Annotated in this window: 49 protein-coding genes and 2 tRNA genes (1 of these 51 running past the window's edge); 34 read left to right on the forward strand and 17 right to left on the reverse strand. The window is 61.6% G+C overall.

Annotated features, from left to right (window positions below; translation table 11 throughout):
- Nucleotides 1-25: 25 nt before the first annotated feature.
- The 3 genes from NQ050_RS03555 to NQ050_RS03565 all read right to left on the reverse strand — a co-directional run bounded on the left by NQ050_RS03555 (nucleotide 26) and on the right by NQ050_RS03565 (nucleotide 4,155).
- Nucleotides 26-1,042: an LLM class flavin-dependent oxidoreductase gene (locus NQ050_RS03555; RefSeq protein ID WP_257037913.1), complete on the reverse strand. Its 1,017-nt coding sequence runs from the start codon at nucleotides 1,040-1,042 to the stop codon at nucleotides 26-28.
- Nucleotides 1,039-2,187, reverse strand: a complete 1,149-nt coding sequence (locus NQ050_RS03560) for a MalY/PatB family protein (RefSeq protein WP_257037914.1) — start codon at nucleotides 2,185-2,187, stop codon at nucleotides 1,039-1,041. The genes NQ050_RS03555 and NQ050_RS03560 overlap by 4 nt, the downstream gene beginning before the upstream one ends.
- Before the next feature lie 117 nt (nucleotides 2,188-2,304).
- Complete coding sequence (locus tag NQ050_RS03565) at nucleotides 2,305-4,155, reverse strand: ABC transporter ATP-binding protein (RefSeq protein ID WP_257037915.1); 1,851 nt, start codon at nucleotides 4,153-4,155, stop codon at nucleotides 2,305-2,307.
- Between the two features lie 325 nt (nucleotides 4,156-4,480).
- On the opposite strand from NQ050_RS03565, the gene NQ050_RS03570 reads away from it, so the two are divergent.
- The 4 genes from NQ050_RS03570 (at nucleotide 4,481) to idi (ending at nucleotide 9,165) form a co-directional block, all read left to right on the forward strand.
- Nucleotides 4,481-4,996, forward strand: coding sequence for a hypothetical protein (locus NQ050_RS03570; RefSeq protein ID WP_257037916.1), 516 nt, complete (start codon nucleotides 4,481-4,483; stop codon nucleotides 4,994-4,996).
- A 594-nt stretch (nucleotides 4,997-5,590) separates the two neighbouring features.
- Nucleotides 5,591-6,691, forward strand: a complete 1,101-nt coding sequence (locus NQ050_RS03575) for a hypothetical protein (RefSeq protein ID WP_257037917.1) — start codon at nucleotides 5,591-5,593, stop codon at nucleotides 6,689-6,691.
- A 308-nt stretch (nucleotides 6,692-6,999) separates the two neighbouring features.
- Nucleotides 7,000-8,571, forward strand: coding sequence for a hypothetical protein (locus NQ050_RS03580; RefSeq protein WP_257037918.1), 1,572 nt, complete (start codon nucleotides 7,000-7,002; stop codon nucleotides 8,569-8,571).
- Nucleotides 8,572-8,595: 24 nt separating this feature from the next.
- Nucleotides 8,596-9,165, forward strand: a complete 570-nt coding sequence (idi, locus tag NQ050_RS03585; RefSeq protein WP_257037919.1) for an isopentenyl-diphosphate Delta-isomerase — start codon at nucleotides 8,596-8,598, stop codon at nucleotides 9,163-9,165.
- Here the strand turns inward: idi and NQ050_RS03590 are convergent.
- Both NQ050_RS03590 and NQ050_RS03595 read right to left on the reverse strand, forming a co-directional pair.
- Nucleotides 9,136-10,104: a phosphotransferase gene (locus tag NQ050_RS03590; protein ID WP_257037920.1), complete on the reverse strand. Its 969-nt coding sequence runs from the start codon at nucleotides 10,102-10,104 to the stop codon at nucleotides 9,136-9,138. The genes idi and NQ050_RS03590 overlap by 30 nt on opposite strands.
- Nucleotides 10,101-11,432: a carboxylesterase family protein gene (locus NQ050_RS03595; protein ID WP_257037921.1), complete on the reverse strand. Its 1,332-nt coding sequence runs from the start codon at nucleotides 11,430-11,432 to the stop codon at nucleotides 10,101-10,103. Before NQ050_RS03595 ends, NQ050_RS03590 begins: the two co-directional genes overlap by 4 nt.
- A gap of 259 nt (nucleotides 11,433-11,691) precedes the next feature.
- Here NQ050_RS03595 and NQ050_RS03600 point away from each other — a divergent pair, with 259 nt between their 5' ends.
- Both NQ050_RS03600 and NQ050_RS03605 read left to right on the forward strand, forming a co-directional pair.
- Nucleotides 11,692-11,964 (forward strand): hypothetical protein, encoded by a 273-nt coding sequence (locus NQ050_RS03600; protein WP_257037922.1) that lies wholly within the window; start codon nucleotides 11,692-11,694, stop codon nucleotides 11,962-11,964.
- Nucleotides 11,965-12,016: 52 nt separating this feature from the next.
- Nucleotides 12,017-12,157: a hypothetical protein gene (locus tag NQ050_RS03605; RefSeq protein WP_257037923.1), complete on the forward strand. Its 141-nt coding sequence runs from the start codon at nucleotides 12,017-12,019 to the stop codon at nucleotides 12,155-12,157.
- Between the two features lie 54 nt (nucleotides 12,158-12,211).
- Here NQ050_RS03605 and malQ read toward each other — a convergent pair whose 3' ends face one another.
- The gene (malQ, locus tag NQ050_RS03610; RefSeq protein WP_257037924.1) at nucleotides 12,212-14,401 is read right to left on the reverse strand and encodes a 4-alpha-glucanotransferase; all 2,190 of its coding nucleotides are present in this window, start codon (nucleotides 14,399-14,401) and stop codon (nucleotides 12,212-12,214) included.
- A gap of 238 nt (nucleotides 14,402-14,639) precedes the next feature.
- Between malQ and NQ050_RS03615 the strand changes: the two genes are divergently transcribed.
- The 14 genes from NQ050_RS03615 (at nucleotide 14,640) to NQ050_RS03680 (ending at nucleotide 29,341) form a co-directional block, all read left to right on the forward strand.
- On the forward strand, nucleotides 14,640-16,475 hold the full coding sequence (locus NQ050_RS03615; RefSeq protein ID WP_257037925.1) for a long-chain fatty acid--CoA ligase: 1,836 nt from the start codon (nucleotides 14,640-14,642) through the stop codon (nucleotides 16,473-16,475).
- 117 nt (nucleotides 16,476-16,592) lie between these two features.
- The gene (locus NQ050_RS03620) at nucleotides 16,593-17,276 is read left to right on the forward strand and encodes a hypothetical protein (protein WP_257037926.1); all 684 of its coding nucleotides are present in this window, start codon (nucleotides 16,593-16,595) and stop codon (nucleotides 17,274-17,276) included.
- Nucleotides 17,266-18,396: a radical SAM family heme chaperone HemW gene (gene hemW / locus NQ050_RS03625; RefSeq protein WP_257037927.1), complete on the forward strand. Its 1,131-nt coding sequence runs from the start codon at nucleotides 17,266-17,268 to the stop codon at nucleotides 18,394-18,396. The genes NQ050_RS03620 and hemW overlap by 11 nt, the downstream gene beginning before the upstream one ends.
- 217 nt (nucleotides 18,397-18,613) lie before the next feature.
- Nucleotides 18,614-19,642 carry a heat-inducible transcriptional repressor HrcA gene (hrcA, locus tag NQ050_RS03630; RefSeq protein ID WP_257037928.1) on the forward strand — a complete coding sequence of 343 codons (1,029 nt, stop codon included), beginning with the start codon at nucleotides 18,614-18,616 and terminating at the stop codon, nucleotides 19,640-19,642.
- Between the two features lie 220 nt (nucleotides 19,643-19,862).
- The gene (dnaJ, locus tag NQ050_RS03635; RefSeq protein WP_257037929.1) at nucleotides 19,863-21,017 is read left to right on the forward strand and encodes a molecular chaperone DnaJ; all 1,155 of its coding nucleotides are present in this window, start codon (nucleotides 19,863-19,865) and stop codon (nucleotides 21,015-21,017) included.
- Nucleotides 21,018-21,788, forward strand: a complete 771-nt coding sequence (locus NQ050_RS03640; protein WP_257037930.1) for a 16S rRNA (uracil(1498)-N(3))-methyltransferase — start codon at nucleotides 21,018-21,020, stop codon at nucleotides 21,786-21,788.
- A 128-nt stretch (nucleotides 21,789-21,916) separates the two neighbouring features.
- A complete protein-coding gene (locus tag NQ050_RS03645) occupies nucleotides 21,917-22,921 on the forward strand; it encodes a PhoH family protein (protein WP_373456424.1) in 1,005 nt (334 codons plus the stop codon).
- Nucleotides 22,918-23,568 carry an rRNA maturation RNase YbeY gene (gene ybeY, locus NQ050_RS03650; RefSeq protein ID WP_257037931.1) on the forward strand — a complete coding sequence of 217 codons (651 nt, stop codon included), beginning with the start codon at nucleotides 22,918-22,920 and terminating at the stop codon, nucleotides 23,566-23,568. Before NQ050_RS03645 ends, ybeY begins: the two co-directional genes overlap by 4 nt.
- Before the next feature lie 26 nt (nucleotides 23,569-23,594).
- On the forward strand, nucleotides 23,595-24,890 hold the full coding sequence (locus NQ050_RS03655) for a hemolysin family protein (protein ID WP_306428487.1): 1,296 nt from the start codon (nucleotides 23,595-23,597) through the stop codon (nucleotides 24,888-24,890).
- Nucleotides 24,891-25,742: a pyridoxal kinase PdxY gene (gene pdxY, locus NQ050_RS03660; RefSeq protein ID WP_257037933.1), complete on the forward strand. Its 852-nt coding sequence runs from the start codon at nucleotides 24,891-24,893 to the stop codon at nucleotides 25,740-25,742. It abuts the gene before it with no gap.
- 54 nt (nucleotides 25,743-25,796) lie between these two features.
- Nucleotides 25,797-26,717, forward strand: coding sequence for a GTPase Era (gene era, locus NQ050_RS03665; RefSeq protein ID WP_257037934.1), 921 nt, complete (start codon nucleotides 25,797-25,799; stop codon nucleotides 26,715-26,717).
- Between the two features lie 9 nt (nucleotides 26,718-26,726).
- On the forward strand, nucleotides 26,727-27,461 hold the full coding sequence (gene recO / locus NQ050_RS03670; protein WP_257037935.1) for a DNA repair protein RecO: 735 nt from the start codon (nucleotides 26,727-26,729) through the stop codon (nucleotides 27,459-27,461).
- A gap of 42 nt (nucleotides 27,462-27,503) precedes the next feature.
- Complete coding sequence (locus NQ050_RS03675; protein WP_257038051.1) at nucleotides 27,504-28,238, forward strand: isoprenyl transferase; 735 nt, start codon at nucleotides 27,504-27,506, stop codon at nucleotides 28,236-28,238.
- The gene (locus tag NQ050_RS03680) at nucleotides 28,235-29,341 is read left to right on the forward strand and encodes a VIT1/CCC1 transporter family protein (protein WP_373456423.1); all 1,107 of its coding nucleotides are present in this window, start codon (nucleotides 28,235-28,237) and stop codon (nucleotides 29,339-29,341) included. Before NQ050_RS03675 ends, NQ050_RS03680 begins: the two co-directional genes overlap by 4 nt.
- Before the next feature lie 18 nt (nucleotides 29,342-29,359).
- Here NQ050_RS03680 and NQ050_RS03685 read toward each other — a convergent pair whose 3' ends face one another.
- Nucleotides 29,360-29,815: a Fur family transcriptional regulator gene (locus tag NQ050_RS03685; RefSeq protein ID WP_257037936.1), complete on the reverse strand. Its 456-nt coding sequence runs from the start codon at nucleotides 29,813-29,815 to the stop codon at nucleotides 29,360-29,362.
- 1,030 nt (nucleotides 29,816-30,845) lie between these two features.
- Here NQ050_RS03685 and NQ050_RS03690 point away from each other — a divergent pair.
- The 3 genes from NQ050_RS03690 to NQ050_RS03700 are packed head-to-tail and all read left to right on the forward strand — an operon-like array spanning nucleotide 30,846 to nucleotide 33,225.
- On the forward strand, nucleotides 30,846-32,231 hold the full coding sequence (locus tag NQ050_RS03690) for a glycine--tRNA ligase (protein ID WP_257037937.1): 1,386 nt from the start codon (nucleotides 30,846-30,848) through the stop codon (nucleotides 32,229-32,231).
- A 2-nt stretch (nucleotides 32,232-32,233) separates the two neighbouring features.
- Nucleotides 32,234-32,779: a hypothetical protein gene (locus NQ050_RS03695; RefSeq protein ID WP_257037938.1), complete on the forward strand. Its 546-nt coding sequence runs from the start codon at nucleotides 32,234-32,236 to the stop codon at nucleotides 32,777-32,779.
- The gene (locus NQ050_RS03700) at nucleotides 32,779-33,225 is read left to right on the forward strand and encodes a hypothetical protein (RefSeq protein WP_257037939.1); all 447 of its coding nucleotides are present in this window, start codon (nucleotides 32,779-32,781) and stop codon (nucleotides 33,223-33,225) included. Before NQ050_RS03695 ends, NQ050_RS03700 begins: the two co-directional genes overlap by 1 nt.
- A 29-nt stretch (nucleotides 33,226-33,254) precedes the next feature.
- On the opposite strand, the gene NQ050_RS03705 is transcribed toward NQ050_RS03700, so the two are convergent.
- Nucleotides 33,255-35,339, reverse strand: a complete 2,085-nt coding sequence (locus tag NQ050_RS03705) for a YgcG family protein (RefSeq protein ID WP_257037940.1) — start codon at nucleotides 35,337-35,339, stop codon at nucleotides 33,255-33,257.
- A 369-nt stretch (nucleotides 35,340-35,708) separates the two neighbouring features.
- Here NQ050_RS03705 and NQ050_RS03710 point away from each other — a divergent pair, with 369 nt between their 5' ends.
- Both NQ050_RS03710 and NQ050_RS03715 read left to right on the forward strand, forming a co-directional pair.
- Nucleotides 35,709-36,506, forward strand: a complete 798-nt coding sequence (locus NQ050_RS03710) for a YdcF family protein (RefSeq protein WP_257037941.1) — start codon at nucleotides 35,709-35,711, stop codon at nucleotides 36,504-36,506.
- A 13-nt stretch (nucleotides 36,507-36,519) separates the two neighbouring features.
- Nucleotides 36,520-37,809: a deoxyguanosinetriphosphate triphosphohydrolase gene (locus NQ050_RS03715; RefSeq protein WP_257037942.1), complete on the forward strand. Its 1,290-nt coding sequence runs from the start codon at nucleotides 36,520-36,522 to the stop codon at nucleotides 37,807-37,809.
- A gap of 44 nt (nucleotides 37,810-37,853) precedes the next feature.
- Here the strand turns inward: NQ050_RS03715 and NQ050_RS03720 are convergent, their stop codons facing one another.
- The gene (locus tag NQ050_RS03720) at nucleotides 37,854-38,060 is read right to left on the reverse strand and encodes a hypothetical protein (protein WP_257037943.1); all 207 of its coding nucleotides are present in this window, start codon (nucleotides 38,058-38,060) and stop codon (nucleotides 37,854-37,856) included.
- Between the two features lie 10 nt (nucleotides 38,061-38,070).
- Complete coding sequence (locus NQ050_RS03725; protein WP_257037944.1) at nucleotides 38,071-38,586, reverse strand: ribonuclease domain-containing protein; 516 nt, start codon at nucleotides 38,584-38,586, stop codon at nucleotides 38,071-38,073.
- Nucleotides 38,587-38,692: 106 nt separating this feature from the next.
- Here NQ050_RS03725 and glmS point away from each other — a divergent pair, with 106 nt between their 5' ends.
- On the forward strand, nucleotides 38,693-40,570 hold the full coding sequence (gene glmS, locus NQ050_RS03730; protein WP_257037945.1) for a glutamine--fructose-6-phosphate transaminase (isomerizing): 1,878 nt from the start codon (nucleotides 38,693-38,695) through the stop codon (nucleotides 40,568-40,570).
- Between the two features lie 99 nt (nucleotides 40,571-40,669).
- Nucleotides 40,670-42,586: a DNA primase gene (gene dnaG / locus NQ050_RS03735; RefSeq protein ID WP_257037946.1), complete on the forward strand. Its 1,917-nt coding sequence runs from the start codon at nucleotides 40,670-40,672 to the stop codon at nucleotides 42,584-42,586.
- Between the two features lie 8 nt (nucleotides 42,587-42,594).
- Here dnaG and NQ050_RS03740 read toward each other — a convergent pair whose 3' ends face one another.
- The 3 genes from NQ050_RS03740 to NQ050_RS03750 form a co-directional block, all read right to left on the reverse strand.
- Nucleotides 42,595-43,137, reverse strand: coding sequence for a thiamine biosynthesis protein (locus NQ050_RS03740; RefSeq protein WP_257037947.1), 543 nt, complete (start codon nucleotides 43,135-43,137; stop codon nucleotides 42,595-42,597).
- A gap of 168 nt (nucleotides 43,138-43,305) precedes the next feature.
- A complete protein-coding gene (locus NQ050_RS03745) occupies nucleotides 43,306-43,548 on the reverse strand; it encodes a hypothetical protein (protein ID WP_257037948.1) in 243 nt (80 codons plus the stop codon).
- 450 nt (nucleotides 43,549-43,998) lie between these two features.
- Nucleotides 43,999-44,071 (reverse strand) — tRNA-Asn (locus NQ050_RS03750).
- A gap of 219 nt (nucleotides 44,072-44,290) precedes the next feature.
- Here NQ050_RS03750 and NQ050_RS03755 point away from each other — a divergent pair.
- Nucleotides 44,291-44,364 (forward strand) — tRNA-Ile (locus NQ050_RS03755).
- 64 nt (nucleotides 44,365-44,428) lie between these two features.
- On the opposite strand, the gene NQ050_RS03760 is transcribed toward NQ050_RS03755, so the two are convergent.
- Nucleotides 44,429-45,904 carry a succinic semialdehyde dehydrogenase gene (locus tag NQ050_RS03760; RefSeq protein ID WP_257037949.1) on the reverse strand — a complete coding sequence of 492 codons (1,476 nt, stop codon included), beginning with the start codon at nucleotides 45,902-45,904 and terminating at the stop codon, nucleotides 44,429-44,431.
- A 50-nt stretch (nucleotides 45,905-45,954) separates the two neighbouring features.
- Between NQ050_RS03760 and NQ050_RS03765 the strand changes: the two genes are divergently transcribed.
- The 4 genes from NQ050_RS03765 to NQ050_RS03780 all read left to right on the forward strand — a co-directional run bounded on the left by NQ050_RS03765 (nucleotide 45,955) and on the right by NQ050_RS03780 (nucleotide 49,977).
- Nucleotides 45,955-46,725 (forward strand): SDR family oxidoreductase, encoded by a 771-nt coding sequence (locus NQ050_RS03765; protein WP_257037950.1) that lies wholly within the window; start codon nucleotides 45,955-45,957, stop codon nucleotides 46,723-46,725.
- Nucleotides 46,726-47,077: 352 nt separating this feature from the next.
- A complete protein-coding gene (locus NQ050_RS03770; protein ID WP_257037951.1) occupies nucleotides 47,078-48,520 on the forward strand; it encodes a cytosine permease in 1,443 nt (480 codons plus the stop codon).
- A gap of 103 nt (nucleotides 48,521-48,623) precedes the next feature.
- The gene (locus NQ050_RS03775) at nucleotides 48,624-49,412 is read left to right on the forward strand and encodes a serine hydrolase (protein ID WP_257037952.1); all 789 of its coding nucleotides are present in this window, start codon (nucleotides 48,624-48,626) and stop codon (nucleotides 49,410-49,412) included.
- 211 nt (nucleotides 49,413-49,623) lie between these two features.
- Entirely contained in the window at nucleotides 49,624-49,977 is a 354-nt protein-coding gene (locus NQ050_RS03780; RefSeq protein ID WP_257037953.1) for a hypothetical protein, read from the forward strand.
- Here the strand turns inward: NQ050_RS03780 and NQ050_RS03785 are convergent.
- Together NQ050_RS03785 and NQ050_RS03790 are read right to left on the reverse strand one after the other, a co-directional pair.
- A complete protein-coding gene (locus NQ050_RS03785) occupies nucleotides 49,974-50,777 on the reverse strand; it encodes an HAD-IIA family hydrolase (protein WP_257037954.1) in 804 nt (267 codons plus the stop codon). The genes NQ050_RS03780 and NQ050_RS03785 overlap by 4 nt on opposite strands.
- The gene (locus NQ050_RS03790; protein WP_257037955.1) at nucleotides 50,774-51,118 is read right to left on the reverse strand and encodes an acyl carrier protein; all 345 of its coding nucleotides are present in this window, start codon (nucleotides 51,116-51,118) and stop codon (nucleotides 50,774-50,776) included. The genes NQ050_RS03785 and NQ050_RS03790 overlap by 4 nt, the downstream gene beginning before the upstream one ends.
- Nucleotides 51,119-51,447: 329 nt before the next feature.
- On the opposite strand from NQ050_RS03790, the gene NQ050_RS03795 reads away from it, so the two are divergent.
- Complete coding sequence (locus tag NQ050_RS03795) at nucleotides 51,448-52,374, forward strand: type IV toxin-antitoxin system AbiEi family antitoxin domain-containing protein (RefSeq protein WP_257037956.1); 927 nt, start codon at nucleotides 51,448-51,450, stop codon at nucleotides 52,372-52,374.
- Nucleotides 52,375-52,407: 33 nt separating this feature from the next.
- A complete protein-coding gene (locus NQ050_RS03800; RefSeq protein WP_373456422.1) occupies nucleotides 52,408-53,322 on the forward strand; it encodes an alpha/beta fold hydrolase in 915 nt (304 codons plus the stop codon).
- 231 nt (nucleotides 53,323-53,553) lie between these two features.
- Here the strand turns inward: NQ050_RS03800 and aceE are convergent, their stop codons facing one another.
- A protein-coding gene (gene aceE / locus NQ050_RS03805) for a pyruvate dehydrogenase (acetyl-transferring), homodimeric type (RefSeq protein ID WP_257037957.1) crosses the window boundary here: on the reverse strand, nucleotides 53,554-56,204 show its 3' portion. Its footprint extends 82 nt past the window's final position; only the last 2,651 of its 2,733 coding nucleotides appear in the window; its start codon lies beyond the right edge, outside the window — the gene reads right to left on this strand; the stop codon is at nucleotides 53,554-53,556.

Genomic DNA, 56,204 nt, shown 5'->3' on the forward strand with positions numbered 1-56,204 from the left:
GGCGGGGCGGAGGGGGGAGGTGGTGCTACTTCCAGGCGTTGCCTAGGATGTCCAGTCCGTGCAGCGCCTTGTCCCAATTTGGGCTGCGCAGGGACACGATGAGCTCATCCGCGTTGACCATAGCTGCAAACCGCTCGAGGTACTCCGCCACGTCCGGAGCCGTTCCGATGGCGGTGTAGTTCAGCATGGAAATGATCTGCTGGCCTGCGTAGGAATCCACCAGGTGATCGAGTTGTTCCTCGGTCATCTCCCGGCCACGCCCAGCCATGGACTTCACTGATGCGCGTGCCACCTGGGTGAAGTCCTCCTGCGCTTGCTCCATCGTGTCAGCAGCCGTCACGTTCACCGCGGCAATGAAGTAGGGCTCGGACAATGCCTCTGAAGGGGTGAATTCCTCCCGGTACACCTTGGCAGCGTGCTCCAAGTGTGTGGGGGCAAAGTGGGAGGCAAAGGCGTAGGGCAATCCCAACTTGGCGGCAAGGGTGGCACCAAACAGGGAGGAGCCGAGGATATACAGTGGCACGTTGGTGCCTGCTCCAGGAACTGCCTGCACGCCGGGGATGGGGGAGTTTCCGGCGAGGAACTGCTGCAGTTCCACTACGTCTTGGGGGAAGGAGTCAGCCGCGCGAGGGTCGCGGCGCAGCGCGCGGCCCAAGGTGGTCTGGTCAGTACCGGGGGCACGGCCAAGGCCTAGGTCAATACGCCCTGGGTACAGCTCCGCCAGGGTGCCAAACTGTTCGGCGATGGTATAGGGCGCGTGGTTGGGCAGCATCACGCCACCGGAGCCCAGGCGAATTGTGGAGGTATGCGCTCCTACGTGGGAAATGAGCACTGCCGGTGCGGATGAGGAAATCCTGGGCATGTTGTGGTGTTCGGCGTACCAGACTCGGGAGAATCCGAGCGCTTCGGCGTTTTGGGCAAGTTGCACTGAACGCTTGAAGCTTTGTGCTGGGGCTTCACCTTCATACACAAACGCCAAGTCCAGGATGGAAAGGGTCAAAGGGCTGCCTTGGGGCTTTGGGAGTGCTGCGTGATCGCTCATTGCACTGCCTCCTTGATTTGCTGGACTGCTTGCTCAAGGATTTCCCGGCTGGTGGCAAAGTTTAGGCGTGCACAGTGGGAGAACTCAGGGCCAAACCAGGAGCCGTCGTTGAGCATCACCTTGGCATGCTTGAGCAGGAACTCGGATGGGGCGGCGGCGAGTTCGGCGTTGTGGGCGTTGGTGAAGTCGAGCCACATGAGGAACGTTGCTTCGGGGGCCACAACCTCAATGCCTGGGACAGCATTTGGGAGTGCTTCCAGAAGGTAGTCTCTATTGGATTTGAGGTAAGCAATTTCTTTGTCCAGGAAGTCCTCGCCATCGCGGTATGCAGCCTCTGCAGCAACCAAACCAAGGGTGGATACACCGTCCTTGTGCACGGCGCTGAGGTTGTTCCACACCTTCACGTCCTCGGGGTTGCTGAAAATCATCTGAGCGCACTTCAACCCGGCGGTGTTCCAGGCCTTTGAGGTAGCGGTGACGGTAATGCAGACTTCTGCGGCTAGTGGGCTCACTCCGGCGGCAACCACGTGGCTTCCATCCAGCACCAATGGGGCATGGATTTCATCCACAATCACGCGGGCGTGGTACTTTGCGGCGATCTCCACGAGCTCACGCAGCCACTGCTCGGAAAACGCCAAGCCCAAAGGGTTGAAGGGGCTGGCCAGGATGATTGAGCGCGCGCCGTCGGCAAAGCCTTGCTCGATTTCCTCCAATGAGAGCCCGCTTGCGCCACTTTCAGAACCCGTGGCGTTGATAAAGATGCCTTCACGCTCAGCGGCAGCGAGTGTTTGGAAGAACGGCGGGTATGCGGGGATAGGCACGATTACCGGGGAACCCGCTGGTGTGTAGTGTTCCACGGCTAGGTAGACACCGCGCACTACGTCTGGCAGCGGGAAAATCCACTCGGGCTTGGCCTGGAAGCCGTACCTACGCTGGTAAAACGCCGCTGCCTCCGCGGTCATCAGGGAACCATCCGGCGGATAACCAAAGGATTCCCGTTCCACCGCGCCGCGCACCGCCTTTAGCACGGCGGGGCAGGTGGAGAAATCGGACTCGGCTACCCACAACGGCAGTACGTCGTCTGGGTAGCGCGTCCACTTCATGGTGTTGCGATTTTTTAGCTCTGCAAGTGAAGGAAATTCCATGACCCACACCATACGCGCACCCTAGGACACGCCGCCCGAATCATTCGAAAACCGCAGACCAAATAGGTTTTCCGGGTGGAAATACAAAGCGGCGCACACCGCCGAATGAGCAGGGGTTTAAAGCCCGGAGAAACCAAAGCGCTTGAGCTGCTCTTTGCTTGCTTCGTTGGCGTCACGGGTCAATGCCAGGAGTTCAGAGTAGATGCCACCGGAAACCGCCAGCTCGGCAGGGGAGCCAATCTCATCCACATGACCGTCCTTGAGGGTAATGATCTTGTCTACCCCGGCGATGGTGGAAAGACGGTGGGCAATGATCACCGTGGTGCGCCCGTGCATGAGCAGTTCCAGACCTTCCTGAACTGCGATTTCTGCCTTGGTGTCCAATGCGGAGGTGGCCTCGTCAAGGATCAGTACCGGGGCGTCTTTGAGCATGGCGCGGGCAACCGCAATCCGCTGCTTTTGGCCGCCGGAAAGCCGCAGGCCGCGTTCGCCAATGAGGGTGTCGTAACCGTCCTGGAATTGGGAGATGAACTCGTGAGCGTTGGCGCGTTTTGCCACCTCAATGACCTGTTCTTCGGTGGCGTCCGGGATGGCGTAGGCAATGTTTTCGCGGATCGTGCCGGAAAATAGGCTGGCCTCCTGGAACACCACGCCCACCGAGGCGCGCAGGGCCTCCGCGGAAACCTCAGCCACGTTGTGGCCGCACACTTCAAGCACGCCACCCTGTGGCTGGTAGAGGCCCAAAAGGAGGTTCACAATTGTGGATTTGCCGCCGCCGGACTCGCCAACCAACGCGATCTTTTCGCCTTCCTTGGCGTGGAAGGTGACGTTGTGAAGCACCTGCTCACCGGCATCGTAGGCAAAGTCCACCGATTGGAAACTGAGCATATTTTTGCCTGCAACCGGAACCAGCGGGGTGGCAGGGGTGAGATCCAGCGTGGGCACGTCGGAAGCCGTGGTTGCCGCAGCAATTTGGGGGTTGACCGTTGCCTCAAGCTCCTTGTCCATGATCTCGAAGTAGTCTTTAGAACCTGCGATGGCGCGTTGGGAGGTGTCTACTACCCAGCTCATCATGGTCATTGGCATGCGTGCCATGTTCACCAGTTGGATAAGCAGCACCATGTCGCCCAGCGTGAAGAAGCCGTGCAGCGTGCGGTAGAAGAGCATCAGGTAGATGCCAAAGAAAATGAGGTCCATGGTGCCGCCGCGCAGCACGTCCATGAAGTGCCAGAAGCGGGACTGTTCGCGGGTAAACACAACGGTGTCACCGAACCGGCGGCCGAAAGTGCTGAGCTCGCGGATCTCGGCAACGAAACTCTTGACAACCTTGACCTGCCCAATCACCTCCGCGAAGCGGCCACCAGCGAGGTCAATTTGTTCATTCTTTTTGCCCTCAATGCGCTGCCACTTTTTGCTGGTGATCGCGGTGAGCCACATGTAAATCGGGATGATTACCGCGAGCAGGATCGCCAGCGGCCAGTAGTACCACGCGGAGATGCTCAGGACGGCGATGACCGTGACGATCATTGGGAAGAAGTTGTTGGAAAGCGCCTGCATAGCCTGGGTGATAGAGGTGATTGAACGATCCAGACGCGCGATGATTGTGCCCGTCACCTGCGTATCAAAATAGCGCTGTGGCATCCCAAGGAGCTTGGCAAAATAGCGCGTGGAAAGCATTTGGCGCAGGCGCGCTGCCATGACGTCGCCGATATACCCACCCACGTTGTGAAGCACGGTATTGCCCAGTTGTGCCGCGAGCAGCAGCAATGCCAGGAACACAACGTGCCCGGAAACCTCCTCTACCGAGCGTTCGCCAGTGACAGCGGCCACGATGGAATCGGTTGCATCCTTCAAAATAAACGGCGTGACCAGGGCAAGGCCCGCCACAAGGACAGCGGAAACGACGACGCCAAGGTAGTAGGGCCACAGCGTTGCAGCGCTGCGCAAGATCTTTCCGAGGGCTTTCATGAACAATCGAGCTTTCAATAATGTTGCCAAGGGTTGGATGCTGCGTATTACGGCATGCGCTGTAGGTGACGCGGCGCCCAAGCGGCGGCTTGTGTGGAGTTGGGCGAGTGTGCTGCTTGGCTGCTTCTGATTGCGCTCCTTCTGCGCGGCGCAGGTAGTCCCGCACTCCCGAGACCACCTTTCACTGTGCGGCCTTGGGGGCGTCGGAAATGCAAGCGTTGCAACGTCTGGTTGTGCCGTTTTTCGATGCCGCGGCCAAGCGGACTAAACTTACAGTAACTATGCCCTTGTTGGGTATTTCCAACGATTTGAGGAATCTCACCACATGCGCTTTGCTCGACTTTCGTCACAGATGACCGCCCTGGTTGCCGCTGCCGCGCTGGCCACAACCACTTTGAGCGCGTGTTCCCAGGAGGACCCGGCGGTGGCCGAGCTCAGCGTGGCCCCGACCACCACCGATGCGCCGGCGTTCCAGGCCAAAGAGGTGGACACCATCACCGCCCCGAGCCTCACTGAACGGGTCAAAGACGAGGGCCTCAACGTGGAGTACGAGCTGCAAGGCGCAGGCTACAACAACGAGGGCGGCGGCAGCGTAATTTACGTGCTGGTGCACAACCTCAACGAGGTCGCCCTGCCTACCGACGCCATCACTACCTCCCTCAGAGTGAGCGGCACTGAAGTTTCCCCAATAGACGCGGGCACGATTCCGCTGGACCTGCCGCTCGGCCCCCTGGCCTCCACGAACCTGCAGTTCGCTTTTGACACCTCCACTGGCAACCTATGGGACGCCACCTTCCGAATTGGCAACGTAGAGTTCAACGGCAATCTAAACAACGTTTAAATTCTTGTAAACGCCCAGTTAAACGGTACTTTTTGGTGCTACCCCCGGTGCTGGGGTGGCTTGTACATTTTGTTGTGCGTAGAGGCAGTTAGCATTCTTGCTGGTTGCCGGTTATTTTCGGGTTGCGTTGAAGGTTATGCAAACCTTTGTGGCGGCGGGGGAGTGAAAAATTTTTCTCCTTCATGGAACCGCGTGGGGGACTTCAACCGTCTAATAATTTGTGTACGGCTTGCCGCGCAGGCAACGAGGACACACAACGCAGCGGGCTTTCACGCAACCCGGAAACCACCTCATTCCCGGGCTTGCGACGGCCGGAAATCCCCTCTCCCACCACGAGCAGGGTTTGTCCGCCAGGCTGAATCATCCCAACAAGTATGGGTGTTGGGGTGCGAAAAGGCGCTACAGGGTGGCCTGACGTGAGGGGCAGCGGGGGTGTGCGTTCACGCGTCGCGCCGCTGCAGAAAGGGCTCGTAGCCTGCGAACATGCCGGAGCGCCCGCAAGGGTGCATCCCTCGGGGGCATGCGGTTGGCATCAGGTTTTCACATCCCTTGGTGCCAGCCAGCATGCTCCATACGGGATACACAACCGCAATCGTGAAGGGAAACCTCAACATGAACCAGGGGCCAAAACTCAGCGACATCAGCACCGAGCACGCGCTCACCCGCGCGCAACTTCCCGACGAGCCCAGCACCCACCCCGCAACGCAGGGCGCGCCTGCTGGGGTGAGCAGGGGAGCGTGCGATGGGGTTGTTGGGTTGGTTGGTTTGATGCTGCATTGGATTGGGGTGCTGGAAGGGATTGGGGCCCGGGCAAAGAGCTGGGCGGGCGCTGGGGGCGGCGCCAGGAATGGAAATGAGAAGATAGCCACACTGTATCGGGGAGATTTGAATCGGGGGATGTTGAACGGGGCCACCTCGAGTGGAGCCACACTGTATACAAACGCTAGCCACGGGGGAATACAAACAGGAGATGCTGCAAGCGGAGCTGGGTTGAACGTTGGGCCGAGTTGGGGACTGGGGATGGTGCCAACGATGATGAAGGGTGCGGTAGCCGGGATTGTTGCGGTAACAATCGCAGCATGTTCACCGGGGCAAACGGCACTTATGGGAGCGGCCGACGTATTGACGGAAAAGTCGGCCAGCAACGAACAAGGCCAAGTAGGGGAATCAGGGCTAGCGGGCGAGGACCAACAATCGGGGCAAAACCAGGGGGGAAACGCGGGGTCTGGCAACGAAACGTCTGGCGTTGGGGTGGACTTCGATCCAAACGACCCAGACTTCGACTTCTTCGACCCCTGCGACGGCACAACGCCGGAACAAAAAATCGCGATGGGGTTGCCGGGGGAATATGAATACGCGAATGTTGACCTTGAGAATTTCTATTCTCAATGTGATTTCCAAATCCGTTTGGAAAATGGCGACCCTGCAACGGTTTGGTTGATTTCTGCAACGAACTCAATTGATGATATCCGGGAAAACATTACGGTTATTGATGAATCCCCAGAGTCAAAGTTGAATGGAGTTATTTGGTATTCGGTGGGGCATGGAGCCACTGAACATTGCGTTGCATCGGTTAACACAACAAGAGGTCGCGTTCAAGCCACTTATTTATCGATATTTGACGAAAGGGGAATTAACTATATTTGCGCTGAAGCTCAAAAATATCTAGAAGATTTGACTCAACTAATTTACTAGTAAGCCATAACAAGGGGGAGAATATGGATATTAGCTTTGAACTTGGGAAGGCAAAGGAGATCCTGCAGCTTCTGAGAGAAGAAGCAAATTCAGTTTCGACGTTTGAAGTCGATGGTCTTCTGAAATCAATCAACGGTTCGATTTCGATGAACACAGGTATTTCCAAATGGGGCGCTGCACAGAGCATGGTCCTCTATGGAGGTTCTGGTTCTGCCAGCGCAATATCAAAATCACTAAGTGAACAAACTAAGTGGCTCTCCGAGGCCTTCGGCGCGAGCCTTGCCGCGCTCACGGGGCAGAATGAGTTTATGCGCCGGGGCATGGACATCGCTGACGAGGGCGGTTCGGTGGGCCATGAAGAGGTGTCGTTTCCTACTCGCCCGGCTGCTCACACTGAGAACTTTGAGTTCCGTACCCCTGAGCACTGGCCTGCGGTGACGTTGGCCCAGCTTGTGCGAGAAATCAACACCACGGATATGGGGCAGATCAGCGCCGCCACCACCACTTGGAACAATCTTTCACAGCGAGCAGAAAATGTGTCGGCGCGCTTGAACGAGCTAGCCGGCAGCATCGCGAGCTCAACGTCGGGTGACGTCTTCGAGATTGCCACCGAGCGAGTCCAAGAAGTTGCTCGCTCCCTGGATTCCTTCTCTCAGCGCAGCAAGATGATGGCGGCAAATCTGCAGCAAGGCCAGGCGACAATCCAAGCGCTGCAATCCCACGCCAACGCCGTGCAGGCCTACGTGAACTCGATCATCGACCCCATCGCGAAAGTCAGCGCAGAACGCGCAGCAACTCAATCATTGAACGCAGTGTTCACCAGCACCATCCCCACCATGGTGCCCACCATCAACAACTTGGTCACGGTAGAGGGCGCAGGTGCCTCCGCCGGTGGCGGCGGGGGATCGGTCACCGTGGGTATGGACAGCATCGCAGGCACCGAGGGAACTAAGGCCAAAGCCCTCGGCGCCCAAGCTGGTGGGACCACTTCGCCCGCTGTGGCGGCGGCAACGTCGGCAAGCTCCCCGGAGGCGGCGGTGGCGCAGGCTCGAAACATCGCCACGAACGCCGCGCAGTTCATGGGTCCATCCGGTGTGGGGGGCTTAGGCTCCCTGCCGGGCTTTGGCGGCTTGGGCATGCTCGGCAACATTGGGCAGCTCACCTCTCCGGCGGGGTTGCAAGGCGGCCTGCCGGCAGGCGGCGCTACATTCACCCTCGGCAATTTCAAACCTGGCGCCCTCAACCCGGGTGGGCTCACCTCGGGCACCATTACATCCGGACCTCGATTCAACGGTGCGAACACCGGTCTTCGCACCCCGCAGTTGGGCGGAACGGCAACCGCGGCAGGTGCCTCGACGGCCGCCTCGCTCCCCAAGGGCTCCGCACTTTCCGGTGGTCTCGCGAAAACACCCGCCCTGAATGGCATTTCTGGAGTTGGCAATTCAGGCATGGGCTCCGCAGTGGGCGCCGGCATGATGCCTGGCATCGGTGCAGGTCCAGGCGTTACTGGTGCCGTTGGGTCTGGCGGGATCGGCGGGATCGGCAGTGCTGGTGGAAAATCAGGTGGCCTTGGGAAGGCTGCTGGTGCAGGTGGATTTGGTGGCGTCGGAAAGGGAATCCCCGGCAATGCCGTTGGGGCCGCTCCGATGGCCGCCGCCCCCATGGCGCACGCAAAGGGTGCCGACGCGCGCCCGGCTGGTCGCGGGGCAATGATGATGGGCGGGGCTCCGATGGCAGGCGCCGCGGGGCAGCAATCCAAGCAAGGCAAAGTGAAGAGTGTGACTAGCCCTGCTGAGCGGGAGGGGAATGTCGCGGCTTTGCTGGGCGAACGGCCATCGGTGGTTCCCGGCGTGATTGGGGCGTGGGTTCGGCAGGGATAACCAAAGCCGTTAAGCTAGGTGGCTATGGCCCAAGAACCTGAACTGGTAGTGCTCGTTGACGAACACGGCACCCCCACCGGGGTAGCAGAGAAGGCAACCGTGCATACGGAAAATACCCCGTTGCACCTTGCCTTTTCCTGCTACCTCCGCAATGCGCAGGGCGAGATACTGCTTACCCGGCGTGCCTTGGGCAAACTCACCTGGCCTGGCGTCTGGACGAACTCCGCGTGCGGGCACCTCGCCCCGGAGGAAACTGCTTATCAGGCACTGCGTAGAAGGGTGCCCCATGAACTGGGGATTGCCGTGGAGGCACTCACTGATGTTTGCGAAATCCTGCCCCACTTCTCCTACCGGGCCGTGGATTCCAAGGGAATTGTGGAGTGGGAGCTCTGCCCAGTGTTTGTGGCGCAGCTTTCGGGCCAGGAAATTTCACCGCGTGCCGACGAAGTTGAGGAACACGCTTGGGTAGGCCCAAGCCAGCTCCTCGCCGCCATAGACGCCGCCCCATTTGCGTTTTCCCCGTGGATGGTGGAACAGCTCAGCCACCCCGAGCTGCGCGAAGTGCTACTCGAACACAAATCGAGCGGTGTCTAGCGGCACCTGAACCCAGGCGGGGCGGTGGCGGGCCTCGTAGGAAACTTCGTAGGCAAATCGCAGGGCGATCATAGCCTTGAGCTGGGGATTATCGGGGGAGACGCCATAGGCGGTGCACAGCGCCTCCGGCGCCTCAAGGCCGGCGTAGTGGAAACTGCGGACCAGCCCTGCCAGGTCATACAACGCACTGGCCATGCCCACCGGTGCGCCGGGCTCGCCTTCAAAGTCCAGGAATACTACTCCTTCTTGCGTCTTAGCGAGCAGCACCTGACCCAGGTGGAGATCGCCGTGAATCCGCTGGGCAGGGGACTTGCTGGACAGCGCGTTGATGGCCTGTTCCACCTTGGCTGCATAAGGGGCGAGGAGGCCCTGGCGTCCACCTGTGGACTGCACAAATGCGTCCAAATCCGCCCGCGCCTTGGCCTGGAGGTCCAGGGTTGTAGTGCCGAATGCCTGCGCCAACTCGCCGTGCAGGTGCGCCAGCGCAGCACCGATGTTTCCAGCGGCCGCGACTACCCGCTCGGGCTGCTCGGTGACGGTCCTCCAAGCGTCCTGCGCTCTGGCGATTCGCCTGGTCACGGCGGCAATCGTGAAATCTTGGTAGGTGACATAACCCAGCATCTCCGCTACGTGCCGGGTACATGCGCTTGGCAGCTCCACGTCAGGGTGGGCGCCGCGCGGGCTGGTGCGGAAGAACTTCCACATCGCATCCCCAGTGATCGCCGTGGCGTTGGTTTGCTCCCCGGAAAGGGCCGTGACCTGCGGGGTAGAGGAGAGGTTTCCATGGGTATGGAACCTGTATTCGCCGTAGCGGCCAGCGAGGCAGGCTGCGATCATGGTGGACAGGGTGACGTCGGTACGCATGACATCCCTAGCTTGGGCGTCGCGGACGCGTTGCTGGAGTAGGTCGCCGTCGATTGTGAGGTCCCAGGTGATCATGCGAAGGCTCCGTCTAGGTAGTCGAGGGCGCCAGATTTGAGGGTGACGGCGCCGGCTTCGGGCGCCTCGGTTGCGATGGAAAGAGCCTGCCGGTGCTGCTGATAGCGTGGCCACGAAGGGGTGTTTCCACACGCGAAGTCCACTGCCAAACCGTGCGCACGCTGTACCAACGCTTCCGGCGGGTTGGGGATCACCTCGATCTTGCCGGGCTGCACAAACGCTGCAGAATCGAACACCAGGGGAATGTCCACGCAATGGAAGGCGTTACCGCCCTCGTACTGCGCCACCCACACGTCGGGGTTCGCACCCAGCGCCGCCCTGGCCACTGTGCTGCGGATGAACGCATCGCCAACAACATTTGCCGCCATATGTCCGCCATTTGCCTCCACATAATCCACATACTTGCTGGTAGCGCCATACATTTTGGCAATTTGACGCCGCCCAAACGCGCTGCGCCCAAACCGCGACGCATCCACCTTCTTCCCCCGCGGCGCGTGCCAAAACTCAGCCGACGTAGACGTAAGCACCATATCCACCCGCGCCAAATCCTGCGGATCCAGCGGCGCCGGCCCAAACGGAATGCCGGAAAAGCGCAGCTTATGGTACCTTTCCAGGCCCCGCTGTAGCTTCGCAGGTTTGGCTTTGGCCAGGGCGCTGCGGGTCAATGGCATCCCCAAAGCAGCGCGTAACGACGTCTGGTGCGCCGCAACATGATCGCGCGGCAGTCCAGGGGACATCGCCCAAACGCGACGAAACATGCCGTCAAAGTGGTCCGCGCGCGAAAGCCACAGCACAATGCCGCCGCCCGCCGACTGCCCCATCAACGTCACATTCGTAGGATCCCCACCAAAATCCTCAATGTTGCGCTGAATCCACGCGAGCGCCAAATGCACATCATCCACCCCTCGGTAGTGATTCGGCAGGTCATCGCCGAACGGGAGGAAACCTGGCGCGGAGAGCCGATAGTCGATCGTGACCAACACAACCTGGTCTCGCGTGAAACCCGACCCATGGAACCAGCCTTCCGTCCTCGAGCCGGCAATAAACGCGCCCCCATGGACAAACGCGACCACTGGCAAATCATCGCCCGGCTGAGCATCAACGGGCATACTCACGCTGAGGTGCAGCTCCGTGGATCGGTTGGCGCTCGGATTCGGGGGCTGTGTGGCCTGGGTGGCTTGTGTGACTGTTGTGGCTAGTTGCGCGTTTTGGAAAGCGTTTTCCATGGTGGCGTACACAATTGGCGCAAAGAGTGCCATGTGCTCGGCCCTCGGATCCACCGTGCCAACCCACTGGCCCTTTTGCCCGCGGCGCAATTCTGAACTCATACCTTCCCAATCTAGTGCTCAATGCGCGCCGGGCGCGGTTGGTTGGTTTAGCGACGGTTTTCAGGACACCTTTTGTGCTTTCCTGCCTGGTTTACTGCGAAGGTGTCCTGGTTTCCGTTGTTGGTTGGTGCTGGGGCGCGGTTGATTGGTTCAGCGACGGTTTTCAGGACACCTTTGGTGTTTTCCTGCCTGGTTTGCTGCGAAGGTGTCCTGGTTTCCGTCGTGGAAGAGCGCCAAACCGGAGGGGTAGGATTCTTGCATGACGAAATCGCAGTTTCCCCTCCAAGGTGCATGGAATGGCTTTGCTGAGTTTTTGGCACAAGCTCCGCTATTTGTGCAGGCGCCGCTGCTGATTTTGGCGGCCTGTGTGGGATGTGGGGTGCTCGCTTTGGTGTGGCTACGGATTGTGGATCGGGTGGGCGTCGTTGTGCTGAAGGCCCTGGGTGCGATCGGCCTTGGTGAGGGTGTGGCGCCCCGCCCCCAGGGGAGCCAACAAGAAAACCCCCAAACCCCGTATGGGGTAGAGGGTTGAAGTTGGGGCTATTGTTAGACGGGCAATGCGTGAAGTTTAGGAAGGTATAACCATGGCTAACCCTGAGGAGCTGCGGAAGCGTGACCAGCAACTGCCCAAGCAGAGCCGTAAGTACCCGCAGTCGCGGGTGACTCAGGCCCTGTACTTGCTGATTCTCCTGGTTGTGGTGGCCTGGGTAATTTCGCTGGTCTAGCGCCCCAAGTCCCAAGTCCCAAGCCCCAAGTCCCAAACCCCAAGCCCCAAACCCTTACCGCTTGGCGGCCTCGGCGATGTCGCGGAACCAGGGGTGCGTGGGGAGGTCTTCGATGACCAGGGCTTTGCCTTCGTAGTCGGTAAGCGGGATGCACCAGTTGGGGTACTGATCCTTGGTGGTGCCGGGCTGGTTTTGGGCGCGGCGGTCGCCAACCATGTCAACGAGGGAGGCGCAGGTCAGGGCGGATGGGGTGCCGGCCACGAAGCGGTGGAGGCCTTCGATGAGGGTCTTGGTGTCGCCGCGTTCGTCGCGGGCGCGGCCCTGGAAGGAGTCGAAGCCGAAGGAGAATCCTGCGTCGCCGAACGCGCCTTCCTGACGCACCCGGTCTAGAACCTCAGCCTGCCATGCTGCATCCTGTTGTTCTTCCTCGGTGGCGTCGGTGGTGAGGATACCCAGGCGCTCGCGCAGGGTGATGTGCTCACCGGCCAGGAAACCCGCGGTGGGCGGCAGGTCATGGGTGGTCACGCTGGTCAGCGCCGCAGTGCGGTACTGGTGCTGGTGGCGTGCGCCTTCACCCTCTGGGTTGGCTTCAAACCAGAGGATGGAGGTACCCATGATGCCGCGCTGCGCCAGGAATTCTTGGACCCATGGCTCGAAGGTGCCCAGGTCCTCGCCGATCACTACGGCGCCTGCCCGCTCGGCCTCGAGCGCCAGGATGCCCACGAGCGCGTTGTGGTCGTAATTCACATAGGTACCGGTGGTTGGCAGTTGGGTGCGTGGGATCCAGTAGAGGCGGAAAAGGCCCAGGATGTGATCCACTCGGATGCCGCCTGAGTGGCGCAGGACGGTGCGCAGGAGGTCGCGCCATTGGACGTAGCCGGATTCGGCCAGTTTGTCTGGGTGCCATGGAGGCTGGGACCAGTCTTGGCCTTGTTGGTTGTAGTTGTCCGGTGGGGCGCCCACGGAGGAGGTTGGGGCGAGGACAGGGGCGTTGTTGTGGGCGTCGGCACCTGCGGGGTGCACGCCTACGGCGAGGTCGGCCATGATGCCGATCCGCATGCCTGCGTCCTTGGCGGCGGATTGTGCGGCGGCGAGCTGCTGGTCGCAGATCCATTGCAGCCACATGTAGAATTCTGCGAGGTCTTGTGGGTCTTCCACGATGGCGTGGTCACCTACGGAGGCCTGCTGCGCAGATTCCTGGGTGGCGCACCACATGGCAAAATCAGCCAAGCCTTGGCCTTCGCGGGCGATGTAGTCCTGGAAGTCCTGCTCGCGGGCTGGCTCGCGGCCGGCGGCGTAGATTTCGCGGAGTACTTGAAGCTTTGCGGCGTAGATGGGGTTGCGGTCGATCTCTTCGGCCTCGCGGTTGAGGGCGGTGAACTCGGCGGCAATGTCAAAGACGTCTTCGCGCAGGTCTTCGCTCAGTGCTTCGAGTTCCGGAATGTCCTCAACGCGGATGTAGAGCGGGTTTGTGAACCGGCGGCTGGTGGGTAGGTACGGGGAGTCCTCCACAGGTGGGAAGGGTTCTGCGGCATGCATGGGGTTGACCAGGAGGAAGTCGCAGTGGGCGTCCTTTGCTGCCACGGTGGCCAGGTTGGCCATGTCGCGGAAGTCGCCGATGCCCCAGGAGTCGTTGGAGCGCACTGAATAAATCTGTGCCATCATGCCGGCCACGGGGGAGTTGATGAGTGCGTCGGTGGTGCTCAAGCGCGCTGGGGTGTTCACAAAGGTGCAGCTTGAGGTGAGGTTGGGGGAGGTCAAGGTGAGGGTGTGCCAGCCGAGCGGCGTGTCGCCCGGGATGCGGAAGGTTGCTTCGCCCCAGGTCACGCCGTCGATCTTGCGCGGCTGCGTCCAGTTTTCCACCTGCTCGGGGTTAAGCACGGCGCCGTCTTCCAGGGTGACCACCAGTTCGGCTGGCTGCCCGTCGTGCACGTGCACATTCACATAGGTATCGGTGCCGGCCACACCCACGAGGGTGCGTGGGAGCGGGCGGGAAAACTCCTCTTCTTCGCGGCGGGTGATCGCCCGTTGAATCTGCTCTTCGCTGGGCATGGGGGCGTCGATAGGCAAGAATTCTGGCTGCTCAGGCGCCTGATCTTCATTGCCGAACCGCACGCCGAGGGAGCGCAGGGTTTTCACCAGGGTGTCTTCGCTGACTTCAACGGTCTTGCCGCCGAACCCTTGGTAGGACGTTGTGACTGCGTATGAGGCGGCCAATTGCCGCAGCGTATCAATGTAACCCACGTTGGACATTGTGCCATCTAGGCACGGTTTTCACGTAACAAAGCCCTCAAGATAAACCTCACATTCACGCGTCCCGACGCCCCCAACGCCGCACTCCGGCCACGCCCGCTGGGGAAGTTACGGTCCCGAAAGCAGCCATGTGTCGGACCGAGACGGTAAATTGGGCAGGCAACAGCACCGTGACTGCACCCGTGATTGGGCAGGCAGGAACGAATAAAGACTTTGGAAGGGGAATCCAATGCAAGAAGTTGCAACGCCAGCGAAGTTCACCATCGGTGAGCATGACACCTGCCTCACCGCCATGCTTGGCTCCGCGAAGGCCCGCCCTTTCGGCGTGGTGTTTACCCGCCCGCAAAACTATGAGTGGATCAACGTCACCGCAGCGGAGTTTGTGGCGGAAGTGTATGAGGTAGCAAAGGGCTTCATCAACGCTGGTGTGCAGCAAGGCGATCGCATTGCCCTGTTGAGCGCAACGCGCTACGAGTGGTCCCTGCTGGACTTTGCTATCTGGGCCGCGGGCGCCGTGTCCGTGCCCATTTATGATTCCTCCTCGCTGTCCCAGATCGAGTGGATCATTGAGGATTCCGGGGCGGTGTTCGCGGTCACGGAAAAGCCCGAGCACACCGAGCTGATGCGCCACCTCGTGCTCGGCGAGGACGGCAAGCCAGCGCTCAGCGGCTCTTCTTCCCAGTTGCGCCGCATCCTGGAGATCAACTCCTCCGCGATTGAAACCCTGCGCTTTGAAGGCCGGCCAGTAGATGATGCCGAGGTGGACCGCCGCATTGCCGCCACAAAGTCATCTGACCTCGCCTCCTTGGTGTACACCTCCGGCACCACGGGCCGCCCTAAGGGCTGCCGCCTGACCCACCACAACTGGTTGGCCGAGGTCATGGGCTTGCTTACCAATGAGATCGGTGGCGTGGCCCGCCCCGGCAACCGCGTGCTCACCTTCCTGCCGCTTGCCCACGTTCTGGCCCGTGCGGTGTCCCTGGCCTGCGTGATTGCGGGCGCTACGCAGTCGCACTGGTCTGATTTCTCCACGCTGGTCCTGCAGTTCCAGCGCGCGCAACCACATCTCATCCTGGGCGTGCCGCGCGTGTTTGAGAAGGTGCGCAACGGCGTTGCCGCCAACGCGGCAGAGGGCGGTCCCGTAAAGGCTGCCATGTTCGCTGCCGCGGAAAAGGTGGCGGTGGAATACTCTCGAGCTCTGGATACCGCCGAGGGCCCTAACCGTGCACTGCGCGTGCGCCACAAGACCTTCGACCGCCTGGTGTACTCCAAGATTCGCTCCGCAATGGGCGGCGAGGTGGAATATTGCATCTCCGGTGGTTCCGCCATGAACCCCGATGTACTGCACTTCTTCCGCGGCATCGGCGTGCCGGTGTACGAAGGCTACGGTCTGACGGAAACCACCGCGGCAGTGTGTGTGGATTTCAGTAATCAGCGTATTGGTACCGTCGGCTTGCCTGTTGGCGGCAACGCGATTCGGATCAATGAAGATGGCGAGATCATGGTCCGCGGCGACGTGCTCTTTGACGGCTACTGGAACAATCCGGACGCCACCGCCTCCTCCATGTCCGAGGACGGTTGGTTCAATACCGGTGACCTCGGCGAACTGCTGGACACCGGCCACTTGGTGATCACGGGCCGCAAGAAGGACCTCATCGTGACCGCCGGCGGTAAGAACGTTTCCCCAGGTCCGATGGAGGATATGCTGCGCTCCCACCCGCTGATCAGCCAGGCGATGGTGGTGGGTGATGGCAAACCGTTCGTAGGCCTGCTGGTCACGCTGGACGAGGATGCACTAGTCCGCTGGCGCAGCGCCCACAACGTGCCGGAGGCGAAGAAGATCTCCGAGCTGACAAACGACCCAGTGCTGCGCGCGGAAATCCAAGACGCCGTGAATCAGGTCAACGCAACCGTTTCCCATTCTGAGGCGATCAAGAAGTTCTACGTCCTTGACCAGGACCTCACCGAGGAAGCGGACGAGCTCACGCCAACTATGAAGGTGAAGCGCAACGTGGTGACCCGCCGCTATTCGGACGCGATCGAGCAAATCTACAAGGGCAAGTAGTGAGAAAATACTTTCCTTGATTTTCGGCGGGGCGCGCTGTTATGAAGGGCGCCTTGCCGTACAGTCCCTAGCGGATTGTGAACACCCCTCATCACTACAACTTGGAAGGAGCCACGGATGCAGTCTCTGGCAGCTACCTCGCGCCACCGTGAGCTCACCCAAGAGCTATTCAACATTGGTGATGAGGTAGCGCAGTACTTGGAGAACCTCGCCCAAGCAGTTGCGGACTGGGACCAGGAACTCGCCGAAGACTGCCTGGTGGAACTCGAGGAAATCGTTGCCGACGCCCGCCTCGACGCCCGCCGAATCCACGCCGAACTCGCGGGTCTGCGCACGGCACTGACCAGCGGGATCGCGTCGGGAAGCATGAGCCTTGAGTCCGTCGAAGCGCCGCAGGTGGCGCCGCCGGTGATTATGACCGCGACGTCGCTGCGCGACCGGTTCCCCATTCTCAACACCCCGGTGATCGTGGGGGAGTTGAGTCAGTCGCTGAACGCCCGCACCGAACTGGTGGAGGAATACCTCCTGCATGTGGTGGACTGGGTGCTCGCGTACACCGAATACGGTGCGCGGGACCTGGACGCGGTGCGTCTGCCCAAGCTCTACGAACAAGCCGGGCAGTTTGCCGCCGAGGCCGTGCAGGCCTGGATTGAGGTAGTTGCCGCGGCACACGGCGCGTACACCCGCTCGATGCGTGGCAACAACCCGCCTGAGTTCCTGGCCGAACGCGCGCGGATCGCTGAGGTTGTGGCGCGCGTTGCACAGAAGAAGCGCCAGACTGCCGGGGAATATGCAGGCTAAACGCACACCATTTGGGGTGTATGTCCACGTTCCGTTCTGCTCCTCCCGCTGCGGCTACTGCGACTTCAACACCTACACCCCAGGGGAGCTGGGGAGCTCGGCCTCGCCGGAAAGCTACCTCGACGCGCTGGAGGTCGAGCTAGAGCTCGCGGCGGCCAGCCCGGGTGTGCGGCCCGCGGACACCGTGTTCGTAGGAGGCGGGACCCCCTCCATGCTCGGCGCGGAAGGCCTCACCCGGCTTTTGAACGCGGTGCGAAACACCATCGGTATCTCGAACACCGCCGAAGTGACCACCGAGGCGAACCCTGAGTCCACCTCCCCTGAATTCTTTGCGGCGCTGCGTGCGGCCGGGTTCACTCGTGTGTCCTTGGGGATGCAGTCTGCGTCGGAACGCGTGCTGCGGATCCTCGAGCGAAGGCACACGCCGGGCCGCGCCTTCGATGCCGCCAAGGAGGCACGCAAGGAAGGGTTTGCGCACGTCAACCTGGACATCATCTACGGAACTCCCACGGAAACCGACGACGAGCTCAAGCTCACCCTGGAGCGCACCCTCGATGCGGGGGTGGATCATGTGAGCGCGTACTCGCTGATCGTAGAGGACGGCACGGCGATGGCCCGCAAGGTGCGCAAAGGGGAGTTGCCGCCGCCCGACGAGGACGTGTATGCCGACCGCTACTGGATGATCGACGCCGCCCTCACCTCCGCCGGCTACCACTGGTACGAGGTATCCAACTGGGCGCTCAAGGGCGGCGAATGCCAGCACAACCTGGGCTATTGGCGCGACGGCGACTGGTGGGGCGCCGGCCCCGGCGCACACTCACACATCGGCGACCAGCGCTTCTTCAACGTCAAACACCCGGCGCGCTACGCCAGCATCCTCGCCGCCGGCGACCTCCCCATCGAGGCCCGCGAAACCCTCAGCCCCCAAGAGCGCTACGAGGAACGGGTGATGCTCGGCCTCCGGCTCAAAGAGGGCCTCCCCGCGAGCGAGCTCAACGAGGTAGTTGTTGCATCCAAGGTTGCACTGGGGCTGCTCAAGCACGAGGGCAGTAGGGTGACGCTCACCGACAAGGGCCGCTTGCTTGCCGACGCCCTCATCGCCGATCTCCTCTTCCCTTAAGGTCCGATCGTCCCCGAGGTTGAAGGGGTGGGTTGCCGCGACGGTTTTCAGGACACCTTTTGGTTTTTGGTGGTTGGTTTGCGGCGAAGGTGTCCTGGTTTCCGTCGCAATCCGAACTGCGGCACCGCCGGCCTCCAAGGCACCAGTGGCCAGGTGGATGAAGAAGGCGCGGGATGTGGGATGTGCCGTGGTGGGGTGCGTCGCTAGGATGGAGTGCATGGCTGGAGCGGCACAGGAACGTAGGCAGGAAGTCCTTCGGGCGATTGTGGCTGACTATATTGCGGCGCAGGAGCCGATTGGCTCGAAGGCGTTGCTTGAGCGCCACAAGTTGAGCGTGAGCTCGGCAACGATTCGCAATGATATGGCTGTGTTGGAGTCGGAAGGCTACATCGTGCAGCCGCATACCAGTTCGGGGCGTATCCCTACGGAGAAGGGGTATCGGGCGTTCGTCGATTCGCTCCATGAAGTCAAGCCTTTGTCTGAACCTGAGCGCACCGCGATCCTTACTTTCTTGGAGGGCGGCGTTGACTTGGAGGATGTGCTGCGCCGGAGTGTGCAGCTTTTGAGCCAGCTCACCAGGCAGGCGGCGGTAGTGGCAATGCCCAATTTGAAGGTGTCTCGGGTGAAGCATTGCGAGGTAGTCCTCCTATCACCGGTGCGGCTGTTGCTTGTGCTGATCACCGATTCGGGTCGAGTGGAGCAGCGGAACGTGGAGCTCACAGAGTTGTGTGAGCCCGAACATGTGGTGCTGTTGCGTGACATTTTGAATCGCGCGTTGGAGGGCAAGACGCTGCCCGATGCGTCCGTTGAGTTGGCCAAATTGCCGCTGAGCCCGAGTGTTCCCAGTGAAGTACAGGGGCATCTTTTGCGCTGCTCAACTGTGCTTTTGGAGACGTTGGTGGAGCAGCCGAATGATCGCTTGATCCTCGCTGGGGCGGCGAACCTCACCCGGATTGCTCGTGATTTCCCCTCGGGTCTGCACGGGGTGCTCGAGGCGCTGGAGGAGCAGGTGGTGGTGCTGAAGCTGTTGGCGAACGTGGCTGATCTTGGGCATGTCTCGGTTCTTATTGGTGAGGAGAACCAGGATGATCAGCTCAATAATGCGTCGGTGGTTGCCGCAGGCTACGGTTCCGCGGGTGCAACGCTTGGCGGCCTTGGGGTGGTGGGCCCCACGCACATGGACTATTCGGGGACGATGAGCAAGGTGCATGCGGTGGCTCGTTACGTCAGTAGGGTTTTGGAGTAGCCGCCGTCGCTACCGCCGCCAGAAACGTGCCCCGCAGAGTTTTCGGGTTGCTGGGGGTGCGCTAAAATTGCCTAGTTTTGTGCCTGTCTCCGTTCGCCCTGAGCGAGCAGGGGAATGTTTGCAGGGGCGGTCATCGTTAGACATAACGGTTGAAATGCATAGCCCAGCACTACTAGTACTGACAGTTATCAATTAGACAAAGTTGGATGAAGAAGGAACCGTGGCTCGAGACTATTACGGCATTCTTGGCGTAGACCGCAACGCGAGTGATGCGGAGATTAAGAAGGCGTACCGCAAGCTGGCTCGGAAGTACCACCCCGATGTGAATGACACCGAGGAGGCCGCGGAGAAGTTCAACGAGCTCAGCATGGCCCAGGAGGTGCTGCTCGACCCTGAGAAGCGCGCGATTGTCGATCGCGGCGGGGACCCGATGGCGTCGGGCGGTGGCTACGGCCCTGGCGCAGGCTACGGTGGGGGCTTCGGTGCAGGCGGCGGGCTCGGTGACATTTTTGAAGCCTTCTTTGGCGGCGCCGCTGGCGGTTCGCGCGGCCCACGTTCGCGGGTGCAGCCAGGTTCGGACGCCCTGCTGCGGATGCAGATCACTTTGGAAGAGGCGTTCGCCGGCGCAAAGAAGCCGGTCACTATTGATACCGCCATTGTGTGTGAGACTTGTACTGGCACCGGTTCAAAGTCCAAGGCAAAGCCAGACCGTTGCGGCAACTGTGGTGGCACGGGTGAAGTGCAGCAGGTGCAGCGTTCGTTCCTCGGCAATGTGATGACCACCGCCACCTGCCAGGTGTGCCAGGGATACGGCGAGGTTATTCCTGATCCGTGTGATACCTGTGGCGGTGATGGTCGCGTTGCGGCGCAGCGTGATGTTGTGGTGAATGTGCCCGCGGGTATCGTCGATGGCATGCGCATCCGCATGGCCGGCCAGGGCGAGGTTGGGCACGGCGGCGGCCCCGCTGGCGATCTCTACGTGGAGGTCCAGCAACTGCCGCACCCTGTGTTCCAGCGGGAGGGCGATGACCTGCACTTTACGGTGCACGTGCCCATGGTGGACGCCGCGCTCGGCACCGCCTTCGAGGTGCAAGACCTGGGTGGTGAGCCCATTGAAATTACGATCCCGGAGGGCACCCAGCCGGCGGAGCGAGTGGTGATCGCGGAGCGCGGCATGCCTCACCTGCGGTCCCAGGGTAAAGGCGACGTCATCGCGCATGTGGACGTCACTGTCCCCACGAACCTCGACGATCGCTCCCGCGAGTTGCTCACCCAGTTGCGCACCCACCGCAGCCACGAGGCCACCGCAGTCTCCCACGCCGATGACGGCCAGGACACCCTCTTCGGCCGCATCCGTAGGAAGTTCCGCCGCTAAATGTCGCTTCCGCTGTTCATCTACGACCTCGACACCCTCCTCGCCGGCGGCACGCCCGAACTTCCCGAATGCGGCGAGGTGCGGCTCAGCGGCCCGGAAGGGCGCCATGCGGTGAGCGTGAAGCGGATCGCGAAAGGGGAGCGGATCCTGCTTTCCGACGGCCACGGGTCCCTCGCAACAGTGCTGGTCACTGGCACTTCGGGGAAGGATGCCCTCAGCGGCCAAGTGGAGGAAATCACGCGCACGCAGATTTCCCCAACGGTCACGGTGTTCCAGGCTCTGCCCAAGGCTGAGCGCTCCGAGCTTGCCGTGGACCTGCTCACGCAAGGCGGCGCGGATGAAATCGTGGCCTTTGAGGCCGAGCGCTGCGTAGCTAAATGGGTGGGCAGCAAGCGGGACAAAGGCCTGACAAAATGGCGCCAGGCCGCGATCGCCGCAGCTAAACAGTCACGCCGTGCCACGGTCCCGCGGGTCACCGGCCCCATGAACACCGCACAGGTCGCCGCAGCACTCGCCACCTTTGACCTGGCCCTCATCCTTCACGAGGAAGCAGCCGTTTCCATCCGTACCGCGCTGAGCACTGCCGACGTCGGCAATGCCGCACGCATCGCCGTGATCATCGGGCCCGAAGGGGGACTCAGTGCCCAGGAAGTTGCCGTGCTCCAAGAAGCCGGGGCGATCGCGATCAAGTTGGGGCCGGAGGTGCTGAGGACCGCTACGGCCGGGCTGGCTGCGCTCGCGGTGATCGGCGCGGCTACTGCTCGCTGGTAAGATGTGCGAGAACATGCCCGGCCAACTTAGAAGCTGAAAAGAGCTGATCCGCACCCTTGAGCGCTGCACCCACCCCGGAAGAGACCCCGGAACAGACCCCGGCACAGACCCCGGCAACGAACTCAATGATGAAACGCACCCTTGAGCTTGACCCCGCCCACGCCAACACTGTCCTTGGCACGCACGATGCGCACCTACTCATCCTGGAAAACCTCCTTGACCTCGCCGTTTTTGCGCGTGGCAACGAGGTCACCATTTCCGGCCCGGAGATCGCCGTGGCCAGGGCCGTGCGCACGCTGAAGGAGCTGCAGTCAATGGCGCGGCGTGGCCATGTGATCACGCCGGACTCGGTGAAGCACACCCTGGAGGTGGTCACTACGAAGGCGCCGGATTCGGTGGAACAGATCCTGGCTGGTGAGATTTTGGCGCGCCGGGGCAAGGTAATTCGCCCCAAGACGCTGGGCCAGAGCGAATATGTGGACGCCATTGATGAGCATACGATCGTGTTCGGCCTCGGGCCCGCGGGCTCCGGCAAGACCTACCTGGCGATGGCCAAGGCGGTCCAAGCCCTGCAGGCGAAGCAGGTCAGCCGCATCATTTTGACCCGACCGGCTGTTGAAGCGGGGGAGAAGCTGGGCTTCCTGCCCGGCACGTTGAATGAGAAAATCGACCCCTACCTGCGCCCTTTGCACGACGCGCTGCGGGACATGGTGGAGCCGGAGGTCATTCCGAAGCTCATGGAAGCCGGCATTATTGAGGTGGCGCCGCTGGCATACATGCGCGGGCGCACGCTGAACGACGCCTTCGTGATCCTCGACGAAGCCCAAAACACTACCCCGGCGCAGATGAAGATGTTCCTCACCCGCCTTGGTTTTGGTTCCAAGATGGTGGTCACTGGCGACATCACGCAGGTAGACCTACCCGGCGGGCAGAAGTCTGGGCTGCGCCTGGTGCGCCACATTCTCCGCGGCGTGGAGGGAGTGCACTTCAGCGAGCTGGGATCTCAGGACGTGGTGCGCCACCAGCTTGTGGGGCGCATCGTGAATGCATATGACGCCTACGAGGAGCAGCAGGAAAAGGCACGGCGGAGTAAAGAGCAAACAGTGAAGGAAGAAGGGCGGGATTCGCAGTGAGCATTGAGGTGATCAACGAGTCCGGTTTTGATGGGGTTAACGAGGAGGCGTTGATCAGCGCGGCGTCGTTCGCCCTGCAAGAGATGGATGTCCACCCAGATACAGAGGTGACCATCTCCGTGGTGGATATCCCCACTATGAGTGACCTGCATGTGCGGTGGATGGACCTGGAAGGTCCCACCGACGTTATGAGTTTCCCCATGGACGAGCTGACCCCGGGCATGGGCCGCCCCGACGCTCAGCCTTTGGGCCCGGCGATGCTTGGTGACATCATCTTGTGCCCCGAATTCGCCGCTAAGCAGGCGGAGAAGGCTGGCCACGATCTTGGCCACGAACTCGCCCTGCTCACCATCCACGGCTGCCTTCACCTCCTGGGCTATGACCACATTGAGCCACGCGAGGAACAGGAGATGTTCGCCCTGCAAAACGAGCTTTTGCGGGACTGGTACGCGGACAACGAGCGCCAGGGCATCAGCTTCGGGCCTCGGCCCTCCAACCCTGGGGCATTTCCCTCGGCGGCGGAGCGCGCGGAGCTTGACAAGCGGGTGCTCGATTCTTCCGGGGACGGTGCTCACGGTGCTGGCGGTGCTCACGGTGCTGGCGGCGGGATCCCCGCCATCGGGGAGATTGATCGGGGCCAGCGGTGAGCCCCTTGATCGTGGCGCTGGTGACTATGGTCGCGCTGTTGGCGTCGGGAGTGATCTCCACCGTGGAAACCGCGGTGAGCCAAGTGTCCCGCGCACGCGTGGAGCACATGGCCAAGGAGGAGGACGCTCCGGCGGCGCGCGGTCTGCTGAAGGTGCTGGACCACCGCGCGGAACACATCAACCTGCTGGTGTTTTTCCGCACCATTCTGGACGTCACCGCCGCCGTGTTCGCCGCGGTGTTTGCGCTGGAGTTCGTGGAGGATGAGCGCTGGGCGCTGGTGGCAGCGATCGCTGGTGTTTCGTTGATTACCTTCGCGGTAATCGGCGTGTTTTCACGCACCATGGGCAAGAAAAATCCCTACACGATCTCCCAGTACAGCGCCGGTTTACTCAACGTGTTTGCGTTATTCTTGGGCCCCATCCCCAAGGTGCTCATCAAGATTGGTAACGTGATCGCGCCGGGGCCCGGTTTTCGCGACGGCCCCTATTCCACCGAAGTTGAGCTGCGGGAGATGGTGGACATCGCCCAAGAGCACGGCGTGGTGGAGATTGAGGAACGCCGGATGATTCAGTCGGTGTTTGATCTGGCCTCGCAGACGGCGCGTTCCGTGATGGTGCCGCGCCCGGAAATGGTGTGGATTGAATCCAATAAAACCGCAGGCCAGGCCACCAGTTTGTGCGTGCGTTCCGGGTTTTCTCGCCTGCCGGTTATCGGTGAGACGGTCGATGAAATCCTAGGCGTGGTGTACCTGAAAGACCTGGTTCAGCGGACGTACTACTCCACGGATGGCGGCAAGTCCGTCACGGTGGATGAGGTGATGCGCCCGGCAACCTTTGTGCCCGACTCCAAAAACCTCGATGCCCTGCTCCACGAGATGCAACGCGACCGCTACCACATCGCCATGCTGGTGGATGAGTACGGCGGCATCGCCGGGCTGATCTCAATTGAGGACATTCTGGAAGAAATCGTGGGCGAGATCGCAGACGAATACGATGATCGCGAGATCGCCCCGATCGAACGCATCGAGGATCAGCCGCCGGCTTACCGCGTGGTGTCGCGCCTCTCTTTGGAGGACCTGGTGGAGCATCTGCGCGAGGAGCTCGGCGTGGACATCGAGTTCACCGAGGACATCGAGGACCAAGTGGACACGGTTGCCGGCCTCATCGCGTATGAAATGGGGCGTGTGCCGCTGCCGGGGACTACGGTGGAAACGTGCGGGCTGCGCCTGCGTGCAGATGGCGGCCGCGACCGCCGTGGCAGAATCCGCGTGAGCAGTGTGCTCGTGACGGTTTTGGAACAACAAGATCAAGAAGAAGACTAAATGAATATCATCTCCATCCAGTCGCACGTCTCCTACGGCCACGTGGGTAATTCCGCGGCGGTGTTCCCGCTGCAGCGCATCGGCCATGAGGTGTGGCCGGTGCACACCGTGAACTTCTCCAACCACACGGGCTACGGTCAATGGGGTGGGGAGCTCATCCCGGCCGAGCAGGTGCGTGAGGTGATCAATGGTATCGACGCCCGCGGGGCACTTCCCAAGGTGGACGCGGTCATTTCCGGCTATCAGGGCGGGGCGGACATCGCGGATGTCATCATCGACGCCGTTCAGCGGGTGAAGGCCGAAAACCCCAACGCCGTGTATGCCTGCGACCCGGTAATGGGTAACGCTAAGTCCGGTTGCTTTGTGTCTGACCTCATCCCGCCTCTGCTGCGCGACCGCGTGGTTCCGGTTGCAGACATCATCACGCCGAACCAGTTTGAGCTCGGCTACCTCACCGGCATCGAGGCGCACGACATCCCATCGACCCTTCAAGCCGCGAAGGCTGCCCAAGAAATGGGGCCGAAGACCGTGCTGGTGACGTCGGTACTGCGCCCCGACGCACCGGAGAACACCATCGAAATGATCGCCGTCAATGAGTCCGGCGCTTGGATTGTGCAGACCCCATTCCTGGACTTCAAGCGCAACGGCTCCGGCGATGTTACTGCGGCCCTGTTCACAGGCCATTACATCCGCGATTTCGACGCCGCGAAGGCCCTAGGCAACACGGCGGCAAGCGTGTTCGGGCTGATTGAAGACACGTTCCACGCCGACTCCCGCGAGCTTACCCTGGTGGATTCCCAGGAGCAGTACGTGGCGCCACGCCACACCTTCGCGGTGGAGCAAATCGCCTAAGAGAAACCGCGTGTACTGGCTTTTTGCCTGCCAGCAGGGCTAGGATTGGCGCTAATGACTGATTTTGCTGCCACCCCAGAAGGCTTTCGTTCTGGCTTTGTAAGTTTTGTTGGTAGGCCCAACACCGGTAAATCAACCCTCACCAACGCGCTGGTTGGGGAAAAGATTGCGATCACCGCGAACCAGCCGGAGACCACCCGCCACCCTATCCGCGGCATTGTGCACCGCGAGGACGCCCAGGTGATCGTGGTGGATACCCCAGGGCTGCACCGCCCCCGAACGCTGTTGGGCGAGCGCCTCAACGAGGTGGTGAAGGAAACGTATTCAGACATGGATCTGATTGCGCTCACCATCCCGGCCGACGAAAAGATCGGACCAGGTGATCGGTGGATTTTGGACGCGGTGCGCCGCTTTGCCCCCAAGACCCCGATCCTCGGCATTGTGACCAAGGTGGATAAGGTCTCGCGGGACGAGGTTGCGGCGCAGCTCATGGCGCTGCACGAACTCCTTGGCGGCGAGTCCGAGGTGGTCCCGGTGTCCGCTGTCACCGGTGAGCAGCGCGACGTGCTGCTAGACGTGATCGTGCAACACCTGCCGGAGGGGCCAAAGTTCTACCCAGATGATCACGTGACGGATGATGACGCGAACACCCGCATCGCCGAGCTCATTCGTGAGGCAGCGCTGTCCGGCCTGAAAGACGAGCTCCCGCACTCAGTGGCCGTGGAGGTGGATGAGATTCTGCCGAGCGAGGACCGCGAGGGCGTGTTAGACGTCCACGCCGTGATCTACGTAGAACGCCCCGGCCAAAAGTCCATCATCATTGGCCACCAGGGCCGCAGGCTATCCCGGATCGTGCACAACTCCAGGCAGCAGATTATTGACATCCTGGGCCAAAACATTTACCTGGACCTGCGGATCAAGGTGCTGAAGAACTGGCAGCAAGACCCGAAGTCCCTGGGGCGCCTGGGCTTCTAAGGAGGCGTGATGCGCAGGCAAAGCGTCCACGCCCGTGCTCTTGTGGTGCGCTCCTATGACTTTGGCGAGGCAGACCGGGTGATCGTGCTGCTCACCCGGGAGTTCGGCATTGTGCGAGGTGTGGCCAAGGGGGTGCGGCGTGCGAAGAGCCGATTCGGCTCCCGGCTGGAGCCCTTTGTGGAACTCAGCGTGCAGCTGTACCAGGGCAAAAGCCTGTCCACCATCACGCAGGCTGACACCGTGGAGTTTTTCGGCGCGGAGCTTATTGACGACCTCGCCCGCTACGCCGCAGGCTGCGCGGTCTTGGAAGGCGTGGAAAAGCTGGCGTATGAAGGTGCGGAGAGCGCGGCGCTCTATGACCTTGCGGTAGGGGCGCTGAAAGCCCTGCGCGCGTCGGAAATGCCCAAGCTCCACGTAGCAAGTTTTCTGCTTCGCGCGATGGCCGTGACCGGCTGGGAACCGAGCCTCTATCAGTGCGCGCAGTGCGGCGCGGAGGGCCCACACCACGCGTTTCACCCCCATGCTGGCGGGGCGGTGTGCGTAATGTGCCGCCCGGCGGGCACCCGGGAAGTCGACCCGGAGGCACTGCACATCATGTGGTTGCTGTTGCAGGGCGCGGATCAGGCCGCCGCCGCGCTGGTCACGCCCACCCGCCTGGCCCAGGTGGAGAAGATGGTGCGCGATCATCTGCACTGGCACAGCGAGCGGCGGGTGCTGAGCTTGAATGTGCTTGACCAAGCCTAAAGTGGCAGAATTGCTGGGGTGAATGCTCAAACGAACCCCGAAATTCCTGCAGAGATTCCTACCGAAATTCCTGCAGAGTTCCTGCCGCGCCACATCGCGCTGGTGATGGACGGCAACGGCAGGTGGGCAACCGAGCGGGGGCTCCCGCGTACCGAGGGGCACAAACGCGGCGAGGCCGTGCTGCTGGACATGGTGGATACCTGTCTTGAGCTGGGCGTACCCTACCTATCCGCCTATGCCTTCTCCACCGAAAACTGGCGCCGCAGCGCCTCCGAGGTGCGCTTCCTCATGGGCTTCAACCGCGACGTCCTGCGCCGCCAGCGCGACTACCTGCATTCCCGCGGCGTCCGCGTCCGTTGGGCAGGCCGCCGCCCCCGTCTGTGGCGCTCCGTGATCCGCGAACTCGAAGCCGCCGAGCAGCTCACCGAGCACAACACCAACATGACGCTCGCAATGTGCGTGAACTACGGGGGCAGGGCTGAGATTGTCGACGCAGCCCGGGCGATCGCTCGCAAAGCCGCCGCAGGCGAGTTGCGGCCCGAGGAGATCACCGAACAGACCTTCACGCAGTTCCTCGACGAGCCGGATATGCCGGACGTGGACCTCTTCCTGCGTCCCTCTGGGGAGAAGCGCACCTCGAACTTCCTTTTGTGGCAGTCGGCCTACGCGGAGATGGTCTACCAGGACAAACTGTTCCCAGACTATACCTCGGCAGACCTGCGTGCGGCGGTGCTGGAGTATGCGCAACGAGACCGTCGTTTTGGTGGTGTGAAGTGATCGCTCATAACGGTGAAGGGGAAGGGGAGGGCCCCACAGACGCGCAGATCAAGCGTTGGCGGCAATACCTAGCCAACGAGCGTGCGGAGGCCGCGGTGTACCGTGAGCTGGCTAAACGCAAGGAAGGCGAGGAGCGCGAGATTCTGCTGGGCATCGCTGATGCGGAGGCACGCCACGAGCAGCACTGGCTGAAGCTCCTGGGGCCAGAGGTGGGCATGCCGGTTCGCCCCGACCGCTCCACCAGGGCTATGGCCTGGATGGCGCGCAGGTTCGGTTCCGTGTTTGTCCTTGCAATGATGCAGACCGCGGAGACGCGCAGCCCCTACGCCTCAGACGAAGACGCCACCGAACAAATGAAGGCTGACGAAGCCATCCACGCCGAGGTGGTTCGAGGGCTCGCCGCTCGGGGGCGCGAGCAGATCTCCGGCGACTTCCGCGCGGCGGTCTTCGGCGCCAACGACGGTTTGGTGTCCAACCTCGCCCTCGTCCTGGGTGTGATGGCCTCCGGCGTCCCGAGCAACGTTGTGTTGCTTACCGGCATTTCCGGTTTGCTTGCCGGCGCACTGTCAATGGGAGCCGGTGAGTTTATTTCTGTGAAAAGTCAAAATGAACTCTTGGAGGCTTCTCGCCCGCACCCAGAAGCTACAGAGGCAATCCAGGAACTTGATGTAGACGCGAACGAACTCGCCCTGGTGTACCGTGCGCGCGGTATGAGTGAGATTGAGGCGGAAATTCAGGCCGCCAAGCTGTTCAACCAGATTGAGCAGAGCCAAAAGATTTCCCGCGAGGAGTTTGGCAAGGGCCTCAGTGGGGCTAACGGGGGAATGGGTGGTGCGTGGTCGGCGGCAGTATCGAGCTTTTGCTTTTTCGCGTCAGGGGCGCTGATCCCAATCCTGCCGTTCCTGTTCGGGTTGGCCACCTCAACCGCGGGTATCATCGCCCTGGTGCTCGTGAGCCTGGCATTGATGCTCACCGGCTCGATCACCGGCATATTGTCGGGTAAGTCGCCGCTGAAGCGGGCGCTGCGCCAGCTCGCCATTGGTATCGGCGCCTCCGTGGTGACCTATCTTTTGGGATTGGCCTTCGGCACCGTGGTGGGTTAGCGGTGGTGAGGGAGCGGCTTAGTGCGATTCGGTTGAGCTTCTGGTGGTGTCAAGGCGGGCCGAGCACTGGGTGCAAAGCCCAAAAATCTCGGCGTCATGGCCGGTCAGCGTGTAACCGAACTGGCTAGCCACCTCCTTGGCCCACTGTTCCACTGGGCCACCGTCGATTTCTTCGGTCCGACCGCAATTGGTGCATACCAAGTGATGGTGGTGATCCTCGGAGATGCAGTGCCGGTACAGGGTTTCCCCGCCGGTGATGTGCAATACGTCTACTGCCTTGATATCTGCCAGAGATTGCAGGGTGCGGTATACGGTTGTCAGGCCCACTCGCTGGTCACGCCGCGTGAGTTCGTGGTGGATTGTTTTTGCGGACGCAAAATTGTCCAATTCACGCAACACCTTCACCACTGCGGTGCGCTGGCGGGTACTCCGTACACCGAGCTTGGGTACTGATTGATCCGTTGATCGAGGCATAACAACCTTCCAAATTCTTTCCCAATATCTTGCCAAAGCGGCCGAAAACCTGCACCTTGCGCTGGATCTGCAAAGTGGCGCGGGTGCCAGGACCTGGCGGCATCGGGAATGAGGGACGCGACCGGCGCTCTTAGGAGCCGGACGGACACCCAACATGAACGGTTCATAACAGCACGGACCGTACGGACGGTACGGACGTGCGTGATCATGAAAACCCATGATGCCAGGCCCCAGAACTAGGGACTTGGGAGTTCTCTACGGGTGCTTACCCTTGGACGAACGACTATGAAATTGGCTATGGAAAAACTAAAAGCGAAGCCCGTGAACTGTGGTGAATTTGAGGAAAATGAGTTAAGGCTTCTCAGTAATGACTTTGGGGGACTGTGAATAACGTGCCCTTTTCCATTAAGAACCCATATTCTGGGCAACATTCCCAGTTTTTGGGATAAGTAAACAAATCTAATGAATAAAATTATAAATCACCGTGGGGAACTGGGGGAAATGTGGTGCATGAACCGGCCCTTTCCGGGAATTTAAGTGTGTAGTGGGCAGGGTTGAAATTCTTGCAAAAACTTGCAATAGGCGCGCGGAGTGGGGCGTGCTGGGGAAGAATATGTCCTGCTCCGCGCGGATGGATGTCACTCTTTCAACGCCTCGCCTGAGTACTGCAAATTTTTGCAAGCGGAACATCAAGGGAGCGGTGGAGCGATATTTATCCTCATTTTTTGGCGTTGTCAAGTGATGTTCAGTAAGGGGTCGTCGAGCCATTCTTAGGACTCCCCTAGAGCTACAACGCTGCAATCTCCTGCAACCTCGAGGGTGCTCCGCCGCGGCCTACCTTGGGGGCGTTGGGGTGCTGGCGGCGTCGTACATGCTCACCAAAGGTACCGGGGTCGGTCAGGCGCGAAAAGCTGCAAGCGCACGCTACACTAGGGCCTTGTATGTTGTAGGCGTCTGGGCAGGGCCGTGCGTGTGGGCCAGCCGGGCGCTGAACAGGAATCGTTGAAGTGCAAGGAGTTGGTGGACCCCCGTGGCTGCTAAGAATGTGATTGAAACCGTAGTGAACCTTTGTAAGCGCCGCGGACTGGTGTACCCAAGTGGTGAAATCTACGGCGGTACTCGTTCTGCCTGGGATTACGGTCCGCTCGGTGTGGAGCTCAAGGAGAATATCAAGCGGCAATGGTGGCGTTCAATGGTGACGTCGCGCCCCGATGTGGTGGGCGTGGATACGTCGGTGATTCTGCCGCGCCAGACCTGGGTGTCCTCCGGCCACGTTGAGGTGTTTACGGATCCGCTGGTGGAATCCTTGCACACGCACAAGCGCTACCGCGCTGACCACCTGATTGAGGCCTACGAGGAAAAGCACGGCCATCCACCAGCAAACGGTCTGGCAGACATCCCAGATCCAGAAACCGGCCAGCCAGGCGCCTGGACCGAACCAAAGGCATTCTCCGGCCTGCTTAAGACCTACCTTGGCCCCGTGGATGATGAGGAGGGCTTGCACTACCTGCGCCCAGAGACCGCCCAGGGCATCTTTGTGCAGTTCAAGAACGTGCTGAACTCCTCGCGTCAGAAGCCACCTTTTGGTATTGCAAACATCGGCAAGTCGTTCCGCAACGAGATCACCCCAGGTAACTTCATCTTCCGCACCCGCGAATTCGAGCAGATGGAGATGGAGTTCTTCGTCCAGCCCGGCACTGACGAAGAATGGCACCAGTACTGGATTGACGCCCGCTACCAGTGGTACGTAGACCTCGGCATCAACCCTGAGAACCTGCGCCTGTACGAGCACCCTCAAGAGAAGCTTTCCCACTACTCCAAGCGCACCGTGGACGTGGAGTACGCATTCGGCTTCCAGGGCTCCAAGTGGGGAGAGCTTGAGGGCGTTGCCAACCGCACCGACTACGACCTGCGCGTTCACTCCGAAGGCTCCGGCGAGGACCTGAGCTACTTTGACCAGGAATCTGGCGAGCGCTGGATCCCTTACGTCATCGAGCCCGCCGCTGGCCTGGGCCGTTCCATGATGGCCTTCCTGGTGGACGCCTACCACGAAGAGGAGGCGCCAAACGCCAAGGGTGGCGTGGATACCCGCGTGGTGCTCAAGCTGGACTACCGCCTTGCCCCAATCAAGGTGGCCGTGCTGCCGCTTTCCAAGAAGGAGCCGCTCACAGAGAAGGCCACCGAGCTGGCCGAGCAGTTGCGCCAGTTCTGGAACGTGGATTACGACACCTCCGGCGCCATCGGCCGCCGCTACCGCCGCCAGGACGAGGTAGGCACCCCGTTCTGCGTGACCGTAGACTTTGACACCATGGAGGACGGCGCCGTGACCGTCCGCGAGCGCGACACCATGGCACAGGAGCGCGTGAAGCTTGAGGACCTGCAGTCCTACCTGGCTGCACGCCTGATTGGTTGCTAGTGATGTACGACCTCTCCCACACCGGCTGGACCAATCGCCGCAAAGAACAAGGCCGCGTACTCGTAGACCTCCACGACGCCAAGTCTCTCACCATGGGCACGTTTCCCAGGGACTTGCTGGGCAGCGAGGACGTCACCGTGCTCGGGCAGCAGTGGCGTATCGACGCCACCAAACAGCGGCTCACCGCAACCCTCCCAGACGGCTCGGTGTTCACGGCCGCGGCTGTGGACAAGCCTTTCGGCAAAGCCCACCGCATTGATATCAACGTGGGCATTCCCGTAGTTGCAATCAACGAGCAGCGCATGGATTGGGTATACGCCACCAACGATGCCGCAGACCAAAAAGTGGGCCAATTCTCCGGTGGCAACAACGGCGCCCGCAACTCCTACACCGAGTTCGAGCAAGAAGTGCCGCTGAGCCCCGAACAAGCCGCCTTCCTCTCTTTGGTGTCGCGCACCGTGATGGAGGCAAAGCTGGGCGGGTCCACGCTGGTCCTCACGGTGAGCCTGCTGCTGCTCACCCCAATCATCCTGTTTATGCTGCTCTGATGACTACCTACACGTGGCGCGGACAGGAGATGCACGGCCCCTCCGGCGTGCTAGCCTTTGTCCGCGCCGAAATCCTTCACGTGGGCGACCAACGGCTCCTCCTGGAAACCTCCCAAGGCACGGTGATCGGTTTCCGTGCCCGCGCTACCAGCATGACCGGCGAGGTCTTCACCATCCACAAAGTGAGCCTCACCGTCCACGAACTCGCCGCCTCGTGCGCTGGCCGCCGCTACCGCCTGGTGCGCACCAGCCCCTGGCGCAAGGTCCGCGACGTACTCGACGTTGACGATCAAGTAGTCTTCCGCCTCCGCGCGCTTACCGACGGCACCCTCCTCGCCGAACTCCCGGAGGCTCCCAACGCCCCTAGCATCCCTACCATCGACCTCGTATTCCTCACCTACGGCGCGATGCTGGTGGATACCCCAAACCGGGTGCTGCGGATATAAAAAATGAGGCCTTTCGGCCTCATTTTTGCTTAGAAGGATCCGCCACGGAAGCCACCGCCGCCGCCACCAAAGCCGCCGCCGCGGAAACCACCGCCTCCGCCGCCGAAGCCTCCGCCACCAAAGCTGCCGCCTCCGAAGCCCCCGCCTCCGAAACCGCCGGCACGGCCGGATCCGTTCAGGATCTCGTTGATGACCATGCCAGTGATGATTCCTCCCATGTTCGAGCCGCCACCGCGTGGGGTGTTGTTGCGCTGGTAGGTGCTGAAATCCTGTTCGGCAGCGCGTAGAGCGCTACGGGCGGCTGCTGCTGCCTGGCGTGCGTATTCAGTGGCTGCCTTGGTGTTGCTGGTTTGATCTTGAAGTGCCTGGGCGTGCAGGCGCTGCGCGTTGGCCAGGTGGCCGCGTGCCCCGGAACGCACCACGCGGCCGCGGGTATCAATATAGTCCGCGGCTTGCTGAATCAGTGCTTGAGCCACCTGCACTTGTTGCTGGAAGAGCGCGAGTTGGCGCTGCTGCGTATTGGCGGCATCGCGCAAGAGGTCCAGTTGGGCATCGAGGTCGGTGTCTGCGTCGGTAAGCTCTGTCCATGCCCCGAGTGGGTCGCTGCCCTTGGTCTCTTGCGCGGTGGCGAGGGCTTCGCGGGCGTGGGCGAGGGCGGAGTCAAGAGCACTCCAATCCATCTGCGCGCCTTGGTGCATGCCCTGTTCGCGCAGTGTAGTGGCCTCGGTGATTTCCGCTTGGACCTCCGTGATGAGTGGTTCGATGCCTGCGGTCGCGGCGGCGATGTTCGCCTGGGCATTCTCAATCGCGGCAATTTGCTTTGCTGCGTTAGTGGTTGCGGATTCGGCGGCGCGGATGAGGTCAACGATCGCACCCTGCTCGCCTGCCGGCTTGGATTGGATGGCGCGAGCGGCGTCGATGTTGCGTTCTGCCTGCTCGATCGCGGCCGCTGCGATCTCTGGATTATGCGCGATGGAGTTCAGCATGGACTCCGAATACTGTGCTTTGAGCTGTTGTAGTTCCGCTTCTGCCTTGGGCAGGCGCGAGCGCAGGTCCACCACTTGGGCCACCAGCGTATCCAGTGCTTGCGGCGCGTTGATAAGCAGATTACGCAGCTTGGAGAAGTTTGCGGCCTCGGCCTCCAGGGCGTCGTCGGCGGATGCGCAACTGGAAATGATCTCAATGAGCAGCATCCGCTTTTCCTGCTCGCCCTGGTACTGGCCAGACGCGAGCTGCTGCTGCACGGCGAAGGCCTTTTGCAAGGTGGTGGTGGAGTGATTCATGGCGCGTTGGAAGTTGCGGGTGCGTTCGGCGCCGAACTCGGCCACGGCGATCTCAAGTTCCTCGCGTGCTCCGCGAATCGACTCATCCGTGGACACCAGCTCCTCCTGCGCGAGCGTCTCTAGTGTGGTGGTGGGCAGGGCTGCGAGCGACTGCCGATCACCTGGGGTAATGGCACGTGCCTGCTCGAGCGTGGCCTGATCCTGCTTCTTGCGGCGGTTACGAGTGTATGCCCAGGCGCCGCCACCGGTTGCCACCAACGCCGCCCCGCCCGCGCCGAGCCACGCCAGGTCACCGCCGTCAACTGAGGTCTGGGGCGACGTCGTGACGCTTGCATTCCCTGCGCCGATAGGTGCGCTCGCGGCTGCGAGTGCGGCGCCGGCCCAGTTCGAGTCCCCGAGCAGCGGCTGCGACTCGTCGTACACCGCGTCCAGGGCCGCCGACGACCACCCCTCGCCGCCGCTGACACCGAATTCGCGGTCGCCCACCGCCACCACGAACACTGCGCCCTGTTGCGTGCCCATGCTACTTTGTGCCTGGTTAGCCCACACTTCCGGCGAAATCCCGCCGAAAGAATCAAGGTACACCACCCTCAGGATGAGGCCCGTCTCGCTCTGCAGCTCACTGATGGCAGCCGCAATCTCAGTCTCATCTGCACCACTGAGCACTCCGGCCTCATCTGTCACAGCCTGGCTGAGGTCCGGAATGTTCGATGCCGCCAAATCCTCATAGGCGGCAGCCTGCGGCAAGAGAGGACTTAACGACGCTCCCAAGGCGGGCACGCCCAGAAGCCCAGCGAGCGCGACGGAAGCAGCAAAGCGCGAAAGTTTCATGCCCACCACTTTAGCGGCTCGCCTTATCAGTCCGTTGGGGTGGTTCTCCGCTGGCCGTATCCACGACGGTTTTCAGGACACCTTTGCTCGTTGCCCGCCGCGGTTTGGGTAAAGGTGTCCTGATTTCCGTCGTGGATAGTGGAGGACCGGGCCAGCGGCCAACAGCGTAGGTTTTCAGGACACCTTTTGTATGGGGACGCCGCGGTTTGGGTAAAGGTGTCCTGATTTCCGTCGTGGTTGGTGCCGAACCGAGCCATACGCAAACAACGTAGGTTTTCAGGACACCTTCAATAATTTCCAGCCGCCTCAGCAGCAAAGGTGTCCTGGTTGCCGTCGCGCGCCTGGTTTTTCGCACATACACTTTGGGGCATGAAGCTTTTCAGCCTCCCGAGCCTCCCGAGCCTCCCGAGTCTCCCGAGCCTTCTGAGCCCGGCCGAAACCCAACCGCGCTCAACAAGCCAAACCCGGGCCGCGCTGCTCGCTGCCTTGGTGCTGTTGAGCCCCGCACTGGCTGTGATCGCTCGTGGCGCCTATCGTTCACGGCCGCGGAAGGACACGTATGCGCTGGTAGTGATGGGTGCGGCGCAGTACAATGGGCGCCCCTCGCAGCAGTTTGCGGGTCGTTTGCAGTGGGCGGCTCGGCTGTGGGGTGGGTGCCGTCGGTTGGAAGTGATCACTGTTGGGGGCAAGTTGCCTGGTGACGTCCACACGGAGGCCGAGGTCGCGCGCGAGTTTTTGATCACCGAGCATGTGGATCCGCTGGCGATCACGGCGTTGCCCGTCGGCAATGACACACGCGGTTCCTTCGATGCCGTGCGCAAGCACCTGGAGCAGGTGGGTAAGCCTGGGGCGAAGTTGCTGGTGATCTCGGACCCGCTCCACGCACTGCGTTGCGAGGCCATCGGCGCCCAAGAAGGCCTCCGCGTGCGCAGTTCACCCACGCCATTTTCGCCGGTGGAGCCGCTGAGCCGCCGCTGGTTCAAAGACCTCCTCCATGAAAGCGGCGGCATGGTTGCGGTGGGTGTGGCGTGGGTCTTTGGCACGCAGGCGCGGGTTATGGTGGAGTCTGGTTTACGCGACCTCGCCGCTTCCCTGTGGCCGAGGCGGCAGAAGCGTTACGACGTGCTCAAGGCGCAACACAGCACGTCTCAGCAGAGCGAAGGGTAACAAGTATTAAGGTATGAGTGCTGTGTATGGGCCGCAGGATTGGCAGCGGAGGTTCGAGGAGGGACCGAAGGGTTCGCAACTGGTCACCCCCGGTGGGCTAGGCGGCGATGGGCGGGGGCCTTTCGCGCGCGATCGCGCCCGGGTGCTGCATTCGGCGGCGCTGCGTCGGCTCGCGGACAAGACGCAGGTTGTGGGCCCGCATGATGGCGACACCCCGCGCACGCGGCTCACGCACTCTCTGGAGGTAGCGCAGATCGCCCGCGGCATTGGCCAAGGGCTCGGCCTTGACGCTGATTTGTGTGAAATGGCTGGTTTGACGCATGATATCGGCCACCCACCGTATGGGCACAACGGGGAGAAGGCGCTGGATCAGATTTCCGACTGCGGGTTTGAGGGCAACGCCCAAACCTTGCGGATTCTGACTCGGCTGGAGCCAAAGGTGCTGGTGGGGAAGGGGTTGGAGGCGGAGTCGTTTGGGTTGAACCTCACCCGGGCGGCGCTGGACGCGGCCTGCAAGTATCCGCGCACACGCACGGCCGCGGATGGGCAGGTGAACAGGAAGTACGGCTGCTACGACGAAGACGCAGAAATACTCACCTGGATCCGCCAAGGGCACAGCGACGAGCGCCCGAGCATGGAAGCCCAGGCCATGGACTTTTCCGACGACATCGCCTACAGCGTCCACGACGTTGAAGACGGCATTGTTTCCGGGCGCATCAACCTGTCCGTGCTGTGGGACTTTGTTGAGTTGGCTGAGCTGGCGGACAAAGGTGCGCGCGCATTTGGTGGCGTGACCCCAGAACAGCTCATCGCTGCCGCAGACGGCCTCCGCGAGCTGCAGGTAGTGGGGCGCGCCGCCGATTTTGATGCCACGCTCACCGGCTTTGTGAACGTGAAGGCAATGACCTCCGAGCTGGTGGGGCGCTACGTGGGCGCGGTGGTGGAGGCCACCCGCCAGGCTAACTCTGGGCAGATCGGCCGGGTTCAGGGAAACTTGGTGGTCCCGGAGCAGGTGCTCGCCGAGGTCACGTTGCTGAAGACCATCGCCGTGCTGTACGTCATGGACAACCCCATTCACTTGCAGCGGCAGGATCACCAGCGCGACCGCATCGCCATCGCCTATGAGTACCTCATGGGCGGCGCCCCCGGAGCCCTCGACCCAATGTTCCGCCTGTGGTGGGAGCAGGCGAACACCGACTTGGAGCGCGAGCGAGTGGTGGTGGACCAGATCGCCTCCATGACTGAATCCCGCCTCGAGCGTTTGGTGGGGCAGGCGGCAGGGCTCGTCGGCTATATCACTTAGGCCACCGCACCTAGGCCACCGCACTTTGGCCACATCACTTAGGCTCAGTCCTCTATTTCCAGCTCCACGCTCAGCCCGCTGTCCCACAGTGCGGCGCAAACCCGCTGCACTTGGGGTGTGGCTTCGGTGAGCCCCCGGATCACTACGGTGCCCACCTGCGCGTGCCGGAGGGCGTCGATAAGCGCATCGATATTGCGCGCTTGCGGGGTGAAGCTCGCGCCGAAGTCCGCGGTGCTGCGGGGGTTGGTCACGATCAATCGGTTACTCGGCATCGGGGATCTCACAGAAGGATTCGTAGTGGTCATCGGTGTAGTACCAGACTTCGGGGTCGGTTTCCGTGCCGCCTCCGGTGACAATGCGGCGTTCCCCGCGGTGGCGCAGCCCAGGGGTTTCTACGGTGTACTCGCGGTAGAAGTTTCGGGATTCCTGCGGCAAATGGCCCTCGTAGTTGCCAAATCGCCGGTTGTCATTCTCGGGGTAGTCATAGGGCCCGCCTGCGAGGATGTCCTCGATCGTCTCCGTGGCCTCGGTGGGCAAGGTACCGACGGCGCAGGTGTCACCGTCCGTCACAGCGGCAGCGCGCGAAGTCGTCCCAGCAGATGCAACGGCACTGGGGGAGGTACTGGTGGCAGCACTGGAGGTAGGCGCGGAATCTTCCCCGCCCAGCGGCCAACCAACGCCGAAGCCAATGCTGGCGCCAATGATGGCCAGGATCGCCCCGAGGAGGGTCTTGATTCCCTTTGGGGGTGAGGGTTGTGATGCGGATTCTGAAGGCATGGCAACATTGTTGCACACAGGCAAGACACGCCCATTTTTGCCCCGTATGCAGGCAAAGCTGTGGCGCAACGGTGGGGGCTTGACACACCAATGTACGCTTTAGGACATGTGTGGAATCGTAGGTTTTGTAGGTACCCAACCCGCCCCAGGTGAGGTGGCTCGCAGCTACTTCGCGCTTGACGTCGTGCTTGAGGGCCTACGGCGCTTGGAATACCGCGGATACGATTCCGCAGGTGTGGCAGTGGTGGCCGATGGGCAGGTTGCTTTCCGCAAGAAGGCGGGCAAGGTGGCCATGCTCGAGGCGGAGATTGAGGCCGCACCGTTGCCGGATTCCGTGCTGGGCATCGGGCATACTCGCTGGGCTACGCACGGCGGGCCTACCGACGCCAACGCTCACCCCCATGTTGTGGATGGTGGCAAGCTCGCCCTGGTGCACAACGGCATCATTGAGAACTTTTCTGAGCTGAAATCCGAGCTGGTGGCCAAGGGGCACAGCTTTGTGTCTGAGACGGATACCGAGGTTGCGGCCGCTTTGCTCGCGGAGGCGTACGGGGAGCTCGGTGACCTCTCCGCCGCCATGCGCGCGGTGTGCAAGCGCTTCGAGGGTACGTTTACGCTGCTCGCCGTGCATGCGGATGTGCCGGACCGGATTGTGGCGGCACGTCGTGACTCGCCCCTGGTGATCGGCGTTGGCGAAGGGGAGAACTTCCTCGGCTCGGATGTCTCCGGGTTCATTGACTACACCAAGCAGGCCGTGGAAATGGCCAATGACAACGTGGTCACCGTTACCGCAGCGGGCTACGAGATCACGGACCTTGACGGCAACCCAGCCGAGGGGAAGCCCTTCACGGTGGAGTGGGACGCGCAGGCCGCCAAGAAGGATGGCTTTGACTCCTTCATGGACAAGGAAATTCACGATCAGCCAGCCGCGATCCGCGATACGCTGCTGGGCCGCTTCGATGAAAATGGCAAGCTCACCCTCGATGAACTGCGCATCGATGAGTCGCTGCTGCGAAGCGTCGATAAGATCATCGTGATCGCCTGCGGCACCGCTGCCTATGCCGGGCAGGTTGCCCGGTATGCGATTGAGCACTGGTGCCGCATCCCCACCGAGGTGGAGCTTGCGCATGAGTTCCGCTACCGCGACCCGATTGTGAATGAAAAGACGCTTGTTGTAGCCCTTTCGCAGTCTGGTGAAACCATGGACACGCTCATGGCCGTGCGCCACGCCCGCGAGCAGGGCGCAAAGGTGATCGCCATTTGTAACACCAACGGTTCCTCGATCCCGCGCGAGGCCGACGCCTCCCTTTACACCCACGCCGGCCCGGAGATCGCAGTGGCCTCCACCAAGGCCTTCCTCGCCCAGATCACCGCCACCTACCTGCTTGGTCTCTACCTCGCGCAGGTGCGTGGCAACATGTTCGCGGATGAAGTCAACGCCGTCCTCGCCGAGCTGCGCCAGATCCCGGAGAAGGTGCAACAGGTCATCGACCGCGAGGATGAGGTCAAGGCGCTCGCAGAGAACATGAAGGATGCCTCCTCAGTGCTGTTCCTGGGCCGTCACGTTGGTTTCCCAGTTGCCCTGGAGGGTGCGTTGAAGCTCAAGGAGATCGCCTACCTGCACGCTGAGGGTTTCGCCGCCGGCGAGTTGAAGCACGGCCCGATCGCATTGGTGGAGGAGGGGCAGCCGGTGTTCATTATCGCGCCTTCGCCTCGTGGCCGCGATTCCCTGCACTCCAAGGTGGTGTCAAACATCCAGGAAGTGCGCGCCCGCGGTGCCGTGACCATTGTGATTGCGGAGGAAGGCGACACCGCCGTCAATCAATACGCCAACCACGTGATTCGCGTCCCCCAGGCCCCCACGCTGATGCAGCCGCTGCTAGCTACCGTGCCGCTGCAGGTGTTTGCCTGCGCGGTGGCAACGGTCAAGGGCTATGACGTTGACCAGCCACGCAACCTCGCAAAGTCGGTCACTGTGGAGTAGTGCCGCAAGCCCGCGTGCCGACGTCGCCAAGGTCTGCTCCTGGCGGCGTCGTTTTGCGTGCGCGGCGCGAAGCTTGACGGCGGCGGTACGATATCCGGTATGGCAGCAAAGGGCAGGATTCCGGACAGCGATATCCAGGCGATTCGTGAACAGGCCCCCATTGAGGAGATTGTGGGGGAGTATGTGCAGCTCAAGCCGGCTGGCGCGGATTCCCTCAAGGGGCTTTCACCGTTTAAGGATGAAAAGACGCCCTCCTTCCACGTGCGCCCGAACCATGGGTATTTTCACTGCTTTTCCACAGGCAAGGGCGGCGACGTGTTCACCTTCCTCATGGAAGTCGAACACCTGACGTTCCCAGAGGCCGTGGAGGCGGTAGCGGAAAAGATCAACTACACGATTAACTACCAGGGCGGAACCACCGGCGGGCGGCGCGAGGAACCCGGTACGCGCAAGCGCCTGATCGAGGCGAACAGGGCTGCGCACGCCTTCTACCGTGAGCAATTGGAGACCGCAGAGGCCGCCCCCGCACGCCAATTCCTGCTGGACCGCGGCTTTTCCAAGGACCTTATCCACGAGTTCGAGTGCGGATTTGCCCCCGCCGGTTGGGATACCCTGACTAAGCACCTGCAGCGTAAGGGCTTTGCGTTCAAGGAGCTGGAGGCCGCCGGGCTTTCCACGATGGGGCGCCAGGGGCCGATTGACCGTTTCCACCGCCGCCTGCTGTGGCCCATCAAAAACGTCTCTGGCGATGTGATCGGCTTCGGCGCACGCAAGCTGTTTGACGACGACAAACTGGGCAAATACATGAACACCCCAGAGACGTTGCTCTACAAGAAGTCCAAGGTGCTCTTTGGCCTGGATGCCGCCAAGCGGCACATTGCTGAGTCACACCAAGCGGTGGTGGTGGAAGGCTACACCGACGTTATGGCGATGCATGCGGCTGGCGTCCGCACCGCCGTTGCGGCCTGTGGTACCGCATTCGGCGAGGAGCACCTGCAGATCCTGCGCCGCTACATGCTGGACGACACCTTCTTCGCCGGCTCCCTCATCTACACCTTCGACGGGGACGAAGCCGGCCAAAAAGCCGCCCTGCGCGCTTTCGAAGGCGACCAAAAATTCACCGGCCAAAGTTACGTCTCCATCGCGCCTGACGGCATGGACCCCTGCGACCTGCGCCTTGCCAAAGGCGACGCCGCCGTGCGCGAACTCGTGGCCCGCCGCCAACCGATGATCGAGTTCGTGCTGCGCAGCATGATCGTCAACTATCCCCTCGACTCCGCCGAAGGCCGCCTCCAAGCCCTGCGCCGCACCGTCCCCATTGTCGCCGACATCAAGGACGCCCCCCTGCGCACCGAATACGCCCGTCGCCTCGCCGGCCTCGTGGGCTGGCCTGACCCCAACGAGGTCCTCCAGCAAGTCCGCGCCGCCAGCCAACGCCCCAAAGAGCAGCGGCGCCGTGCAATGCGTACCGACGCGGCCCAGGCCCCCACGGCGCAGGCGCTGCTGCCGATGCCAGACCGCCGCGACCCCAAGCTCTGGCCCCAGCGCGAGGCCCTCAAACTTGCCCTGCAGCAGCCGGCCGCAGCGGGGGACTACTTTGACGGCCTCCCCGATGATGCCTTCACCCACCCCACCTACGCTGCGATCCGAGGCGCGATTGCCCAGGCGGGCGGCTGCGCCGCCGCGGTGAATGGCGCTGGGGCTGGGTGGATTTCGGCAGTGAACGACCGCCTGCGGGACATGATCGCCCAGTCCGTGGTCTCCGAGCTTGCGGTGGAACAAATCCACCTAGAGATGGACCTGGAGGAGGGCATAAATGAGGCCCTTCGCGTGCACACTGACCGCACCCTCTCGCGTCTGCATGAGCAGCGCGTGGGCAATCAGATCGCACTACTGAAGGGCCAATTACAGCGGATGCGCCCGAGCGAGGACGAGCAAACATACAACCGCATGTTTGCCGACCTCATCGCACTCGAGCAGGCCCGCCGCGAACTCCTGGACAGAGTGTTTAAATAAGCGCCTGCTTAGGCGGTGAAGGTGACTGGGACCTCCGCCTTTGGCTCGAAGTCGTTGTTTTGGTCGCCAAAGACCTTGAGCACGCAATCATCGGTGGTGCAGTCGAGGTCCTCGCCAGTGGCTGTTGCGGTGAGGGTGACGGCAGCGGCGCCGCTGGCGTCAATCGCGACGTTACCGCTGGCGTTGTTCAGCCAAGCCTGGTTCGCTGGATCAGTTTGGATGCCGGTGCACGCGGGGACGTCGGAATCTTCTGCCGAGCAAATCGCCGCATAGTAGCCACCCTCAGGCAGCAGGCCGGTGACCGTGAAGCTGAACTGCTGGCCCTCCGTGAGCTGTGCGTTGGGTAGGGAGATCTCAACGTTTTCCTCAGCTTCAGCTCCGGCTTCAGCGGAAGTGGTGGTGGAGGCCTGAGTAGGTGCGGCAACACCAGTGGCGGTGTTTACCTTCAACTCGGAATCCACCTCGCTTGGTGGGTGGCAAGCAGCGAGGGCGCTGCCAACAACGAGTGCGGCACCAGCCAAAGTCAACGAACGACGACGGGAGTAAGCCATGAGGGCCTTCCAACCTTTCCACAGAGTCAAGCGTGCAAAACGGATGAATCGGGGGCAGGCAAGCCGCCCACGCATACCCAAATATTCTACGTGAGCTGCCAACTAGATTGGGGGACTTTCACGCAAAACGTACCCCCGTGATGGGAGTACGTGCGCGAAGTTAGGGGGCTAGTCTTGGTCGGGCTCCAGCACCGTGGAGCCATCATCCTGCTTCAGGTTCCGGACTTCCTTCATTCGAGGCTGCGGATCCAACTTGTTTGCCAAGGTCTGGCGGGTGAACTTCACAGCTTGCTTTGTCACCGGCGACTCCACCGCCAGCTTATATCCCTTCTTAATCTGCTCATAACGCTTGCGCCCGGCCTTCGTGCCAAAGACATACCCAGCGGCGGCGCCCACAACAAACTGAATCACAGCGAAATGCTCTCCTTAGCCTTGCGATGTCTGTTACGTGACGTCTGCGTCAGCGATGCCTGCCCAGCGATGCCTGCTGAACGATGCCTTCGCGCACCTAGAGGCTTCCGCTGCGCTCAATCCACGTTCCATCTACGACGCCTCCACTGTACCCGAGGCCCCGAGGCCTTGTTCCGTAGTGCGGGCGCGGCGTAGGGCCCTATTGCGCGTAGGTTTTCAGGACACCTTTTGTTGTTCGGTGGAGTGGTTTGGTGAAAGGTGTCCTGGTTTCCGTCGTGGTTGGCTGAGGGCTTAGTGGTGGGGTGTGCCTTGGGTGGGTTTTCAGGACACCTTTGAGGGTTATGGGGGCGCGGCCGAGCGGAAGGTGTCCTGATTTCCGTCGCAATCGGCCTCAATCCACGAAGAAACCCACCCGGCTGCGTAGTTGCCGCAACGAGGTGGGTTGTTTTGCTCCGCCAACTGGGCTCGAACCAGTGACCCTTCGATTAACAGTCGAATGCTCTGCCAACTGAGCTATGGCGGAATGTGATGCTCTGCGCTTGCTTTGTGCTTGCGCCTTGCAACGAAAAGAAACTATATCTGCATGCATCGAACTTTCGCAAACCGGCAGTTCAGGGCCGGGAACGAGGGTGGCGGTGGTGGGGTTTCGGAATGCCAAACGCTTTGCCCTATACTGAGACAGCCTGCCTGCATAATGTCGTTGTAGACACGAACGGTGGTAATCGTTTAAGCGCGCTGGCGTGGGGCTATAGCTCAGTCGGTTAGAGCTGCGGACTCATAATCCGTTGGTCCCGGGTTCGAGCCCCGGTGGCCCCACAAACCACATTTCCCCTGGCCCCATGACCAGGGGTTTTGCCTTTCTCGGAGGGTATTGAGCGAGCTACAAGAGGTGCTTGCCCCATTTGAGTGCTTTGCTCACCAGTTTGGCGTACTGCTCGCGATTGAGTTCTTCCGGCCCTTGAATTGGGGTCAGTCGCTGGATGCTTGTGGTGCGTGCTTCCGTGTACTTCAGCAGCCCCACACTGGAGTGCCTGCGCCCCAGCCCACTTGCTTTCATGCCGCCCATGGGGGCGTCGATACTGCCGAAGGTGGCGGCGTAGCCGTCATTGATATTGACGCTACCTGCCATAATGCGCCGCGCGATGGCCTTCGCGGTGGCCGGCTTGCCGAACACGGATGCGTTGAGCCCGTAGTCGGTGGCGTTCGCGCGGGAGATCACCTCTTCAACATTCGAGTAGGGCTCAACGTAGACCACGGGCCCAAAAACTTCCTGTTTGTGGACGTCTGCGGTTTCGTTGACGCCGCTGAGAACCACCGGAGCCATGAACGACGCCCCCAGGTCCGGCAGCCGCCCACCGCAGTGCAGGGTGGCTCCGGAGTCAATGGCGTTGTTGACAAAGTCCATTGCGGCATCCACCTGCTTGGCGGAGATAAGTGAGCCCATGTCCTCGGCCCATCCGCCGGTACCGATGCGCATCTTGCGCACGGCGGCCACGAAGCCTTCCAAAAACTCTTTGTAGCGCGCCTGGTGAACATAGATGCGTTCAATCGAAATGCACAGTTGCCCTGAGTTGGAAAAGCAAGCGTTGAGCGCGCCCCTGATGGTGCTTGCCATGTTGGCGTCCTCGGTGATGATCAGCGGGTTCTTGCCGCCGAGCTCCGCGGAGTAGCCAATGAGCCGTTCGCCAGCAATTGCGCCGAGGACCCGTCCGGTTGCGGTGGAGCCGGTGAACATGAGGTAGTCGCATTGGCGGGCAATCGCGTCACCCACCACGCTGCCCGGGCCCGTGACCACCTGCAATAGGTCTTCGGGCAGGCCGGCCTCGAGTAGTAGCCGCTCGGCGAGAAGAAGCGACATCGGAGTTTGCGAATCCGGCTTAATCACCACACCGTTGCCCGCCAAAAGCGCCGGGATGGCGTCCGAAAGCGTGAGCGTAAGCGGGTAATTCCATGGGCTGATGATTCCCACTACGCCCACGGGCACATGTTCCACAACGGTGCTCGTGATCACCGGAAGCGCCCCCTTGGCCCGCCGGGGTTTCAGCAGGCTAGGGCCCTTTTTGCCGTAGTAGCGAGCGTTGATCACCGTGTCCATTACTTCTTCAAAGGCACTGGCTCGGTTCTTGCCGGTTTCCAACACGATCGTCTCCAGCAGCTCGTCTCGGTGCTCGAGCAGCAGGTCGTGCAGCCGCAAAAACACCGCAGCGCGTTCTCGCACGTCAGTCTGTGCCCACCGCTTCGCTGCCGCCCGCGCCCGGGAGAAGGCGACGTCGACGTCGGAAATGCCCATAGAAGGCACCGTGGCCAGCACCTCTCCGGTGCGAGGATTCGTGATGATGATCTCGGCGCTGCTCATGAAAACAAGGCTAGAACACGTCCATGACACGCGTAGTTAGTATTACCCCCATGCACACGATTTTTATTTCCGGAGGCGCCCGCGGAATCGGAGCGGCAGTGGCCAAACGCTTCGCCCAAGAGGGCTGGACAGTGGGAATTTACGACGTCACGCCCGAATCCCCCGAGGTCGCAGCCCTCCAAGCGCAGCATGGGGCTCGGGTGATCACAGGGGTTCTCGACGTCACCAGTGCCGAAGGTTGGGAGCGCGCGCTCGCCGACTTCACGGGGAAGACGGGCAAGCCCATTGACGTACTGCACAACAACGCGGGCGTCCTGGTTGCCGGCGACTTGGCTCAGCTGAGCCCAGATGAGGTTGCGCTGCAGATCAACGTCAATTGTTTGGGGCTCACATTGGGAGCGCGGGCGGCGAGCGAGCACCTTTCGGCCGGCGGCACACTGGTCAACATGGGGAGCGCCTCCGCGATTTACGGCCAGCCTGGAATCGCGACGTATTCCGCGAGCAAATTTTATGTTCAAGGGCTCACCGAGGCGCTCGACCTGGAATGGCGCCGGCGTGGCATCCGCGTGGTCAGCATCAACCCGCTGTGGGCCAAAACCGCATTGGCGCAGGTAGACGTTGGCTCCACCCGGCGCCTCGGCGTGCGCATCACCCCGGAGCAAGTTGCCGAAGCAGTCTGGGGCGCAGTCCACCCGGCCAATCGCTGGCAGCGCACCCAAATCCATTACGGAGTGAGCCTCACCGACCGCCTCCTGGCCACCGCCGGGCGCTTCGCCCCGCAACGACTCGCGCGGCTCATCAATCGCCTCATCGCCGGCTAAGGGTTTGCTTTCGCGACGGTTTTCAGGACACCTTTCGCCATTTTGGGGCGTGGGTTTGCCAAAGGTGTCCTGGTTTCCGTCGTTGAACGTGCAACAACTAGCCCCGCGAGGCATCAAGGTAGGTTTTCAGGACACCTTTCGGTTCCAGATGGCGCAATCACACCAAAGGTGTCCTGAAAACCGTCGTGGCCGCCAAGACAAGATCCCCGTACTACCCCCTGGTGCCGGGCTCGGATGAGGCCGTGTCCGGGGTAGGGGCTATGCTTTGTGCAACGCCGAAGGGCTAGGGAGGAACTGCCTGCCTGGAGGTGTAAAAGTCCCTAGTTTTTGAGTGCGAAGGTGCAGTAGCAACATGGAGCAGGTTCAGGTCGGCGCGATTGAGCGCACTGGCATTGAGATTGTGGGGGAGGAGCAGCGTACTGCTTCGCCGAGGCAGCTATTTTTGCCGTGGTTTGCGTCGAACATTTCGGTGTTCACCATGAGCTATGGCGCTTGGGTGTTGGGCTTCGGTATTTCGGTTGCGCAGGCCACGGTGGTGGCGGTGCTTGGTGTGATTTTGTCGTTCGTTGTGTGCGGTGTGATTGCGCTCGGCGGCAAGCGTGGGTCGGTGCCAACTATGGTTATGTCGCGTTCTGCATTTGGTGTGCAGGGAGCGAAGATTCCGGGCATCGTTTCCTGGCTGGTTTCGATTGGTTGGGAAACCTCACTTGCAATTACGGCGGTGCTGGCTACAGCAACGGTTTTTGAGCGCCTCGGCTGGATGACGGACAGCATGACCTTGCTGAACGTCATCGCTTCGGTAACAGTGGCCGTGCTGATCGTCCTCGGTGCGGTGGCGGGATATCACGTCATTATGCGGATGCAGTCCGTGCTCACATGGCTGACGGGTTTCACCACGATCATTTATGTGATTTTGGTGTTCCCGGCAATCGACTGGCAGGCCGTAGGCAGCATGGAATCTGGTTCGCTGCCAGGCATGATCGGTGGCATGACGTTGGTCATGACCGGCACCGGCCTGGGCTGGGTGAACATCGCTGCGGATTGGTCGCGGTATCAATCTCGCAGCACCAAGGATTCGTCGATTGTGTTTTGGAATACCCTCGGCGGCTCCCTGGGGCCTGCAGTGCTGATTTCCTTCGGTTTGCTGCTGGCTGGGTCCTCAAGTGAGCTTTCGGAAAACGTGGGTCTGGACCCTATTGGTGCGCTTTCTGCGCTGCTGCCTACGTGGTTCCTTCTGCCGTTTTTGCTTACCGCGATCCTTTCGCTTCTCTCCGGTGCGATCAACGGCATCTACTCTTCAGGCCTCACGCTTCTCACCTTGGGAATCAAAGTTCCGCGCCCGCTGGCTTCCCTCATCGACGGCCTGATCCTCACCGCCGGCACAATCTACGTGGTGTTCTTCTCCCCAACATTCATTGGCCCATTCCAATCCTTCCTGGTCACCTTGGGTGTGCCACTGGCGGCGTGGGCGGGCATCATGATGGCGGACATCGCTCTGCGCAAGCAACCCTACGACGAACAGGCACTCTTTGACAGCGAGGGCCGCTACGGCGCGTTCAACGGCGTGTCCCTGGTGCTGATGGCCATCGCGTGCGTGGTTGGCTGGGGCCTCGTGATCAACACCTACTCCGACGCACCATTCAATGACTGGCAGGGTTACCTCCTTTTCCTCATCGGCGGCAAGGAAGGCGAATGGGCCTACGGCAACATTGGCGTGATCATTGCTCTGATCATTGGTTTCGTTGGCTACTGGCTGGGGTGCGCATCCAAGGTCCGCGCCCAGGAACGCCGCTAGGCGCCTGCCGACGCTGCCAGCGTGCGAACTTCGGCGGCGTCGGCACGCGCGTTCCGCGAGGGAGGGGCGAGCGAGAAACCCGGTGGCACTATGATGGGCACACATGACGGACTTTGCGCAATGGCCCTGTGAACATGTGAGCGCGGCGAGCACGTTTGGGGTGCACTACGGCGAGCTGGATCGGGTGTATGAGCTGGCGAGCGTGACGAAGCTGCTCAGCGCGTACGCGGTGCTCGTTGCGGTGGAAGAGGAAGCAATTGCCCTGGAGGATCGCATCGGCCCCACCAACGCGACGGTCGCTGAGTTGCTCAGCCACACCGGCGGGGTGGGATTCCAACGCCAGGACAGCACGAGGGAGCCGAATACGCGCCGGGTGTACTCCTCATATGGCTTCGAACTAGTGGCAGAGCACCTCGAGCAGGCTGCGGGGATGCCTTTTGCTCAATACCTCGACGAGGCGCTGTGCCAGCCGCTCGGGATGGGGCGCACCGAACTGTGGGGTTCGCCTGGGCACGAGGCCCGCTCCACGGCCAATGACCTGTTGCGTTTTGCCAAGGAGGTGCTGCGCCCAACTTTGCTGCACCCCAGCACCGTGCGAAATGCCATACAAAACCACGGTGGCGACCTCCCCGGCGTTGTACCAGGTTACGGCAATCAGAAGCCCTGCCCTTGGGGCCTCGGGTTTGAAATTAAGGGGAGCAAATCGCCGCACTGGACCGGCACCCAAATGCCGGAGGGCACAGTGGGCCACTTTGGGCAGTCGGGGACGTACCTGTGGATTGAGCCCAAGGCAGGGCACGCCGCGGTGGTGCTCACCGACCGCGCCTTCGGCGACTGGGCCAAGCCCCTGTGGGCGGACACCAACGACGAACTGTGGCGCACCGCCACCTAGAGCGCCTAGAACTTTCAACGAGCACTTGAGCAAATGGGGGTGTGAAGTGGTGATTGAGAGTTGATGGGGGAATGCGCAAGGGGGCAGAATCGCGGGCAACACTAGGGATGTTCCCGCGGATGTTCCCGCTGAAGCACGAGGCGTTGGGGAAGACGAAACTCGTCTCAACAGCACAGTTTTCGCTGTTGGTACTCAGTAAAGGGGCCACCCCATGGAGTTGCTCTCCTGCGCGCTGCTCACCATTGCAGATGCGCCTGCCGCGGCGCGCCCTGCGGTTGAAGCCGCGATTGCCGCAACGTTGCGCAGCGCCCCGCCGCTGGCTTTGGGCGCTGCTTTCGCGACCGCACCGGACCCTCGTGGCAGCCACTCTCTTGCCCCTTCGGTGTGGGACGCGGCGTTTTGCCGTTGGGAAGTCCAGGGGCGCTGGCCGCGTCGGATAGCGTGCACCCAGCCTTTGTACGCAACGCCGGCTGAGCTACGCCTCCTCGACGACGCCCTCGCCGACCTCGCCCACGCCATGGACTTTCGCTGCGAGCTCTCCTTCCTCGACGCAGCAGCAGCCTAAGCGCTGTGGCCGTAGTGGCCGTCGCTGAAGGGGTCCAAGATGCGCGTGCTGAGCTCGGCCACGGAATCCACTACGTCGGTGGGGCGGTAGGGGTATTTGTTGATTTCGTGTTCGTCGGAAATGCCCGTGCGCACGAGGATGGTTCGCATGCCGGCTTCGAGGCCGCAGCGGACGTCGGTGTCCATGCGGTCGCCGATCATCACGGAATGCTCCGAGTGCGCGCCGATCGCGTTGAGCGCCGAGCGCATCATCACCGGGTTTGGCTTGCCCACGTAGTACGGGTCCTTGCCGGTGGCGGCGGTGATCAGGGCCGCGACCGCACCCGTGGCAGGCAGGACGCCGTGCGGGGCAGGGCCGGTGACGTCGGGGTTCGTGCAAATGAAGCGCGCGCCGGCGTTGATCAGGTTGATCGCGGTGGTGATCGCCTCGAAAGAATAGGTGCGTGTTTCGCCGAGCACCACGAAATCGGGGTTGGAATCCGAGAGCACAAAGCCGTGATCGTGCAGCTCGGTGGTCAGCCCGGACTCGCCTACAACATACGCGGTGCCATCTTTGGCCTGCTGCGAAAGGAACACCGCCGTTGCTGTAGCCGAGGTCCAAATCCGCTCCGGCGGAATGTCCAATCCCGTCTGACGCAGGCGCGCGGCCAAATCGCGCTGCGTGTGGATCGAATTGTTCGTGAGCACCAAAAACTCAATCCCATGTTCCTCAAGCGCACCAATAAACGCATCCGCCCCAGGAATCATCTCCCCTTCGCGAATGAGCACGCCATCCATGTCCGTCAAATACGCGATCGTCATTGTCCATCTCCTCGCCGATCAATCAATTCGCACAACTCATCCAGCGACCTCAGCCCCAGAAACTCCTCCTCCGAAATCCTGATCTGAAACTCCTGCTGCACGCGCACGGCCAGCTCAATCCTCTCCAGCGAATCCAGCCCAGACTCCTCCAGGGTCGCCCCCATCGGCACTTCCTCCGGCAGCAGCGCCCGCAAGCGTACCGACGTCTCCGCCTCCGCCTTCCGGCCCCCTCCTTCCCCAGACGAAACATCTTCCCGGCCCGTCTGCTCTTTGGCCTGCTGACTAGCCTGCTGGTGCTGGTGTTGGGTCAGTGCCGCGAGCTGCTCCTGCAACGACGCCATCAGTGTCCTTTCCGCTGTGCTTCCTGGCCAATTGCCAACGAGGTTAAGCCTACCTGCCCTCTGGGTTGGTTTTCAGGACACCTTTGCCTCAGCAGCGCCCTGTATGGCCGGAAGGTGTCCTGGTTTCCGTCGTTGGGTGGCTCTTCCCCTGGCTGGTGCACCTACAGGGTTGGTTTTCAGGACACCTTTACCTCAGCAGCACCCTATATGGCCGGAAGGTGTCCTGGTTTCCGTCGGAACGCCTCCGAAACAAGCCCCAACCTCGTCGACTCCCGGCCGATTTTTGGAAGCGTGGAACCAAATGCTGGCCGCGGCAGTCAAAGAAAGGTATGGGTCGTGATTTCAATGTGGTCACTACGGCGCAGTTGTTGCGGCAGGGGTGGACGGAGTCGAAGATTCGGCATTCGCTGCGGAAGCAGAGGCTGTTTCGGGTGTTCAGAGGCGTATACGCGGATGTGCCGGTGACGCCGCTGGTCATTGCGTTTGCGTGTGTGCTGGTGCGCCCGGACATTGTGTTTGAAGGCAGGACGGCGATCGAGCTTTACCGAGGTCAGGAGGTCACGCTTCCGCTTCGGGCCAGGGTGAGGAGTGGGAATCTGCGTAAAGGGATTGCTCATGTGGCACGCTTGCGCCGTACAAGGCTGAAGGCTTATGACCTGATAGAGGGCCTGCCGGTGGTGTTGCCGGTCGATGCTGCGCAGGGTGCGCCCGAGCTGGATGGCACGTGTATGCGGTTGTTGGACGATTCCTATGCCGGAAAGACTGGCCCGGAGCGGCTGGCAAAGGATCTGAAGGAGATGGGGCGTGCGGCGAAGGCGCAGGTCAAGCGCTTTTGTGAGAAGGAGGCGGTGATTGGCGCGGACAGTGTGTTTGAGCGCCGGTTTGTGCGTTCTTTGCGCAAGGCCGGCCTGAATCCTGTGCCGCAGTGCATGGTCGCAGGGTATCGGTGGGATGTCGGCTTCCCTAAGGCAAGGGTCGTGATTGACCTCGATTCGGAGAAATTCCACCTTGATCCCGGGGTGAAGCCGTTCATTGAAGATCGCTGGAAAACCAATGAGGCGCAGGCCTCTGGCTGGATTGCCTTGCGGATTACTGATCAGTGCTTACCTATCCATGAGGCCACATTCATTGACGCGATCAAGCGCATTTTGGACCACAGGAGCCGGTATCCACGGCGCCGCCTGCCTGAGCTCAGCCCGAATCCTGTGTGGCGTTGGCATGTGATGCTCCAGGATTTTGCGCCCGTTCACTTTTGATGTGCCCACACCCGCACCGGTATCATCGAGTGAATGGATTGGTTGGACCGTGCTCGCGCGTTGATGGGGGAGCGCAAGGAGGATTTGCCCCCGCTGCCGACGCCTGACCGCGAAGGGCGCGGCGATGGGGTCCATTACTTTGAGTACGGCCTTTCCACTGATTCCCCTGCGACCGTGGTCTTCGTGCACGGTTTCACGCTGGCGGCCTCGGCATGGTTTATGCAGGTAGAGGCTGTCGCTCCGCATGCTCGATGCCTGGCCGTGGATTTGCGCGGCCACGGTGAGACGGGTCGCTGGCCGGTCCCGGAGTGCACGATCACTGGCGCCGCCGACGACGTCCTCACCGCTCTCACTCACGCAGGCGTCGATGGGCCCTTGGTGTTCGTGGGGCATTCGTTGGGCGGCATGGTCGTGATGAACTTGCTGCGCCGCTACCCTGATCTGCGGGCGCGGGTGCAGAGTGTGGTCCTGGTGTCTACGGCGGTGGATTCGATCGCGAGCCAGGGGATTCCGCAGGTCCTCGCGTTGCCGATCGTGGAGAAGATCCGCGACGCCGCCGAAGCCTCACCGAAGGACGCCGCCCGCTTTCGCAAACGCATTTCCCGTCTGGTTGCGCCCACGCTCGCGACCACCGTCTTCCAGACGCCGCTGCCCTCCAGCGTGATCAATTTCCACGCGCAGCTCATCCATTCCACGCCGCTGGACACCTACGTTGGCTTCCTCGACGAGCTCCAGTCCCACAACGAGGTGGAAGGCGCGAAGGCCCTCCGCGGCATAAAAGGCGTGGTCATGGTAGGTACGCGCGATGCCGTCACCGAGCCCGAGCAATCCGAGCGCATCGCCGAGCTCTGGGGCTGCGGCCTCCAATTCGCCCGCGACGCCGGCCACATGCTCATCTTCGAACAACCCGCGCTCGTCAACAAAGCGATCCTGAGCGCGCTTCGCTAGCGCCGGTTTTCAGGACACTTTCGCCCCCGCAGCGCCGCTGTTTTGTCAAAGGTGTCCTGGTTTCCGTCTTTGGAGCCGCTTCCGACGCGGGCAGCGCCGGTTTTCAGGACACTTTCGCCCCCGCGGCGCCGCTGTTTTGTCAAAGGTGTCCTGGTTTCCGTCCTTGGGCACCAAAAAAGGGGGAGCGCCGCAGCGCTCCCCCCGAGACTTCCCTAAGGGGCCCTAAGGCCCTTAGGCCTTGGTTGGGTCGGTGAGGTTGAACTTCTCGGCGGCCTCGGCGGCCACTGAGCGGTCAAGCTTGCCGGCGCGGGCCAGGCCGTTGAGGGCTGCTACTACTACCGATTCGGCGTCGATGTTGAAGTAGCGGCGGGCGGCTGCTCGGGTGTCGGAGAAGCCGAAGCCGTCGGCGCCAAGGGTGGTGTAATCGCCGGGGACGAAACGTCGGATTTGCTCTTGGAGGTCGGTGGCAAAGTCGGAGACTGCGATGTATGGGCCTTCGGCCTTCTTGAGCTGCTTGGTGGCAAACGCTTCTTGCTGCTCCTTGCCGGGGTTGCGCAGGTGCTCCTTTTCCAACTTTGCGCCTTCGCGGGCGAGCTCAACCCAGGAGGTGACGGAGAAGATGTTTGCGGCTACGCCGTACTCCTCGGCCAGGATCTCCTTGGCGCGCAGTGCTTGCTGCATGCCGATGCCGGAGGCGAGGAGGGAAACCTGGAGGTCGCCCTCGGCCTTCTCGTAGAGGTAGATGCCCTTGTGGAGGCCTTCTACGTCGAGGTTTTCTGGCTCTGCAGGCTGGTGCACTGGCTCGTTGTAGATGGTGAGGTAGTAGATCACGTTCTCACCGCGGCCCTCGCCGTACATGCGGTCGATGCCCTCTGGGATGAGGTGTGCGATTTCGTATGCGAAGGCGGGGTCGTAGGACACGATGGCGGGGTTGGTGGAGGCCAGGATTTGGGAGTGGCCGTCCATGTGCTGGAGGCCTTCGCCGGTGAGGGTGGTGCGGCCTGCGGTTGCGCCGAGGATGAAGCCGCGTGCCATTTGGTCGCCGGCTGCCCAGAAGGAGTCGCCGGTGCGCTGGAAGCCGAACATCGAGTAGAAGATGTACAGCGGGATCATCGGCACGCCGTGGGTGGCGTAGGAGGTACCTGCGGCAATGAAGGCGGCGGTGGAGCCGGCCTCGTTGATGCCTTCGTGCATGATTTGGCCGTCGGCCGCCTCGCGGTAGGAAAGCATGAGATCGTGGTCCACTGGCACGTAGTTCTGACCGTGTGGGTTGTAGATCTTCAGGGTGGGGAACCAGGAGTCCATGCCGAAGGTGCGTGCTTCATCGGGGATGATTGGCACGAAGTGCTTGGCCAGTTCCTTGTCACGCATCAGTTCCTTGAATGCGCGGACAACAGCCATGGTGCTCGCCACTTCTTGCTTGCCGGAGCCCTTGCGGAGGCTGCGCAGCGCGTCTGGGGTTGGGCTGTTCAGTGGCTTGTACTGCTCGCGGCGGGACGGCAGGAAGCCGCCGAGCTCCTCGCGGCGCTTGAGCAGGTATTTGATTTCTGGGGAGTCTTCGCCTGGGTGGTAGTACGGCGGCAGGTAGGGATCCTTCTCCAGCTCTTCGTCGGTGATTGGCACGCCCTGCTTGTCGCGGAAATGCTTGAGGTCATCCAGGGTGAGCTTTTTCATTTGGTGGGTGGCGTTGCGGCCCTCAAAGTTGTGGCCAAGGCCGTAGCCCTTGATGGTGTGGGCGAGGATGACGGTTGGACGGTCCTTGATTTCCAAGGCGCGCTTGTAGGCTGCGTAGATCTTGCGGTAGTCGTGGCCGCCGCGTGGCAGGCGCCAGATCTCTTCGTCGGTCCAGTCCTCCACGAGCTTCGCGGTGCGTGGGTCGCGGTTGAAGAAGTGCTCGCGGACGTACTTGCCGTCGTTGGCCTTGAAGGTTTGGAAGTCGCCGTCTGGGGTGGTGTTCATGAGTTCCACCAGGGCGCCGTCTTTGTCTGCTTCAAAGAGTTGGTCCCATTCGCGACCCCAGACAACCTTGATCACAGACCAGCCTGCGCCACGGAAGAAGGACTCGAGCTCCTGGATGATTTTGGTGTTGCCGCGCACGGGGCCGTCGAGACGCTGCAGATTGCAGTTGATCACGAAGGTGAGGTTGTCCAGGTTGTTCAGCGCAGCCATCTGGATGAGGCCGCGGGACTCTGGTTCGTCCATTTCGCCGTCGCCAAGGAAGGCCCAGACGTGCTGGTCAGAGGTGTCCTTGATGCCGCGGTTGTGGAGGTAGCGGTTGAATCGTGCCTGGTAGATGGCGTCCATGGGGCCGAGGCCCATGGAGACAGTTGGGAACTCCCAGAAGTCTGGTTTGCCGTGTGGGTGCGGGTAGGAGGGCAGGCCGCCTTGTGGGCGGGATACTTCCTGGCGGAATCCGTCGAGGTCGTCCTCGGTGAGGCGGCCTTCCATGAAGGCGCGGGCGTACATGCCTGGTGAGGCGTGTCCCTGGAAGAACACTTGGTCGCCGCCACCTGGGTGGTCCTTGCCGCGGAAGAAGTGGTTGAAGCCCACTTCGTAAAGTGGGGCGGCGCCGGCGTAGGTGGAGATGTGGCCGCCTACGCCGATGCCTGGGCGCTGGGCGCGGTGGACCATGATGGCGGCGTTCCAGCGGATCCAACGTCGGTAGCGCTTCTCAATTTCTTCGTCACCTGGGAACTCTGGCTCCATGGTGGTGGGGATGGTGTTGACGTAGTCAGTGGAGGTCATCGGCGGCAGGGGCACGCGTTTTGCGGAGGCGCGCTCGAGGAGGCGCAGCATGATGAAACGTGCGCGTTCCGGGCTGGAGTCTTCCAGCATGCCGTCGAGGGACTCCATCCACTCGCGGGTTTCCTCTGGGTCAGAGT

This window comes from Corynebacterium sp. 122RC1 (genome assembly GCF_024580955.1).
Classification (GTDB): domain Bacteria; phylum Actinomycetota; class Actinomycetes; order Mycobacteriales; family Mycobacteriaceae; genus Corynebacterium; species Corynebacterium kozikiae.

What these genes read in the sequence shown, in the direction of transcription:
- NQ050_RS03555 (WP_257037913.1), bottom strand. Translation starts at nt 1,042, where the DNA reads ATGAGCGATCACGCAGCACTCCCAAAGCCCCAAGGCAGCCCTTTGACC.
- NQ050_RS03560 (WP_257037914.1), bottom strand. Translation starts at nt 2,187, where the DNA reads ATGGAATTTCCTTCACTTGCAGAGCTAAAAAATCGCAACACCATGAAG.
- NQ050_RS03565 (WP_257037915.1), bottom strand. Translation starts at nt 4,155, where the DNA reads ATGAAAGCCCTCGGAAAGATCTTGCGCAGCGCTGCAACGCTGTGGCCC.
- NQ050_RS03570 (WP_257037916.1), top strand. Translation starts at nt 4,481, where the DNA reads ATGCGCTTTGCTCGACTTTCGTCACAGATGACCGCCCTGGTTGCCGCT.
- NQ050_RS03580 (WP_257037918.1), top strand. Translation starts at nt 7,000, where the DNA reads ATGCGCCGGGGCATGGACATCGCTGACGAGGGCGGTTCGGTGGGCCAT.
- idi (WP_257037919.1), top strand. Translation starts at nt 8,596, where the DNA reads ATGGCCCAAGAACCTGAACTGGTAGTGCTCGTTGACGAACACGGCACC.
- NQ050_RS03590 (WP_257037920.1), bottom strand. Translation starts at nt 10,104, where the DNA reads ATGATCACCTGGGACCTCACAATCGACGGCGACCTACTCCAGCAACGC.
- NQ050_RS03595 (WP_257037921.1), bottom strand. Translation starts at nt 11,432, where the DNA reads ATGAGTTCAGAATTGCGCCGCGGGCAAAAGGGCCAGTGGGTTGGCACG.
- NQ050_RS03600 (WP_257037922.1), top strand. Translation starts at nt 11,692, where the DNA reads ATGACGAAATCGCAGTTTCCCCTCCAAGGTGCATGGAATGGCTTTGCT.
- NQ050_RS03605 (WP_257037923.1), top strand. Translation starts at nt 12,017, where the DNA reads ATGGCTAACCCTGAGGAGCTGCGGAAGCGTGACCAGCAACTGCCCAAG.
- NQ050_RS03615 (WP_257037925.1), top strand. Translation starts at nt 14,640, where the DNA reads ATGCAAGAAGTTGCAACGCCAGCGAAGTTCACCATCGGTGAGCATGAC.
- NQ050_RS03620 (WP_257037926.1), top strand. Translation starts at nt 16,593, where the DNA reads ATGCAGTCTCTGGCAGCTACCTCGCGCCACCGTGAGCTCACCCAAGAG.
- hemW (WP_257037927.1), top strand. Translation starts at nt 17,266, where the DNA reads ATGCAGGCTAAACGCACACCATTTGGGGTGTATGTCCACGTTCCGTTC.
- hrcA (WP_257037928.1), top strand. Translation starts at nt 18,614, where the DNA reads ATGGCTGGAGCGGCACAGGAACGTAGGCAGGAAGTCCTTCGGGCGATT.
- NQ050_RS03640 (WP_257037930.1), top strand. Translation starts at nt 21,018, where the DNA reads ATGTCGCTTCCGCTGTTCATCTACGACCTCGACACCCTCCTCGCCGGC.
- NQ050_RS03645 (WP_373456424.1), top strand. Translation starts at nt 21,917, where the DNA reads ATGAAACGCACCCTTGAGCTTGACCCCGCCCACGCCAACACTGTCCTT.
- NQ050_RS03655 (WP_306428487.1), top strand. Translation starts at nt 23,595, where the DNA reads ATGGTCGCGCTGTTGGCGTCGGGAGTGATCTCCACCGTGGAAACCGCG.
- pdxY (WP_257037933.1), top strand. Translation starts at nt 24,891, where the DNA reads ATGAATATCATCTCCATCCAGTCGCACGTCTCCTACGGCCACGTGGGT.
- era (WP_257037934.1), top strand. Translation starts at nt 25,797, where the DNA reads ATGACTGATTTTGCTGCCACCCCAGAAGGCTTTCGTTCTGGCTTTGTA.
- recO (WP_257037935.1), top strand. Translation starts at nt 26,727, where the DNA reads ATGCGCAGGCAAAGCGTCCACGCCCGTGCTCTTGTGGTGCGCTCCTAT.
- NQ050_RS03685 (WP_257037936.1), bottom strand. Translation starts at nt 29,815, where the DNA reads ATGCCTCGATCAACGGATCAATCAGTACCCAAGCTCGGTGTACGGAGT.
- NQ050_RS03695 (WP_257037938.1), top strand. Translation starts at nt 32,234, where the DNA reads ATGTACGACCTCTCCCACACCGGCTGGACCAATCGCCGCAAAGAACAA.
- NQ050_RS03700 (WP_257037939.1), top strand. Translation starts at nt 32,779, where the DNA reads ATGACTACCTACACGTGGCGCGGACAGGAGATGCACGGCCCCTCCGGC.
- NQ050_RS03705 (WP_257037940.1), bottom strand. Translation starts at nt 35,339, where the DNA reads ATGAAACTTTCGCGCTTTGCTGCTTCCGTCGCGCTCGCTGGGCTTCTG.
- NQ050_RS03710 (WP_257037941.1), top strand. Translation starts at nt 35,709, where the DNA reads ATGAAGCTTTTCAGCCTCCCGAGCCTCCCGAGCCTCCCGAGTCTCCCG.
- NQ050_RS03715 (WP_257037942.1), top strand. Translation starts at nt 36,520, where the DNA reads ATGAGTGCTGTGTATGGGCCGCAGGATTGGCAGCGGAGGTTCGAGGAG.
- NQ050_RS03725 (WP_257037944.1), bottom strand. Translation starts at nt 38,586, where the DNA reads ATGCCTTCAGAATCCGCATCACAACCCTCACCCCCAAAGGGAATCAAG.
- glmS (WP_257037945.1), top strand. Translation starts at nt 38,693, where the DNA reads ATGTGTGGAATCGTAGGTTTTGTAGGTACCCAACCCGCCCCAGGTGAG.
- dnaG (WP_257037946.1), top strand. Translation starts at nt 40,670, where the DNA reads ATGGCAGCAAAGGGCAGGATTCCGGACAGCGATATCCAGGCGATTCGT.
- NQ050_RS03740 (WP_257037947.1), bottom strand. Translation starts at nt 43,137, where the DNA reads ATGGCTTACTCCCGTCGTCGTTCGTTGACTTTGGCTGGTGCCGCACTC.
- NQ050_RS03760 (WP_257037949.1), bottom strand. Translation starts at nt 45,904, where the DNA reads ATGAGCAGCGCCGAGATCATCATCACGAATCCTCGCACCGGAGAGGTG.
- NQ050_RS03765 (WP_257037950.1), top strand. Translation starts at nt 45,955, where the DNA reads ATGCACACGATTTTTATTTCCGGAGGCGCCCGCGGAATCGGAGCGGCA.
- NQ050_RS03770 (WP_257037951.1), top strand. Translation starts at nt 47,078, where the DNA reads ATGGAGCAGGTTCAGGTCGGCGCGATTGAGCGCACTGGCATTGAGATT.
- NQ050_RS03775 (WP_257037952.1), top strand. Translation starts at nt 48,624, where the DNA reads ATGACGGACTTTGCGCAATGGCCCTGTGAACATGTGAGCGCGGCGAGC.
- NQ050_RS03780 (WP_257037953.1), top strand. Translation starts at nt 49,624, where the DNA reads ATGGAGTTGCTCTCCTGCGCGCTGCTCACCATTGCAGATGCGCCTGCC.
- NQ050_RS03785 (WP_257037954.1), bottom strand. Translation starts at nt 50,777, where the DNA reads ATGACGATCGCGTATTTGACGGACATGGATGGCGTGCTCATTCGCGAA.
- NQ050_RS03790 (WP_257037955.1), bottom strand. Translation starts at nt 51,118, where the DNA reads ATGGCGTCGTTGCAGGAGCAGCTCGCGGCACTGACCCAACACCAGCAC.
- NQ050_RS03795 (WP_257037956.1), top strand. Translation starts at nt 51,448, where the DNA reads ATGGGTCGTGATTTCAATGTGGTCACTACGGCGCAGTTGTTGCGGCAG.
- NQ050_RS03800 (WP_373456422.1), top strand. Translation starts at nt 52,408, where the DNA reads ATGGATTGGTTGGACCGTGCTCGCGCGTTGATGGGGGAGCGCAAGGAG.